Source organism: Rhodococcus koreensis, assembly GCF_900105905.1.
Lineage (GTDB): Bacteria > Actinomycetota > Actinomycetes > Mycobacteriales > Mycobacteriaceae > Rhodococcus_F > Rhodococcus_F koreensis.
Map to the genome: position 1 here is coordinate 1 of NZ_FNSV01000001.1, position 56,974 is coordinate 56,974.

56 protein-coding genes and 3 pseudogenes (1 of these 59 cut by a window edge) are annotated in these 56,974 nt (G+C 63.0%); 32 read left to right on the forward strand and 27 right to left on the reverse strand.

Annotation, left to right across the window (positions count from 1 at the left end):
• The first annotated feature begins 108 nt into the window (after positions 1–108).
• From BLV94_RS00005 to BLV94_RS00020, 4 genes are all read left to right on the forward strand, one after another.
• Positions 109–801, forward strand: coding sequence for an Rv1352/Rv1906c domain-containing protein (locus BLV94_RS00005; RefSeq protein WP_143051268.1), 693 nt, complete (start codon positions 109–111; stop codon positions 799–801).
• A gap of 16 nt (positions 802–817) precedes the next feature.
• A complete protein-coding gene (locus BLV94_RS00010; RefSeq protein ID WP_074933418.1) occupies positions 818–1,195 on the forward strand; it encodes an Rv1352/Rv1906c domain-containing protein in 378 nt (125 codons plus the stop codon).
• Positions 1,192–1,614 (forward strand): hypothetical protein, encoded by a 423-nt coding sequence (locus BLV94_RS00015; protein ID WP_143051269.1) that lies wholly within the window; start codon positions 1,192–1,194, stop codon positions 1,612–1,614. The genes BLV94_RS00010 and BLV94_RS00015 overlap by 4 nt, the downstream gene beginning before the upstream one ends.
• Positions 1,615–1,805: 191 nt before the next feature.
• Positions 1,806–3,821: a hypothetical protein gene (locus tag BLV94_RS00020; protein ID WP_072948816.1), complete on the forward strand. Its 2,016-nt coding sequence runs from the start codon at positions 1,806–1,808 to the stop codon at positions 3,819–3,821.
• 11 nt (positions 3,822–3,832) lie between these two features.
• On the opposite strand, the gene BLV94_RS49165 is transcribed toward BLV94_RS00020, so the two are convergent.
• Entirely contained in the window at positions 3,833–3,991 is a 159-nt protein-coding gene (locus BLV94_RS49165; protein WP_167372082.1) for a hypothetical protein, read from the reverse strand.
• A 629-nt stretch (positions 3,992–4,620) separates the two neighbouring features.
• On the opposite strand from BLV94_RS49165, the gene BLV94_RS00030 reads away from it, so the two are divergent.
• Positions 4,621–4,944 carry a hypothetical protein gene (locus tag BLV94_RS00030; RefSeq protein WP_072948819.1) on the forward strand — a complete coding sequence of 108 codons (324 nt, stop codon included), beginning with the start codon at positions 4,621–4,623 and terminating at the stop codon, positions 4,942–4,944.
• The gene (locus tag BLV94_RS00035; RefSeq protein ID WP_167372083.1) at positions 4,941–6,098 is read left to right on the forward strand and encodes a hypothetical protein; all 1,158 of its coding nucleotides are present in this window, start codon (positions 4,941–4,943) and stop codon (positions 6,096–6,098) included. Before BLV94_RS00030 ends, BLV94_RS00035 begins: the two co-directional genes overlap by 4 nt.
• A 223-nt stretch (positions 6,099–6,321) precedes the next feature.
• Here BLV94_RS00035 and BLV94_RS00040 read toward each other — a convergent pair whose 3' ends face one another.
• On the reverse strand, positions 6,322–6,597 hold the full coding sequence (locus BLV94_RS00040; protein WP_074933424.1) for a hypothetical protein: 276 nt from the start codon (positions 6,595–6,597) through the stop codon (positions 6,322–6,324).
• The gene (locus BLV94_RS49845; protein WP_074933427.1) at positions 6,546–7,325 is read right to left on the reverse strand and encodes a DUF2510 domain-containing protein; all 780 of its coding nucleotides are present in this window, start codon (positions 7,323–7,325) and stop codon (positions 6,546–6,548) included. Before BLV94_RS49845 ends, BLV94_RS00040 begins: the two co-directional genes overlap by 52 nt.
• Positions 7,326–7,534: 209 nt before the next feature.
• Here BLV94_RS49845 and BLV94_RS00050 point away from each other — a divergent pair, with 209 nt between their 5' ends.
• Positions 7,535–7,783: a hypothetical protein gene (locus BLV94_RS00050; RefSeq protein WP_072948825.1), complete on the forward strand. Its 249-nt coding sequence runs from the start codon at positions 7,535–7,537 to the stop codon at positions 7,781–7,783.
• Between the two features lie 73 nt (positions 7,784–7,856).
• On the opposite strand, the gene BLV94_RS00055 is transcribed toward BLV94_RS00050, so the two are convergent.
• Together BLV94_RS00055 and BLV94_RS48225 are read right to left on the reverse strand one after the other, a co-directional pair.
• On the reverse strand, positions 7,857–8,132 hold the full coding sequence (locus tag BLV94_RS00055; RefSeq protein ID WP_072948827.1) for a response regulator transcription factor: 276 nt from the start codon (positions 8,130–8,132) through the stop codon (positions 7,857–7,859).
• Positions 8,133–8,616: 484 nt separating this feature from the next.
• Positions 8,617–8,814: a hypothetical protein gene (locus BLV94_RS48225; RefSeq protein WP_143051273.1), complete on the reverse strand. Its 198-nt coding sequence runs from the start codon at positions 8,812–8,814 to the stop codon at positions 8,617–8,619.
• Between the two features lie 72 nt (positions 8,815–8,886).
• Between BLV94_RS48225 and BLV94_RS00060 the strand changes: the two genes are divergently transcribed.
• On the forward strand, positions 8,887–9,345 hold the full coding sequence (locus BLV94_RS00060) for a hypothetical protein (RefSeq protein WP_072948829.1): 459 nt from the start codon (positions 8,887–8,889) through the stop codon (positions 9,343–9,345).
• Positions 9,346–9,396: 51 nt separating this feature from the next.
• On the opposite strand, the gene BLV94_RS00065 is transcribed toward BLV94_RS00060, so the two are convergent.
• On the reverse strand, positions 9,397–9,642 hold the full coding sequence (locus BLV94_RS00065) for a hypothetical protein (RefSeq protein WP_072948830.1): 246 nt from the start codon (positions 9,640–9,642) through the stop codon (positions 9,397–9,399).
• Positions 9,643–10,565: 923 nt separating this feature from the next.
• Between BLV94_RS00065 and BLV94_RS00070 the strand changes: the two genes are divergently transcribed.
• Entirely contained in the window at positions 10,566–11,144 is a 579-nt protein-coding gene (locus BLV94_RS00070; RefSeq protein WP_072948832.1) for a uracil-DNA glycosylase, read from the forward strand.
• Positions 11,145–11,330: 186 nt separating this feature from the next.
• Here the strand turns inward: BLV94_RS00070 and BLV94_RS00075 are convergent, their stop codons facing one another.
• Positions 11,331–12,134, reverse strand: a complete 804-nt coding sequence (locus BLV94_RS00075) for a hypothetical protein (protein WP_143051274.1) — start codon at positions 12,132–12,134, stop codon at positions 11,331–11,333.
• An 883-nt stretch (positions 12,135–13,017) separates the two neighbouring features.
• Between BLV94_RS00075 and BLV94_RS00080 the strand changes: the two genes are divergently transcribed.
• From BLV94_RS00080 to BLV94_RS50140, 3 genes and pseudogenes are all read left to right on the forward strand, one after another.
• On the forward strand, positions 13,018–13,581 hold the full coding sequence (locus tag BLV94_RS00080; RefSeq protein WP_072948836.1) for a hypothetical protein: 564 nt from the start codon (positions 13,018–13,020) through the stop codon (positions 13,579–13,581).
• A 288-nt stretch (positions 13,582–13,869) separates the two neighbouring features.
• Positions 13,870–14,049, forward strand: a pseudogene (locus BLV94_RS51925) (hypothetical protein); the annotation flags it as partial.
• A 51-nt stretch (positions 14,050–14,100) separates the two neighbouring features.
• A complete protein-coding gene (locus tag BLV94_RS50140) occupies positions 14,101–14,442 on the forward strand; it encodes a hypothetical protein (RefSeq protein WP_244163387.1) in 342 nt (113 codons plus the stop codon).
• 550 nt (positions 14,443–14,992) lie between these two features.
• Here BLV94_RS50140 and BLV94_RS00090 read toward each other — a convergent pair.
• Together BLV94_RS00090 and BLV94_RS00100 are read right to left on the reverse strand one after the other, a co-directional pair.
• Entirely contained in the window at positions 14,993–17,245 is a 2,253-nt protein-coding gene (locus BLV94_RS00090; protein WP_083395389.1) for a PASTA domain-containing protein, read from the reverse strand.
• A gap of 210 nt (positions 17,246–17,455) precedes the next feature.
• Positions 17,456–23,071, reverse strand: a complete 5,616-nt coding sequence (locus BLV94_RS00100; RefSeq protein WP_167372084.1) for an RHS repeat-associated core domain-containing protein — start codon at positions 23,069–23,071, stop codon at positions 17,456–17,458.
• Positions 23,072–24,370: 1,299 nt separating this feature from the next.
• On the opposite strand from BLV94_RS00100, the gene BLV94_RS50145 reads away from it, so the two are divergent.
• Positions 24,371–24,550: a hypothetical protein gene (locus tag BLV94_RS50145; RefSeq protein ID WP_244163388.1), complete on the forward strand. Its 180-nt coding sequence runs from the start codon at positions 24,371–24,373 to the stop codon at positions 24,548–24,550.
• A gap of 18 nt (positions 24,551–24,568) precedes the next feature.
• Here the strand turns inward: BLV94_RS50145 and BLV94_RS51930 are convergent.
• The 6 genes and pseudogenes from BLV94_RS51930 to BLV94_RS00125 form a co-directional block, all read right to left on the reverse strand.
• Positions 24,569–24,895, reverse strand: a pseudogene (locus tag BLV94_RS51930) (radical SAM protein); the annotation flags it as partial.
• A 25-nt stretch (positions 24,896–24,920) separates the two neighbouring features.
• Positions 24,921–25,265 (reverse strand): hypothetical protein, encoded by a 345-nt coding sequence (locus BLV94_RS48230; RefSeq protein ID WP_143051275.1) that lies wholly within the window; start codon positions 25,263–25,265, stop codon positions 24,921–24,923.
• A gap of 462 nt (positions 25,266–25,727) precedes the next feature.
• Positions 25,728–26,735 (reverse strand): DUF6895 family protein, encoded by a 1,008-nt coding sequence (locus BLV94_RS48235; protein ID WP_143051276.1) that lies wholly within the window; start codon positions 26,733–26,735, stop codon positions 25,728–25,730.
• Positions 26,732–28,024, reverse strand: a complete 1,293-nt coding sequence (locus BLV94_RS00115; RefSeq protein ID WP_083395391.1) for a S8 family peptidase — start codon at positions 28,022–28,024, stop codon at positions 26,732–26,734. Before BLV94_RS00115 ends, BLV94_RS48235 begins: the two co-directional genes overlap by 4 nt.
• 139 nt (positions 28,025–28,163) lie before the next feature.
• Entirely contained in the window at positions 28,164–29,219 is a 1,056-nt protein-coding gene (locus BLV94_RS00120; protein WP_167372085.1) for a radical SAM protein, read from the reverse strand.
• A gap of 25 nt (positions 29,220–29,244) precedes the next feature.
• Positions 29,245–29,580 (reverse strand): hypothetical protein, encoded by a 336-nt coding sequence (locus tag BLV94_RS00125; protein WP_143051277.1) that lies wholly within the window; start codon positions 29,578–29,580, stop codon positions 29,245–29,247.
• 474 nt (positions 29,581–30,054) lie between these two features.
• Here BLV94_RS00125 and BLV94_RS50150 point away from each other — a divergent pair.
• Both BLV94_RS50150 and BLV94_RS00140 read left to right on the forward strand, forming a co-directional pair.
• Positions 30,055–30,398, forward strand: a pseudogene (locus BLV94_RS50150) (DDE-type integrase/transposase/recombinase); the annotation flags it as partial.
• A gap of 175 nt (positions 30,399–30,573) precedes the next feature.
• A complete protein-coding gene (locus BLV94_RS00140) occupies positions 30,574–31,173 on the forward strand; it encodes a recombinase family protein (protein WP_072951474.1) in 600 nt (199 codons plus the stop codon).
• A 90-nt stretch (positions 31,174–31,263) separates the two neighbouring features.
• On the opposite strand, the gene BLV94_RS50155 is transcribed toward BLV94_RS00140, so the two are convergent.
• From BLV94_RS50155 to BLV94_RS00165, 5 genes are all read right to left on the reverse strand, one after another.
• Entirely contained in the window at positions 31,264–31,617 is a 354-nt protein-coding gene (locus BLV94_RS50155; protein ID WP_244163389.1) for a hypothetical protein, read from the reverse strand.
• Between the two features lie 242 nt (positions 31,618–31,859).
• Entirely contained in the window at positions 31,860–32,093 is a 234-nt protein-coding gene (locus BLV94_RS00150) for a hypothetical protein (RefSeq protein WP_072951478.1), read from the reverse strand.
• Between the two features lie 204 nt (positions 32,094–32,297).
• On the reverse strand, positions 32,298–33,392 hold the full coding sequence (locus BLV94_RS00155; RefSeq protein ID WP_244163390.1) for a DUF2637 domain-containing protein: 1,095 nt from the start codon (positions 33,390–33,392) through the stop codon (positions 32,298–32,300).
• Between the two features lie 120 nt (positions 33,393–33,512).
• Entirely contained in the window at positions 33,513–33,890 is a 378-nt protein-coding gene (locus BLV94_RS00160; protein WP_244163391.1) for a hypothetical protein, read from the reverse strand.
• On the reverse strand, positions 33,887–34,525 hold the full coding sequence (locus tag BLV94_RS00165) for a ParA family protein (protein WP_072951480.1): 639 nt from the start codon (positions 34,523–34,525) through the stop codon (positions 33,887–33,889). Before BLV94_RS00165 ends, BLV94_RS00160 begins: the two co-directional genes overlap by 4 nt.
• Before the next feature lie 2,688 nt (positions 34,526–37,213).
• Here BLV94_RS00165 and BLV94_RS50160 point away from each other — a divergent pair.
• Positions 37,214–37,537 carry a PaaI family thioesterase gene (locus BLV94_RS50160; protein ID WP_244163392.1) on the forward strand — a complete coding sequence of 108 codons (324 nt, stop codon included), beginning with the start codon at positions 37,214–37,216 and terminating at the stop codon, positions 37,535–37,537.
• Positions 37,524–37,649, forward strand: coding sequence for a hypothetical protein (locus BLV94_RS51395; protein WP_255315070.1), 126 nt, complete (start codon positions 37,524–37,526; stop codon positions 37,647–37,649). Before BLV94_RS50160 ends, BLV94_RS51395 begins: the two co-directional genes overlap by 14 nt.
• Before the next feature lie 176 nt (positions 37,650–37,825).
• Here the strand turns inward: BLV94_RS51395 and BLV94_RS00175 are convergent, their stop codons facing one another.
• From BLV94_RS00175 to BLV94_RS00185, 3 genes are all read right to left on the reverse strand, one after another.
• Positions 37,826–38,506 (reverse strand): MBL fold metallo-hydrolase, encoded by a 681-nt coding sequence (locus BLV94_RS00175; RefSeq protein ID WP_072951357.1) that lies wholly within the window; start codon positions 38,504–38,506, stop codon positions 37,826–37,828.
• A 46-nt stretch (positions 38,507–38,552) separates the two neighbouring features.
• Entirely contained in the window at positions 38,553–40,316 is a 1,764-nt protein-coding gene (locus BLV94_RS00180) for a helix-turn-helix domain-containing protein (RefSeq protein ID WP_072951354.1), read from the reverse strand.
• 318 nt (positions 40,317–40,634) lie between these two features.
• A complete protein-coding gene (locus BLV94_RS00185) occupies positions 40,635–40,856 on the reverse strand; it encodes a hypothetical protein (RefSeq protein ID WP_072951352.1) in 222 nt (73 codons plus the stop codon).
• Positions 40,857–41,023: 167 nt separating this feature from the next.
• Between BLV94_RS00185 and BLV94_RS00190 the strand changes: the two genes are divergently transcribed.
• A complete protein-coding gene (locus BLV94_RS00190) occupies positions 41,024–41,875 on the forward strand; it encodes an SAM-dependent methyltransferase (RefSeq protein ID WP_072951350.1) in 852 nt (283 codons plus the stop codon).
• Here BLV94_RS00190 and BLV94_RS00195 read toward each other — a convergent pair.
• From BLV94_RS00195 to BLV94_RS00210, 4 genes are read right to left on the reverse strand one after another with little or no spacing between them, the layout of a single operon-like run.
• Positions 41,853–42,836 carry a hypothetical protein gene (locus BLV94_RS00195; RefSeq protein ID WP_072951347.1) on the reverse strand — a complete coding sequence of 328 codons (984 nt, stop codon included), beginning with the start codon at positions 42,834–42,836 and terminating at the stop codon, positions 41,853–41,855. The genes BLV94_RS00190 and BLV94_RS00195 overlap by 23 nt on opposite strands.
• On the reverse strand, positions 42,833–43,393 hold the full coding sequence (locus BLV94_RS00200; protein WP_072951345.1) for a hypothetical protein: 561 nt from the start codon (positions 43,391–43,393) through the stop codon (positions 42,833–42,835). The genes BLV94_RS00195 and BLV94_RS00200 overlap by 4 nt, the downstream gene beginning before the upstream one ends.
• Positions 43,394–43,406: 13 nt before the next feature.
• Positions 43,407–43,835, reverse strand: a complete 429-nt coding sequence (locus BLV94_RS00205) for a hypothetical protein (protein ID WP_072951342.1) — start codon at positions 43,833–43,835, stop codon at positions 43,407–43,409.
• 7 nt (positions 43,836–43,842) lie between these two features.
• Entirely contained in the window at positions 43,843–44,553 is a 711-nt protein-coding gene (locus BLV94_RS00210; protein WP_072951340.1) for a helix-turn-helix domain-containing protein, read from the reverse strand.
• A gap of 404 nt (positions 44,554–44,957) precedes the next feature.
• Between BLV94_RS00210 and BLV94_RS00215 the strand changes: the two genes are divergently transcribed.
• The 14 genes in view from BLV94_RS00215 to BLV94_RS00280 are tightly spaced (at most 55 nt apart) and all read left to right on the forward strand, a layout consistent with a single transcriptional unit that may run on beyond the window.
• Positions 44,958–46,625 carry a cutinase family protein gene (locus tag BLV94_RS00215; RefSeq protein ID WP_143051290.1) on the forward strand — a complete coding sequence of 556 codons (1,668 nt, stop codon included), beginning with the start codon at positions 44,958–44,960 and terminating at the stop codon, positions 46,623–46,625.
• The gene (locus BLV94_RS00220; RefSeq protein ID WP_072951336.1) at positions 46,618–47,811 is read left to right on the forward strand and encodes an insoluble domain protein; all 1,194 of its coding nucleotides are present in this window, start codon (positions 46,618–46,620) and stop codon (positions 47,809–47,811) included. The genes BLV94_RS00215 and BLV94_RS00220 overlap by 8 nt, the downstream gene beginning before the upstream one ends.
• Before the next feature lie 55 nt (positions 47,812–47,866).
• Positions 47,867–48,991: a DUF8176 domain-containing protein gene (locus BLV94_RS00225; RefSeq protein WP_072951333.1), complete on the forward strand. Its 1,125-nt coding sequence runs from the start codon at positions 47,867–47,869 to the stop codon at positions 48,989–48,991.
• Entirely contained in the window at positions 48,988–49,767 is a 780-nt protein-coding gene (locus BLV94_RS00230; protein WP_074933437.1) for a hypothetical protein, read from the forward strand. The genes BLV94_RS00225 and BLV94_RS00230 overlap by 4 nt, the downstream gene beginning before the upstream one ends.
• The gene (locus BLV94_RS00235; RefSeq protein ID WP_072951441.1) at positions 49,764–50,315 is read left to right on the forward strand and encodes a hypothetical protein; all 552 of its coding nucleotides are present in this window, start codon (positions 49,764–49,766) and stop codon (positions 50,313–50,315) included. The genes BLV94_RS00230 and BLV94_RS00235 overlap by 4 nt, the downstream gene beginning before the upstream one ends.
• A 30-nt stretch (positions 50,316–50,345) precedes the next feature.
• Positions 50,346–50,627 (forward strand): hypothetical protein, encoded by a 282-nt coding sequence (locus BLV94_RS00240; RefSeq protein ID WP_072951443.1) that lies wholly within the window; start codon positions 50,346–50,348, stop codon positions 50,625–50,627.
• Positions 50,627–50,905, forward strand: a complete 279-nt coding sequence (locus BLV94_RS00245; protein ID WP_072951446.1) for a hypothetical protein — start codon at positions 50,627–50,629, stop codon at positions 50,903–50,905. The genes BLV94_RS00240 and BLV94_RS00245 overlap by 1 nt, the downstream gene beginning before the upstream one ends.
• 16 nt (positions 50,906–50,921) lie before the next feature.
• Positions 50,922–51,629, forward strand: coding sequence for a hypothetical protein (locus BLV94_RS00250; protein ID WP_072951449.1), 708 nt, complete (start codon positions 50,922–50,924; stop codon positions 51,627–51,629).
• Positions 51,626–51,997 (forward strand): hypothetical protein, encoded by a 372-nt coding sequence (locus BLV94_RS00255; protein ID WP_072951468.1) that lies wholly within the window; start codon positions 51,626–51,628, stop codon positions 51,995–51,997. Before BLV94_RS00250 ends, BLV94_RS00255 begins: the two co-directional genes overlap by 4 nt.
• Entirely contained in the window at positions 51,997–52,614 is a 618-nt protein-coding gene (locus tag BLV94_RS00260; RefSeq protein ID WP_072951451.1) for a DUF8175 domain-containg protein, read from the forward strand. The genes BLV94_RS00255 and BLV94_RS00260 overlap by 1 nt, the downstream gene beginning before the upstream one ends.
• Positions 52,611–53,480 carry a DUF8175 domain-containg protein gene (locus BLV94_RS00265; RefSeq protein ID WP_072951453.1) on the forward strand — a complete coding sequence of 290 codons (870 nt, stop codon included), beginning with the start codon at positions 52,611–52,613 and terminating at the stop codon, positions 53,478–53,480. The genes BLV94_RS00260 and BLV94_RS00265 overlap by 4 nt, the downstream gene beginning before the upstream one ends.
• Entirely contained in the window at positions 53,471–54,958 is a 1,488-nt protein-coding gene (locus BLV94_RS00270; protein WP_072951456.1) for a hypothetical protein, read from the forward strand. The genes BLV94_RS00265 and BLV94_RS00270 overlap by 10 nt, the downstream gene beginning before the upstream one ends.
• Entirely contained in the window at positions 54,955–56,451 is a 1,497-nt protein-coding gene (locus tag BLV94_RS00275; RefSeq protein ID WP_072951458.1) for an SCO6880 family protein, read from the forward strand. Before BLV94_RS00270 ends, BLV94_RS00275 begins: the two co-directional genes overlap by 4 nt.
• Positions 56,452–56,461: 10 nt before the next feature.
• Positions 56,462–56,974, forward strand: the start of a protein-coding gene (locus tag BLV94_RS00280; protein WP_072951460.1) for an ATP-binding protein. 1,347 nt of this gene lie beyond the right edge of the window; the window shows 513 of its 1,860 coding nt (coding positions 1–513); its start codon is at positions 56,462–56,464; the stop codon falls past the right edge of the window.

Consider the following 56,974-nt stretch of genomic DNA (forward strand, 5'->3'; position numbering starts at 1 on the left):
CCGCTGGCCGGAACTTGTCAGTGGGTTCTGTCATGCTGTGCGGCTCCTCATTGGGGCGACGAACGGGCCGTCAGGCTCGCAGTCTCGACAGAGCACTGAGGATGAACGATGAATGACATGAACCTGCCGGTTCCGGAGCAGGACCCGACCGCCTCCCCTGCTACACCGAAGAGGTGGCGGTGGATCACCGCCGTGGTGGTGGCGGTAGTCGTCGGCGCCGCGCTCGGTACCGCAGTGGCCAAGGCCACCGAGCGAGACGTCCTTGCCGAGCGGACGGCGGCACTCGAGCAGCGTGAGGCCGAGGTGGCGCAGCGCGACACCGATACCGCGCAGAAGGAGGACTCCCTGTCGCTGCGATCCGACGGGCTCGATACCCGGCAGGCCGAACTCGACAAAATCTCCGCCGATCTGGGACGGCGTGAGCAGGCTCTGCTGCCCAAGGAGCAGGCAGCGGCACGGTCGAAGATCACCAAGGACGGGATCTACCTGGTGGGTAAGGACATCGAGCCGGGCACCTATCAGACATCGGCGGGAGCGGGTGCTACTGGCAACGCTCCAGTGGCACATCCGGCGACTTCGACGACATTCTCGCGAACGGAAACGAAAGCGGTCAGGCGATCGTCACGATCGCGGCCTCCGACGTCGCGTTCACCACAAACGCTGCGGCAGCTGGCAGCGGATGAGCTGACCAGGATCGATCCGAGCATCTTTGTCGGACCCTTCTGTCATTCTGTCCGGCTCACCTGCGAGCACGGACTTTCCGGACGGGAAGACCCGTCAACACTTGAACTCCAGGAGTAATGAATGCGGAAACCTCGTGAACACCACTGTTGCGGCGCTCGCTGTTGGCGGCCTCCTCCTTGCCGGGGCCAATGCTGCCTGGGCAGCGCCGGCCGCCGTGATCGACGGGGACGGCGTCTACCGTGTCGGCATCGACATCGAACCGGGGACGTATTACACCGGCGGCGGTGGGGACTACTGCTATTGGGAGCGGCAGTCCGGACTCAGCGGCGATTTCGACGAACTCATCGCGAATGACTTCATCGAGGACGGACCGGCCGCCGTGACGATCAAGTCCAGTGACGTCGGCTTCAGCACCGACGGGTGCGGCACCTGGGTGCGGCAGTCAGCTCCGGCTCCGGCTGCTCCGGCTCCGGCTCCGGCGTCTGTGCCCTGGTCACCGTTCGGCTCGTGACCACCACCCGCCGCCCCGACCTTCCGGTGCCGGGGGCGGCGTTCCGTCTTTCCTCCAGAGAAGAGAGCGTCATGGGGAACATGTACTTCGGCCCGAACCACGGGCAGATCAACATCATTCAGAACAACATCCACCAGGGGTATCGGCGGTCGCCGCGCCGCACCAGTCATCCGATCCTGACCGGCATCGCCGTCCTGTTCGCGATCGGATTGCTGATCAAGTTCTGGTGGGTGGTGCTGATGGTGCTCGCCATCTGGATCGGAGTGAAGGCGTTCCGGAAATGGCAGCACCGGCAAGCGCTGGCCGAGCAGGAACGGGCGCGGATCGCGGCCCGCGCCGACATGCAGAACCAGGCATTCCTCGCCGGTGATCCCTATGGAATCTACGGATATCCGCAGAACCCGCAGGGCCCCCTGTGACCGGTTGCTGTCGAGGCGCGACGACCGCCGGCAAACGCGACTCCACGAGCGGGGTCGCGGAGACCAGTGGTCTTACCGTCCACGCCAGGTAATTTCGACCGTACGCAGGAGCGCCGCTCCCCCGCCGGCACACGGAACGCTGGCCTCGAGCTGACAAGACCCCTCTACCCCTACTCCCTCAGGAGAGCCACATGGCCCTATCCGGACATACCGCCGCGGTTCGCGAGAACTATCTCCCCCTGCCCACCCGAGATGACGGCTATCGGCAGATCCTGCTGCTCGGGACCACCGGCGCCGGCAAGACCACCGTCGTTCGCCAACTGCTCGGCACCGATCCGGACAACGACCGATTCCCGTCCACTTCCACCGCGAAGACCACCGTGTCGGACACCGAGATCGTGCTCGCTCCCGGCCCCTTCCAGGCCGTCATCACGTTCTTTTCCCGCGACGAAGTCGTCCGCCACCTCGAAGAATGTGCGAGCCGTGCGGCAGTGTCGATCCTCAACGGGCTCGACCGCTCTCGGGTCCGCGAGCACCTCCTCGATCACGAGCAGCAACGGTTCCGCTTCAGCTATGTTCTGGGCCGGCGCCAGGAGCCCGCTTCCGATCAGGAGGAGGATGTGGTCGAGAACGACCCCTTCGATATCTTCGACGAGCCCGGCCCAGCATTGACCGATGCCGGATCCGAGACCTTCGGCGCCGACCCGCAAGCACTCCCCACGATCGACCTCGCCGAAACGGAGGCTGTCGTCGATCAAGCCATCGACACGCTGCAGACGCTTGTCGCAACACACAGCGATACTGCACGACGCGAACTCGGCGTTGACGGCGTCGACGAGGAAAAGGAACTGAAGGACCTGCTCGAGGAGGAGTTGGATCGTCTGCTCAGGGCAGATCCACGATTCGATCAGATCACCGATGCGCTGCTCCTCGAGATCGACAAGCGGTTTCGTGCGCTGTCGATCGGTCAGGTCGACCGGGGCGACAACGGCTGGCCGCTGAGCTGGACCTGGAAGAGCGACGACCGAACCGCGTTCCTGCGGGCCGTCAACCGCTTCTCCTCAAACTATGCGCCCCTGTTCGGGCACCTGCTCTCCCCTCTGGTGGACGGCATCCGCGTGGCCGGACCGTTCGCGCCCGCCTGGAACGATGGTGCAGTCCCCCCGCTGGTCCTCATCGACGGGGAAGGCCTCGGTCACACCCCGACGTCAGCGGCGGCCCTGTCGATGGCGGTGTCGGAACGCATCAACACCGTCGACGTGGTACTGCTGGTCGACAACGCCGCCCAACCGATGCAGGCCGCTCCCGCCGCCGCGATCCGGTCGATTCTCATCTCCGGCAACGTCGACAAGCTCGTGTTCTGCTTCACCCACTTCGACGAGGTCACCGGCGACAACCTCGCCACCCCGAGAGACCGGGCCGATCACGTGCGCGGCAGCGCCAACAACCTGCTGGCCGCCATCCGTACCGATCTCCATCAGCGGGACGAGCAGGCACTTCGCCGGCGACTCGACAACGCCACGGTCTACCTCTCACGCATCGACAAACCGCTCGACCCCAGCGACCGTGAAGGCCTCTTCACGATCAAGTCCTTCCGCAAGCTCCTCGACGTGATCGAGAAGACCGGCGAACGACCCGACCTGGGCCCGGCCCGGCCGATCTACCGTAAGGACGAGCTTCATCAGGCCGTCGTTGCTGCCGTCGAGAAGTTCCACCACCGCTGGGACGCGATCCTCGGACTGAAAACATCGCGTGCTGTCGCCCGGGAACATTGGACACGGATCAAGGCGCTCAACAAACGCTTCGCCGAGGCCAGTGACGATCAATACGACACCCTCCGGCCGTCGGCGGAGCTGCGGGAGTTCGTCAAGGAGGAGCTCTACCGTCAGCTCGAATCGCCGCGGGGCTGGAACGGCCACCGCCCGGACGACGCCGAACACACCGCCATCGTCAACCAACTCGCGCAGGGCGTGGCCCGCGGGCTGAACGCTCCGATCAGCGGACGGTTATCTACCGCGGCTCAGCCGGAGTGGGAACGCAGCTACGACCTGTACGGGTCCGGTTCCACCCGCCAGCGGGCGAACCATATCGCCCACGACATCTTCGATCGCTTCGTACCGGAAGCATCGAACGACAACAGCTTCGTATCCGACCTGCTCACGGTCGTCGAGGCAGCCGCCGCCGAAGTCGACGCCTCGCTCGAGTAGCCACAGTCGGCTCAGACCACGTCGAGGCCCGCACTGTCATCACGGCACAGCGGGCCTCGACAGGGCTCCCGCAGGCACACGCCGAAGGAAACACCATGCACGATGACGACGATCATTGGGAACGGCTTATTTTCGGAGCCGAGAAGTTCCAGCGGGACCTCGAAGTTCACGCCTTGAATTTGAAGTTCCATCACTCCGAGAGCGGGCACTGGCAGGACAAGGCCCACAAGATCCTGAGGTGGATCCTGTTATTCGCGATCCTCACCGTCAGCTTAATGATCCTTACGCTGCTCGAGCTCTTCATCGGGCATCAATCGAACTGGTGGTTGGTGGGGGAGGTTACTTCTGCTGTCTCATCTCCTGCGTTCTCGCATACGTGCACGGCCGCTGCATCAAGCGATCGAGGGCCGCGAGCGAGAGATTTCGGTCCCTCGAACCACCCGCGAGCCTTCGCCCTCTGATGGCGTCCATCGACGCCGAGATCGAAGCGGACGAGCGGGCCGCCGCCGCTGCGAAGAAGCGAGGTTGGCGATATGGACGTCGTCTATCTCAGTACGGCGAACGTCGTCAGCCTGGAAGGCTGGGACATGACTGACGTCCGGCGTACCTGAAAGATGCCCCCGAATGGCCGAAGCCGAAGCACGGCCTCGCACGCATGTAGACCGACTGAATGTCGGCTGCTCGAAGGACGTGTGGAGAACTCATACACTCAATTACTCTTCGGCTCAGTGTCATTCACGCGATATACATGCGCCTGATCATTCCTCTACATGCTGAGGGCCTCGTCTAAGTTATAGCGATGACCACGCGCAAGCGGATTGACCGCAAAAGACTGGATCAGCTGGCCGAAATCGGGGCCCGCCGGCGCGAGTTGCGAGCCGAACTTGCCAAAGTGGAGGCCGACATCGACCCGCTCCTGAAGGGAGTCTACCTCGAAGGGTGGTCGTGGGATCAGATTGCGGACGCTTCCGGACTGTCGTTACAGACGGTCTCCAACCGGCTCCGCAAGCAGGGTGTGATCAACGGCGAGCGCGACGACTCGGGCCCGTTCGACCAGTTCACCAAAGCCGACTTGCGGACCGAACGAGCGCAGAAGATTGCTTCCGAGCGGCGGAAGAAATGAGGCGGCCTTCGACATTGACGTCTCTACTGTCCCGCCAGCCGGCTCACACTCCTGCCGCAGGGCGCGCTGCGTCCAGGCCACCATCAGACCTGTCTGCCGATGACCTCTCAGCCGATTGGGCGGGTGACGAGTGTGTGGCACAGTGGGCGATCGGTCGTGGTTTCGGCGTCGCCGCGTTTCCCTTCGACCGCGATGGGTTGAAGCTGTTCAAGAGCGAGTATCCCGCCGATCGGTGCGGTCTCTATGTGTTCGAGTGCGTTAACCATGACGTGTATATCGGAATCGGCAAAGATGTGGCCGAACGACTGCCCCAACACCGCAAGAAGCACCCTGACGCCCTGACCTTCCGCTTCCTACCGCATCCCGGGAATGAAGCGGAACGTCGGACCATGGAGCGGCGGCTCGTCCGCGATGCCCAAACCGCCGGCCTGACCGTCCGCAACCGGGAACACGCCAGCGGGCATGTGGGGCCCTCGACGCTCGATGTCTTGATCAGCGAGCAGGAGCAGCAAGCATGGCTGCATGATCCAGCTGGGATCAATGCGCTCGACGAGTCCGCCCTGGTCGAACTCGGTCACAGTCAACTCGCCGCCCACGAAGGCGACTTCCAACGGCTCCGCCGGCACCCGCGCTACGCCGAGATCATCGAGGTCCTCAGCACATACGCCGCTTCCTGCATTCCGTTCCCACGCCGCACCGAGGCCACCTTTTGGACCGTGAGCTGTTTCCCCAGCTCCAACCGCACCCGAATCTTCTGCATCTCCATGGCTACGCTGGAGACCTTCTTCATCGCCGTCTCCGACAACGACCACAGTGAGATTCACGCCCGAATGTTCGTGGACAAACGTCACCTGCCCTCCGGCAAGTGGGGCCGTGTTCTCCTCGCCGCCCGCGGAACGATGTTCGACGACGACCATGGTCACAAGTCGGGCGGCGCCTTCGAGCAATGCCTGGCCGTCAACGACATCCGCGATCTGCGGTCGGTCCTGAAGTCGAAGCATGTCCGGGCAGCGGCGGCAGCATTCAATCTCGACCTGATGCGCAAACGACAGTCCGCCTACAAGCCGTCACACTGCCGCCAACTCGCTCAGGCCGCGCTCGACATCTCAAGCCCAGAGGCCACCTCCAGGCCGGGTACCACTCACCTCACGTGAAAAGTGCCCGTACGGAATGCGTCAGGCTCCCCAGTGCACTGAGGAGCCTGACGCGGAATCCCTCTGGAAGGAAGTGATTCACCTCGAAAAATACAAGCGGCCCCGTCGTCGCGTCAAATCGCGCGGAACCTCCCAGAAGGGCCCGAAAAGACAGGCCCCGCATGTAGATCGAACTGTGCATATCAGCTGAACCCGGACCGCGTGGTGAACGCGTGAGCGTTGGTCATTCCAACGAGACGAACACTTCGTCGTCACCGCTGAACGACGCTTCGACGATCCAATTGGCACCGGGGAGCTGCTCCGCGGGCACGGAGACACAGACGTTTCCGCGTGATGTTCCGCGCGGATACAACTCGCCGGTGTCGCGGAGGGCGTTCGGAATAACGCCGCAGGAATCGGCCGATGCGCTACCGAAGACGTTGTTCGATGAACCAAGGATCCGGAAGTTCAGATCAATCCACGGAGTGCCGGTCTCGGCACCGGTGTAGGTGGCCGACACATCCGCCATGACGAACTGACGGCCGGCGACCGGGGGTCGTTGAACTGGTTCTCTGCGAGGACCGCGTCCGTCGCGTCCCGGGTGGTGGAATGGATCGTGATGTCCCATCCCGGCAGGGTCAGTGCCTGGCCCGGGTGCAGCGGGTTCTCCCGGCTACCGGGAGCCGCTTCGGCGTCGGGTGCGGGTGCTTCCCCGGTGACAGTGGATGCCGAATCCCCGAGGTTGTCCAGCTTCTGATCCAACTCGTCGACGGCACCGAAAAAGATCGTCATCCCCCAGATTCCGAGTGCCACTGCCACGACTCCGAGTCCTGTGCCTGCGAGGGTCATGATCTTATTCGTCGCGAGCCTCTTCCGGACTCGACCAAATCCCAGCAGCCCGAACAGAACAGACAACAGCCCCAGGATGAGCGCGATGAACCCGGTCAGGGGAACCAGTCCGAAAACCACTCCGACGATGGCCAGAACGAGGGCGGTGACCCCGAAACCGTTGCGAACTGACGTGGAGGACGCATCGCGGGCGAGATCGGGGTACGACCGCGCCGAGAAGGTGGGGTTGCTGCTCTCGTTGGTCCTCGGGTCGAACCCACTCGGTGGCGGGGTAACCGTCCCCGGATGCGCAGGAAGCGGCTGGGTTGCTGCAGTCCATTGCTGCCCGTCCCACCAGCGAAGCTGGGGTTTGCCCTCCGGATCGGGATGCCAGCCCGGCTGGGGCGTCGGTGTCGTCATGCCGGTATCAAACCAGACGGCCCGAGCATGCCCTGCATCAGCATTTCGGGTAGCCGCACTTGACCTCACGAACCCGCGCAGCTGACCAGATGCCGCGTCAACGAACCCACCCGGCGCCCTATATCACTATTCAATTTCGACCGTTAGAGTCTTCTGGATGCAAAACCCAACCCACATACATCGAGCACGCCAGAGCCGGAAGCCTTCGCGTGGACGCTGACAGCGCCGACGCCGTCTCCGGTGGCGTCCAGACCGACGATCTCCTCACCCGAGCGGTGATCGAGGCCCTCAAGGCGGGCACGTCGTGGGCGCACATCGCCACGCAACTCGGGGTTCCGCCTCCAGTTGCCCGCGATCACCTCGCCGTGACCGATCGGGAGTGGCAGGAGGCAATCGTCGCTCACGAGAATGCCCGAGCAGCACGACTTCATGATCAGATCGGGACCCCGCGGTCGTAGACGAGGCACCGGCAGAGCCGTCGAATACCGCCCAATCGCCGGATTCCGGTTGAAACAGCAGATGATCTGGGCGTCAGAGCTCGTCGAGCGACACCAGCCCGTCCTGCAGCGCCCGGACCAGCAATCCGGACTTGTCGGCAACGGGACGCCCGACGGCGGCGTACTTCGCCCGGATCCTGGCCAGGTGGGTTTGGATCGTGCCCAAACTGATTCCCAGTTCGGAGGCGGCCACGTTCTTCGATTCGCTGCGCAGCCACAGACGAAGAATTTCCACCTCGCGCGGCGACAGTGCGGGCCGCCGCTGCGGCCCCATGACGGAGTCAGGCAGGGCCCCGGGACCGGAACTCATAGCGATCTCACCTTCTCGAGCTGCAATGACTACACCCGGTCGAGCTCTGCTCGTCCGGAGCCAGCACCCCGTAATACGATCGGTCCGCGACAACGAGCTCGTTGTTTCCGCGGTGAACAAACCGTATCTGAAGCCTGTTTTATCGGACCCTGTGGTTGCGGACGCACCTGACGGAGCTTGGTTCCGTCGGAAGCCTGCCAGAACCAGGAGTGGTTCTTCGGTGTGATGGTCCATCCGACCGAGGTTGAGGGTCAACGCATCAGTGCCGCCAGTGCCAGGAGCCGCCCCCGACTCGATGAGCCGTTAGACGTGGAATCCTGATCGCTTCCGGCTTGAGGTACCGCCTCCAACCCCAGACGGTCACGGCGTAGTGAGCGAACGAGACCGGCAGAAAGCAATCGTTGCCCACCAGAACATGCGCGGTACAAGTGCGTTTCAGTGCCCCGCGAGTCGGCTGTCGATCGACAGCCACGAAAATGTCAAGTCATTCAGACGAATGAATTTTCGATGCCGCTTCTCGATACCTGCTTCCCCACTGAGGAATTCGGCGATTGATGCCGTACATTGCATCGCGTGATCTCTCATTACTTGGCAGCGGCGAGCACACTTTGAGCACCTTGATGTCTTTGTCCTGCTCGTCGACCGTCAATGCCAGGCCGATGTTCTCGACGGTTGGTGCCAACTATCACATTTTCGGATTGCCGAATGTGCCGGACGGATGTACGCGCGAATCGTTTGCGGATGGCGAGGCCGCGTGCCAGCGCTAATCGCCGCAATCCTCGTCGGCGCGATCGTCTTACTCGCGATCTCGGTCGTTCTTCACATCTTGTTTTGGCCATTTATCTTCGCTCAGAACTACATCCTGCTTGAGCACGGCATTGACCGCTACTCGACCCCGGCGATCATTGTCGGCGTGGTCGCGCAGCTCATCTACATCGCTGCCGCTATCGGTGGAGTGTGGATCTCGACCAGTTGGAAGCCACCTACCGATCGAACAACGGGCAAGGTCGTTGGAGGAGGCGTGTTCCTTGTGGTGTGCGCCTTGATGTACGCATTCTTCTTCCCCTCTAACATGTCGCCACAACAACGCCTGGACATGTTCACGGAAAAGTGCACCGAGGAGGTCGAAGCCCAGCATCCGTCAGGGGACGGCCAGCCCCTCCGAGCCGATCTGATTGATCGGTGTGTAGGACGCAAAGTCGACGACATGTGACCTTCGCGAATGCCCCGTGCCACTGTGCAAACCCGCGATCGCCCGTTCGCCTCATGGTTGCGGGTCCTTCCCTCCGTCGACGAGGTCGCCGAAACCACGACGGCGAAGACTCCGGACAAGACCGGCCGACGGCGTGTGATCTCGAAGCCACTCAGCGATGGCTGCGGATTGCGTCTTGCGGTCGACTCTTCCCAGTTTCAGCTGGTTGAGTAGTACACCGGTAGTGCTGGGGGGTGGCATGGGCGATCCGATCGGCAGAAAGTTGCTGTCGTCGTAGAACCGCTCATTGATGTCCATGCGGATCGTCCGTTCGAGTCAGGGCTTCCGTCGGCCATTCAGGAGCCATCGTCAAGGATTCCGGCCAGTTCGGCCAGCAACTGGTCGGCGCGGTCTTCGGATGTCATCGAGCGTCCGATCGACCGTTCTTTCCGTCGGATCGCTGAATCCACATCAGGCTCGGTGAGTCCGACACGAGCGAAAACGCGTTGAGGCGCGGTTTCCCGGGAGACGGTGCGGGAAGAGGAATTCTCGTCACCAACCGCGCACAAACCGGAAGTAAGCCGCCATGGGGCGGGTGAGCGTGCCTATGGGCTCGTCGAGGCACCTAAGATGATTGCCGTTTTCCATAAGTTCCGACACCTCTTCCATTGATCCACGCAGATCAGACCGTTGAAAGTTGGGCATCTGAAGGGCCGCGGCCAGAGCCGAGATGAGAGTGGCAGCACTCACGGCGCTGTCATCGCCGCAGGTCCCGCCCTCGCCAACCCACCCAAAGAAGGGCGCCGACCGGACCTCCGCCGGTGAACAACTCCAATGACACGCCACGCGCCGAGAACGACGATCCTCGATCAAATGGCCAGGATAAGTGGCACACCGATCCGGCATTCCAGCAGCAACGGGTGGACAACTACCTGGTCCGATTGGACATCGGAGGTGTCACTTCACATGTCGGGGGGCAGCAAGTCGTCGATGATAGGTTCCCGTGGCTCAGGCCAGTCGCCGACCGACCTAGTCTAGATTGCTGCGGGACCAGGGTTTTCACAGGAAGGGCCGAGCCGGTGCAGTGGTGTGCAGACGAGTCATATGCCAGAGATCTGCTGGGCCGGCGATACGATCCGCACGTCGCGCCCATCAACCATTTCGTCGACATGTTGAGGCGAGTACACCCTGACCGGTTCATTCCGTACGTAGCCCCAACTTTCGGTGGCACAAACGCTCGTATGCTCGCCCTCTTCCAGGATCCGGGGCCGATGACGAACCCCCGGAATCCTCGCGGATCCGGAATGCTGTGCGTCGAGAACGCCGATGAGACCGCCGCGCGTCACAAGTCATTCCTCGCCGAATACAAGATCGACACGTGCGACATTCTCAGCTGGAACGCTTACCCCTGGTACGGGTCCAACTTGTACGGAAACAAGAAGGACCGCACTCGCGCGGATGAGCTGGCGGCAACACGAGCCCTATCTCAACTTCTGTCAATGCTGCCCAACCTTGAGGTTGTCATGCTGCACGGTGTCATCGCGAAGAAGGCATGGGCGCGACTCGACGAGTACACACCAGTCGAGGTCGGCGGGGCGCCTGAGGTCGAACCAGGATGGGTTCACACATCCAAAGTTCATCTAGTTCACTCATGGCATTTGAGCCCCCGAGTTGTCGATCCAGAGACCAAGACACCCGAACAGGTCGAACGGTTCACCCGCGAACTGCACGAGTCCTTCGCCGATGCCGCAGCCCATCTCCGTCGAGACCGCGACCCATGGGACCCATGGAGCCTGTCTCCTGACCAGCCACCTTTCTGAGCTGTTCACCAGCAACGCATTGCACAGACCGGATTGAACTCTGCACGACTCCGCAAAATAGGCGGCGCCCGGCCATCAACCGATTCCCGGTCTCGCTGAACGGGGCCGCCCTGCAACGGCGCCAGCTGCTCGCCGGGACCTCCCAGCAGATCGAACGGCGGGCCGATGCTTACTGGGGTCGAAGTTCTAGTTGGTTCGGGTGACGTCGAGCATCAGCGCATTCAGCTTCGGTACCGTCGTCTCCCCGCCCAGCGTCGTCGAGTACGTGTGCGAGCCAGAAACCTCGACATACATGGTCACGAAGTCCCCGGACACCACATTCACCAACAGCGGAACCGTCCCGGTGACCACGGTGTTGTGGTCGTACAGGAAGCTGTAATCCTGAGGCGCAGCCATCGTGTCAGCCCTGAACCGGTCCGGGCCCGTCACCGAGTCGAACTGGGTCACATACCCGTACACCACCAGCTTCCTGCCCTTGTTCGCATCTGGGTTCTTCATCACCAGGGCGAAATCCCGGTCGCCCAGCGTCTCGTACGTGGTCCGATCCCACTTCGCAGCCTCGATCGCCGCCAGCCGGGCCTTCTCTGCGTCAATTGCCGCCTGCCGCTTGGCCTGCTGCTCCTGCTGCTGCCGCCGAATCTCCTCCTGCTGCGCGTTGTTCGCCGCGATTTCCTCCGGGGTCATGGTCCGGGTGGCTATCGGGGTGAGGCGAGCCGTCGTCGAGTTCCGGGCGGCGTCCGCGGCCGAAGGCGAATCGTAGTCGTTCATCGTCGCGGCGACACCCAAGGTGACGATCAGCACGGCGAAGATGCCACCGACGATCCACGGCCAGTTCCGCTTTGGAGCATCAGGTTCACGAGGCGCCCACGGCGGCGTGAACGGCTTCTTCGGCGGCTTAGGTGGCTGACCTGCCGTGGGCTGCCCCAACTGGCCCGGTTGCGGCCCCTGAGGGCGCCGCTTCGGCTGCTGGGGGTAGTACGGATTCGACATGTGGGGCGTCTTTCTCGCGAGAAGGGTTAGTCCGGCTGCCTAGTACTCCACCGGGTCGGGCTGCCCTATCGCTGGTCAGCACGTCCGCAACGCGGCTGTCAATGATAATCCGGCAGGTCACCGACTCTCCCCTCGGTGACGACCAAGGTGGGTGTTGGTCACCGACACCGACCAGGGGCAGACGTCGAGTACTCCTTGCTGGTCATTCATGACATCGAACCAGGTCACGCAGCCGAATGGCCGACAAATACTGGGATCATCTCGAAGGAGATTTTCCTCTCAGGCTTGGGTGCAGGTCAGTGCGCCAGAGGGCAGATGGGCCGCTGTGAACGAGCAGAGGGTGCGCAGCGGTGGTAGTGGGTGAGCAGGACTGGACTAAGGGGTGTAGAGCTTAGCCACATCGGTGAAGTGCTGGCCGGCGTAGCCCACGCCGAGCCGGAGAGCCGTTCCAACCAATATCGGTGTCCGCACAAGACAACTTCACGGTCACCCGTTGTGCCGCCACCCAACCGGAAGAGCCAGCAGGAATCGGAACTCCACGGCGCTCACGAGGGACATTACTGTCCCAGAAACGTCCTACACCCGCAATCGAGCAGTTCAGCCTGAGACGGGTTTCTGAGACACATCACTGTTTGATAACTTTCAGCGCTGGATCCACCTCGTGAACCTCCTGCGCGTGCCGATTTACTCGATGCGACGCAGTCGCGCGATACCGGCCCCCGCCCGTGTCTCGCGGGTGGGGCGTTTTGTCGCCTTCGAACGCGTCGTCGCATAAGACGAAGTTCATTCATGCAGCGTATTGACAATGGGATCTAGTTGCGACCCAGTGGGTTTGCTCCATCCCGCCGCCTGCCATGTCGGATTCGTCTGATTCTATTCAGCGATGAGGAAGATGTTCGCCGCTGGCGCCGTATTGGGACTCCTGCCGTTGACTGGGTGCAACTCGAGCACGACCGCGGACACTGAAGCGGTGCCCGTGACATCAGCGACTGACGACGGGACGGCGCTCAACAAGCGGGGAGCCGTCGAGGTTGCTCTCGGTGAACCGGCAACGGTCCGCGGCCCGTCCGGTGCCCTCATTCTTGAGGTCACTGGTACCGCTCTATCGGCGAAGGGATGTCCTAACAACACCACCGACCGGACGCAGATCACCAAGCAAAAGCTGACGGCCACTGTCAGCATCGGGAACCAAACGTCCACAGAATGGCTGTGGCCCTCCGACTTTTACTACGTCGACGCCAGCGGGAAGGTCACCCGCAATCTGACCACATCAGACGCGACCCCGTGTCCAGGCGCGGGCAAGAACGCTTTCATCGACCTCCCCGCGAACTCGAGTGCAGACGGATTTGCGACCCTGGATATTCCGAATACCGCGACCGTAATCGGGTACCAGTCAGACCTGAGCGGAAGCGACGTGCAAATCGAGTGGAAGCTCCCTACTAGCTAGCGGCCAGCCACGGACCATTCGACCGGGTTCCTGTCCGCGGAGTGCTGGCGATTGGCGAGTTGGCTCCCCGCGGATTCTTGAGCGTGCCATTCCGCTTCTTGGGACCGGCACGAGACCGACATCTGCAATGCAAGCAATGCCATCATTGATTGCATTCGAATCGCCCTCACTGGGCACCCACCCACCACCGCGGTTGATGTGTCTCACGGGATCTGTGCTCAGAAACGGACAGTTCCGATACGTCCCACAGTGGGACAACTATCAGGCCCGTGTCCTACAGTGGGACACATGAATTCGGTAGAGCGCGCAGAGGCAGATTTGGCAGCATACGAATTGGCGGCGCGAGAGGCCGCTGCATGGGCGGAAGTTCGCGATCGACTATTAGTAGTAGCCGCGCATGCTTGCCGGGACGAGTTGGGCATGTCGGTTCGCGACGCGGCTGACGAGCTCCAGATATCGAAGAGCACGCTGGCGCGGACGGTTTGGAAGGACAACCGTGCGATCAGCAACGAGTTCGGCATGTCTGATCTCGCGCGTGAGCATCAGGATCAGGTGTGGATCAAGGTCGGGCTGGGCGGATGCGCGTCACCGGAGGCACAGTGCGCCGCGGGGCTGATTACCGAGTACGAGCGTGACACGATGCTCGATCAGATGCAGCGGGCGCGGATTTCGATCCCGACACAGATCCGCGAGGCGGTGTCGAAGTACCCGGGAATCAGCAACATCGAGTTGCCTCGGATGATCGTGATGGCGTACGCGCAGGGTCGCACTCCGGACCTTCGTCATCACGCGGAAGCTGCGGAATGCACGGTCGACGTAGACGGTCGGTGGTGGCCGGCCACCGGGCCCGAGGGAGCCTAGCAGGCGATCAGCCTACAGTCGAGCCCCCGACACCGGACCCCAAGGTGATCCACTCGCCGTTCCCCTCCGGTGTCTCACCGTCCGGTGCCCCAGTAACGGCCATTACTGAGGCACCGCCCCAGTGGAAACACCCACCATCGACTAAAAGCTTGCTTGAGACATCTGGCCCTGCCACGTCGAGATGATCGGCCCCGCGCCGCCCAATAGACCGGCATCTGCAGTGCAAGCAATACCAGCATTGATTGCATTCGAATCGCTTCCGCTTGCAGCTCCACCGCCGCGTCGATTGATGTGTTTCACGGAATCAGTGCGTCGAAACGAACGAATGAAAGAAGACACTGCCGCATAACTATGCAACGCCGTCGACGGGCGCGACGTCGACGGCGCGTGCTTCAACACCGGCGATGGCGTACCGGACGGCGGCGCTACGTCGAAAACGGGGCCTACATACTCGGGCGTGCTTGTCGGACTTGGTCCAGTCCCCGGACAAGCCTCGCATTGGGATCTTCTGTGGCCGCGGGATCCGCACACCACCGAGACACGGCGGATCTCACTTGATTGGGCGTTCTCGCATCTTCCGCATACGTAATGTGACCGGTGCGTGTGGAGTGATCGGTGTTCCCGCCTGAGGTATGAGTTCGGCGACCCGTGTGTCCGGCCCCGTTGGCCCCTCCACGGATGGGTGGCCTTGGACGCCGGAATCCAGAAGCCGACACATTGCCTCGGCTAGACCATGACCGACCACATCCGGCAGCACAACCGAGAGTCCTGACGAAATAGATAGCGCGACTTGGGTTCCCGGCTCCACTGCGTCTCCGGCCTCCGGGTCCTGCGCGACGACCATGCCGGCGGCCAGGGAGTTGTCCTGCTCCGTGATGGCGCCGACATCGAGATCCAGGTCGGTCAACGTCGCCCGTGCGGCGTCCAGATGGCGGCCCGTCAGCCGCGGAACCTTGATCGGCGTGGGCACCGGCAGCGGCCGCGGGCCCTCCGGCGCGGGCAGGTCCACCAGAGCCCGGCGCAACGAGATCGCTTCGTCGAACGTGAGTCCGAATCGCTCCACCTGCTCCGGCAGCGGTATCTCAAGCAGCGCCGCGCGCGTCGTCCGCGGCGCGTATCGCGACACCCGGCGGGCAAGATCCGCGGCGTCCCCGGACCAGTCGGCGACACGCGGATTGAGCTTCTTGTCAGTCCTACGAAGTGCCGTTCCGAGCACGTCGGCGATCAGCTGGGTATCGAGCAGGTCGACGGTGTTTCGCGGATAACGGTCAGGACTGTTGATCGACTGCACCATCTCCTGGTGGATGCTCGCCGACAAACGGTTGGCATCACGGATCGACAGCTCCGGCCGCACCCTACCGCCCTCCGAGAATCTTTCGACCAGCTTCTTCTCGTAAACAAGGCGGCCTTTGCTGGAAATGACAGTGCCTAGTGGTGGTTCCTGTTCACAGCTACATACCGAGCGGCCAGTGAGAAAGAGATGATCGGTGTACCTTTCGGCGTCCGGCGCTTTCTCTATCAGATGGATGGTTGCTGCGAGATCGACCGAAGCGGGCGACTCGGAGTCTCGGGTAACACCGGCTTGGGTTCTCGACGTGATCTCGGCGTTGAGGGTCACCTGTTCCGGTTGCACATCCCACTCCAGGTACACCTCGCCCTGTTCGTTGTAGCTTTCTATCTTGTAGCCCTTCCCGTCGAAGGTCGTGTCGACCTCGTAGCCGGGAACCGACTCCGGGGGAAACTTCACAGTCGCCTTTTGGACTGTGGTGTATTCAAAGTTAAGGCCGTCAATCCTGGTGCGCTCGGTGACCCCCGGGCCGAAGTCGTCGGCTCCCAAGGTCAGCGTGCCGGGTCGCCGGTCGGGGGTCCGGGTCGGGATCCGGCTCAGGTGAGCCGTTTCGAGGTACGCCTCGACGCAGAACCGCTTTTGATCGGCGGGCCGCGCGACGATGAGCATGAAGTCCTGAATGCCTTCGATCTGGCGTGGACCGTTGACGAAGGTGTTCACCGATTGGTTCATGTGCGGCCGGGGCTGGATGAAGAACGCTGCCCGGTTCGTGCCGACGTGGTAGCTGTTGAGCAGCTGATACATGTGGCTCATCTGTGTCGTGTGCGACAGCGTCTCGCGGCTCTCCCGCGCTGCATCGGTTGTTCGAACATTTTCCGTCCTGCGCTCGGAGAGGTCCGTCGTCGTCGATTCCACACCGCCCGATAGCCCGACGCCCAAGACCTCCGCAGTGGCGCCGACTGATACCTCGTCCCTCACCTCGTGGGACTGCAGCGTCGTCTGGCCTCTTCTGACGTTCACATCGTCGAGTGACCTGGACATGACTTCACCGGTGTCGGTCACCTGCTCGTACATCTCGCGCTTCTTCGGATCGAAATCGACGAAGTATGGATAGTCTTTGAACTCGATGTCACCGGGTTCCGGCGGTGCAACAACAACTTCGAGCATCGCCCCGTAACACGGGTAGGACAAGGTCAAAGCGGCTCCAAGAAACTGACCGAAGTCTGTACCCAAGTTCGCCTCCACCCAGCCGGACCGAGAGACCCGATCCCGAATCTGGATCTCGTCCCCATACGGCTGGTAGCCGGTGACCGAGCAGGACACCTTCAGGTAGCTGATGATGACGCCGTCGATCCCCTGGTCATCGGCTGGGGGTTCGTATTCGAACACCGTGACCGACGACCGCCATCGGAGCGGATGGGTCCGGTCGCAGGCGACCCGGTCCATCATGTCCGGGCTGAACGCGATGCGTCGCCACGGTATGTCTATTGGGATTGAAGAGCTTGCGATCGCCATTAGTGCCCCCTACCCGTTAATCATTGCGAGGCTCGGTCCCTGGTCCACGCTGCTTGCCGTCTAGGCGTAGATCACCCTTCTAGACTCCCACCTCGGCCTGATCGAATGGAGGTTTATGTGCAGAATCGAATGCGTTCGGTGTCTGCCCTGCGCGGTCGGAGTGCTGTTCGTCGTCGCTGGCCGCTTTGACGGCCTTGCGTCACGCGAACGCTAGGGTTTGGCACCTTTTGGTGAGTGGACAGTGACGGCTGGAGCGTTAGGGGTGGCGAGCGAGTTCGGGTCGCGTGGACTTGCCCAGGGGTGGACACCGGATCCTTCCGTGCCCCAGTTCTGTACCTCGCGCGTCAGCGCGGCCGCGGTGAGGCCGGTCGCGGTGAGGGTGCCGAGGACGGCGTGCCGGAAGGCCTCCTCGCGGTACATGTAGCGGCCGAGCCAACGATTGAGATCCTTCGGCATTTCCAGCAGGTTGAACCCCGCGTTGCGGAACGGCTCGGCCCACTCCGGTAACGGCTGGCGATTTGCACTGTGGGCGATGAATATGTGGCTCAGGTCCTTGCCCGCGGCACCGCCCTGCAGTTTCCAATATTCCCTACTTTTGCTCTTGAACAGTCGATTCTCCCGAAACCACCGTTTGACCGCCAGCGTCTGCCTCCCCGTCTGAGCCCTGAGGACGAGGGGCACCTCGGAGCCGAATGCTTGCCAGCTTCCCCGGAGGGCGAGGCGCATGCCTTCGGCAGTCTCGCGCACCGCGACCTCGGCGCTGTTCCACACAGTCACCGGAATGATCCGCTTGATGGCTGGGCCTGCTACGCGGAGGACGCCGCCGGTGGCCATGTCGGTCCCAAGCGTGCGCAGGCTCGGTGCGTCCTCCAGTTCAGGGAACAACCAATGAAACCCGGTCCGCGAGATTGTCCAATAGGCTCCTGATTCGGCTGATGCTATGGCGAAGCCCTGCCAACTCAGCCAGCCGAATCCGCCTGCCGCGGAACCGCCCGCGGAGGTGCCCCCGAACCCCAATGTGACCGCGGCACCTGCCGCGATCCCACCGAGGGCACTGAGCCACCCGATCCCGGCACCAACGACGGTGTAGCCGAAAGGCTTCAGTATCCCCGCACCCTCGTAGTCCTCGGGGTGTTCCACGGCGTCGTAGGCCGAGTAGCCCGCACCGAACACGGCGCCGAGAATGATCGGCACCGCGATGACGGCCGGGATCAACTCACCGGTGGGGTCGAGAAGGTCGACCGGGTCTCCGCCGGCGACCGCATACGGGTCCGCCGAGTTGATGGCGCCCCGCGGATCCCGTTGCAGAAACCGCGCTGTTACCGGGTCGTAGACGCGCCCGCGCATGTCGTACAGGACCGAACCTGTGATCAGGGTGTGACCCGCCCACGTCGGTGGCACATTGGGAGAAGGTTGGGGTGTGGTCCCGTCCGGGCCGAGCACGCGGGTGGCACCGAAGGCGCCGTAGTCGTATCGGGTCTGTACCGCGCCAGCGGCATCGGTGACACAAATGAGGCAGGAGTGGGCGTCGGCATGTCCGAAATGGTCGGTGCCGTCGCTGACCAGCACGATCGGATCACCGGATGGTCCAAAGACGGTTTGCCGCCGTGGGATGCCGGCCCGATCACTTTCGGCGACGGCTACACCACCGAAATACGCTGTCCGACGAACTGTGGGGCCACTTGTGCGCTCCACAACTCGTCCGAGCGGGTCGTATGCCTGCCGGAAGATGACCGACCCACCGGCGCTGACCTGTACGAGACGGCCCGCGGCGTCGTAGCGGTAGTCGAATCTCGGGTCGCGGGTGCGACGCCCGTCTGCGTCGTGCACCACCGGGGCGACCACGATGCCGGCCGGTGTGGTGCGCTCGATCGAACTGGGTGCGTGGTCGGCGTCCAGGGTAAAACGTTCGATGATCAGGCCTGCGGCGGCAGGGGTGCGGGTTTCGTCGATCGCGCCGGCGGCGTTGGCCGTCCAGTTCGTCTCTTCGCCCGGCTGCCCCACAAGGTCCGCGATCCGTGCGAGCTGCTCTGCTGGGCTGGGAGTCGGGCCTGTCGCCACTCCGGCAATCCCGCGGCGTTCCATGGATACCTGGCCGGTTACGTCGTGGTCGTAGACCCGATTGCCGTGTGACACGTCGTCGGTGAGCCGCGCGCGCCGGCGGCCGGTGGCGTCGTGGAGGTAGTGCACGTCGGCGAGAGCGGTTCCATCGGCAGCCAAGTGCCGAACGTCGGTGGTGCGCAGCACGGTGTCGTGGTGCAGCGAAGTTGCGGTTCCGTTGGCCAACTCCCGTCGGTTCAGCTGTTCGCCGCGCGCGAAGCCGTACCGTGCCAGGACCGCACCTGGCGGGTACGTCGTCAATGCGGCGTCTCCGGTCCTCTCCCGCCGGATCTCGGTCACGCGACCGAGCGGGTCCAACAGGTGCCGGTCCACACGCCCGTCGGGGTACCGGAGATCAACATGCCCTGCGGCGTCGTCGTGTTGTGCGTGGGTCCTCCCGCCGGGACCGTCCTCTTCGACCAGCCGGCCCTGCTCGTCCCACCCGAGACCGAGGACCGTGGCCCCTTGCGTCATTCGGACTGGGCGCCCGGCACCGTCCCGGTGGATGGTCAGGTCGTCCAGGCTGTCGAAGCCGGGTGCGGCGGTCCACCGCGCTCTTGTGATCAGACCGTCCGCTCCTCGATCGAAGGACACCGAGCATCCGCTGGGCGCGGTCTCGGCCTTCACCTCGCCGACCTCGTCGAAATCTCGCACGTCCACACGGCCACTCGGCCGGATCCGACGTGACCACCGGTCGTCTATCGTCCAATCCCACCGCGTCACGGCACCGGCCGGATCCGTGTACGAGGTGACCCGTCCACCGCTGTCGCGTGTCCACCGGTGCGCAATCGGATCGTCTGCGCCCAGCGCGGTCCCGATGAGGTCACCGACTGCGTCGTACTGCAGCGAACACGATGACCCGGAGGGATCCACCGAGCCGGTCAGCAGATCCCTGTCGTCGTAGGCGAACGTGGTCGTTCCCGCATCGTCGCGCTTGCTAGCGAGGCGGCGCCGAGGATCCCAGGTTTCCTCCACCCGGTGCGTGCCGGCCGTGTCTGCCGCCACCAAGGCCACGGGTAGCCCGCGCACGTCGTACTCGCATGTCACCCGGTCCCCGACCGCGTCGATCGTCTCACGCAGCCGGCCGACGGAGTCGTAGTTGTACCGGGTGGACGCGCCCCGTTCGTCGATGGTCTCGACTACGAGCTCGTCGCTGTCGTGTCGGAAGACGGTCACTCGCGTTCCGACTTCTCGGCGGACGAGGCGCCCTCTTTCGTCCCATGATTGTCGAACATCGAGCAGGCTGGCGCTGGTCCCGGAACCGGTGTCTCCGGTGATCGTGATGCGAGTCAGCGCATCGTCCTCGGCGTATTCGTAGTTCGTTCGGGTACGCGTATCGGCGTTGCCGGGGCTGTCGACCCACCGCAGTCGTCCCCAGCCGTCGTACGAGAAATTCACCTTCCGCGCCGCCCCGTCGGTTGATTCGACGACTCGGCCACCCCGGTCGAACCGCTGTCGAACGTTTCGAGTCTCGCCGCTCAGTTCGATCCGCTCGTCGAGCACAAGGTGCCGTTCGTCGTAACGCACCGTGAGCAGGCGGCCGACGGGGTCGGTGACACGGAGCGGGAAGCCCTCACCGTCACGAACGAAGCACCATCGACGCGGCATCGTCGTGTTCGCGGCGTACGTCGTCTCGACTAGCTGGCCCACCACGTCGAACACGAAGGTCTGGTTGATTGTCGATTCACCGGCCAACAGGTCTTGGCATTGTCCCGCCGGCGTCTCGACCGCAGCGATTTGCCCGTCAGGGCCGTAGCGGTAGGTGATGTCTCCGGTAGACCCGTCGACCGGCGGCCGACGGGTGCGCAGCACCCGCCCCAGCGCATCGAATTCGTGCTCGAACTGGGCCCCCGACCCATCTGTGACGGTGACGACGTTGCCCCAGGCGTCGTAGGTGTAGTGCTCGCGCTCTAGCTCCGGGTCGGCCCCGGAAGCTCGCTCGATGAGTAGCCCCGCCGCAGGGCCCGTAGTGCCGTACGAGAGTCGGGTGCCGCGTCCGACTGCGGAGGTGTGCTCTGTTACGAATCCCTCTGGGCTGTAGGTGAAGTGCTCGATCGCGGTCTGCGCAGTCCCGTCCGGCAGGGTAGCCACCGGGTGCTCTACAGTCATCAGCGCACCGACTCCCCGGGGGTCGGTGTCGGTGTCGTACGTCAGCCGGGTCACGTGCCCTGCTTCGTTCGTCATGGTCGCCAGTTGGTGGTTCCGCGGCTCGTAGGTGCATCGCATCACGGTGCGTGAGGGTGCGATCGCGGTCGGTGGGGCAATCAGGGAGATCGTGAGCACGTTGCCCGTCGCTCGCGGGTCTTGGTTTCCGCTGTCGTACGTCATGCCGACCCCCAGGCCGTCGGGTTCCCACCGGGACACAACGTTGCCCTGCTCGTCGTAGCGCCAAGTATGTGCCAGCACCCGCATCGATCCGTCGCGCACGAGCCGGAAACGATGGTCGAGGAGATCTCCGAACGAATTGAAGGTGTAGACGTGGAGCACCCCCGGGTCGATCACTTCGACTCGTCGAGCGGGTGCATCGACCAACTCGGCAGCCAGCGGCACATCCTGTAACAACGTCGCGGCGTACAGCGCCTCCCAGACCCCGTAAACCTGGCGGACCACTCGACCGAAGTCGAGGGATCCGGGATCACTGCCGTATTCGTTTTCCACGGTGCAGCGGCCGACCGAATCTATGACTCGTATCAGGCCGTGCAGCAGGGCAGGGTGTGTGCGAAACCGGTCGTATTCGAAGCGTGTGGTCATCCCGTCGGGCGAGTCTGGGGTCGGTGGTGTGGTCACTGCGGCGAGGTGTTCGATGTCCACGTCGTGGGTGTAGCGCCACGTTCGCCCGGTGTGGTCTGCGAGCGCCTCGAGTAGACCGCAGTCGCCGTATTCGAATCGAAGGAATCTGCCGTCTTTGTCAGCCACGCGGGCGAGCCGGCCCTCCGCGTCGTAGAGCAGGTCGTGTCCATTGCCGAAGCGATCTTCGACCCGGACAAGCGGAAAGCGTTCAGTCAGCGGGAATCCGGGCGGTCGGGCAAGAACCCGGGTAATTCCGCTGATGTCTCTCAGACGGTACTGCCGGTCCGTTGGCCCGACGCCGTCGACGCGTTCCAGTCGCTGCCGGACTCCCCTCGGGGCCCCGTAACTGCCGTCCGGCCGCCGCGGAAAGACGTTTTCATTGAGATCACCCGTCCACACCGCCAGACCGCCGTCGGCCAGCTCACGGCCGTACACGTCATAGTTGTGATCCCAGTTCCAGCCCCACGGCCCGAACCACGGCTCGCCGCTACGGTAGACGCGGTCCAACCGCAAATCCATCCCGCCCGCGCTCGGGAGGACGACATCAGTAAAGCGTGCTTCGAACTGGCCGGTCGCGACCAGTACCGGTTCGGCTACCTGAACACCACCCTGTCGATCCGGCTGGCCGAACGACGGGTGCGGCTGGTGACGGGGTGGGCGGTTGCGTTTCACATCTTCCACTGCCTCGTCAATCTCCTCGGTCGCCGTTCCGGCGGCCTCCAGAGCGTCGGCGACGGCGTAGTCGGGAAGCGGGTTCGACGGGTCGAGGTACTGCTGGGTAAGCGGTCGCGGATCGGGCTCCGCCGGCGCAGGTTGAGGTTCGCCGGTGTCAACCGGTGGTGACGGGGCGCCCAACGAGTCTGCGCTGTCGCCACCGGGCGGGGGCGTCGCGGCAGGCACTTCGCCGAGCGGTCGCGCAAGCGGACTGTCACACATCGCGTCAAAAGTCACTAGCCAGGTTCCAGGGTGAATGGCTGAGGGAATCTGGCAGATGATTTTGGGGCCATCCGGCGGCGGCATCGTTGCAACCTTTCAGAATTCGACGCGGAGAGCCACTCTGTGAAGCTGAAGCTGGCTCGGTCCTACGAAAGGTCGGGGAGCCGTTAAGCGCGCGATCGCCATTGGCAGCCCTTCCTTCAAATCATGGGGCACGGTCCCAGCTCAACCGATCCTGCTGTTGCATAAACCGCCTACCCCAGACTCCCACCCGGGGCTCATCCGAACACCGGTATCACTCGAATTCCAACTCGACACGCGGCCAGCAATGACAATGAAGTACCCGGGTTCGATGCCGACATCACCATGGACGATCGCGGCCGTCCGTGACGGCGAACCTCCCTGGCCGATGCCCTCGTCGACGCCCTCACCAACCGCCCCGGAACCGACCGCGCACCCCACGGGGGCTGTTTACCGCGGTAGACACCTGACAAATCGGACACATTCCGCTTGATTCATGTCTTCCGAAACTGGCAAACGGATTGACTGGTGGACGACCCCGACGGGCTGTTGGGCCGATGTGGCCTTCGGTGCGCGCGACAAGGCTGCCGTGTCTCGTCCGTCGGTGTCTCAGAATCGGCCGTTTATGAAACTGACGCTCAAGGTTCGGAACTGAAGCTTCCCGCCGGAGACGCTCAACAGACGACTCGAAATTACGTGCGAGATAGCGGCTTAGGCAGGGAATAGCGGTAGGCGCCGTCGCACGTTCCCACTAGCCATGCCATCATCTGATATGACACCGTCGGAAGCCCATAATGAATGCAGAGAAGCGGGATTCAAGAGTCCGATCGCATCTAAGACCGTTATCTCGTCGGCGATTGTTCGCGCCATCTCTTTAACGGCTGGCTCAACGTATTCGCGGATGCCCGGAGTTGTGAACAATCGGGCACAGGCCTCGCAATTGCCACCCACCTCACTCTTTGGAGGGATTTCCACTCCCCACCTGTTCCCTATCCATTCGATGATATTATAGGGGCCCCGCAAGTAGATCCAGTTCAGCAGCGAATTCTGCATTCCACGTTCGATTGCGCTCCGTAGGTTCTCTGGCCGAAAGTTGCTGTCGAGGACGAGTTGCTCCGTATCTGGAATAACACCACAACACGCAAGTAACTTGTTTTTAGCACTCAGAGTCGGGCCTGTTAACACGAATGGGCACGGACCGACAGTGCGTTGGGGCCGAAGGCCTGCCTCCTGGAGCTGCTCAACCGCACGCCCTGTGAGGTTGAGCGGAGTTTCCGCATGCCGAAGCTGCTCCTCTCCTTCAATACCCAGCTCGGCTCGCACTCGCTCGGTGGTCCATTTGCTGTTCGCGGCCTGAACGGTCGAAATTCCGACGTCAAGGCCAAGCCTCTTTGCGCCCGTCCAGGCGTTTCGAACATTCGCGAAGTCGACGAATTTCTCATGGAAGTCGTCCCATGAGACACTTAGTTCATCCAACCCTGCATCTACAAGGGGTCGGAGACGTTTCTCGCAAGATCTATCTGATTTTGCCCAGTACGCCGAGGTAACTATCCGTGTTTTAGCTCCCTTCCCTGAGGCGCGTCGAACCAAATTCACGAGTGCGTCTCCGAGCAAGAAAGGCTCCCCGCCGGTAAATGCGATTAATCGGATTCCCTCAGGAATCTCATCAATTGTAGCTGCGATGTGATCGAAATGGAGTCGATCACGGTTTTGCGGGCTCGATGAGAAGCAACAATGGGCACAGGAAAGAGGACATGTGTAAGTGACATGGATTGCAAAGCTGAGAAGTGGTACTTTCGCCATTGTCTTGCTTTCTGCATTTAGACTGCTACTCGGGGATGGCAACTGCAGTTTCCCTGGTTGAGGCTAAGGAATACGAGCTCTCGCCTATGGCAATTACCCAAAGACCCTCTCTTGTATCCCTTTTAGACAGATCGATTTCTTCACGAGTCGAAAAAGGCTGTAGTGCATACTTCAGCTTATTGGCAAGTCCGTCGGATATGGTCAAGTGATGCTCGGCCAGCACCGCCTTGGGATCGTCTTTGAATGACTGAAATCCGGAATCCGTATTCAAAAATTCTTCAAAGGACTTCCGTTCAAACCCCTCCTTCGCAACATCAACCGTTTCACCGTCGATTTTAACCTGGACGTGATGCGCCTTTCGCTGAGACATTTCCCTCCGTCCGGAGTTTGATAAATTAGAATGCAATTTTCGACTCGGTATCGGCATATCGGCCAGCGTCTCCTCGCAGCCCGGCACTGCTGCAGAGGTGCCCGATTAAAAGCAAAAATTTCTGCTTATCTGCGAGTGGACATGTTGGCCAAAAAGGCTTGGAAGTCGTCAGCCTCTGCACCGCATAGTCCGTCTAAGGAATATTTAGCGGCGTCAAAGAACGCCCCCGCATTCGTCCGATCACGCAACGTTGGGTCAACACATGCCGTTGCCAGGCGTTTACTCATTTCTTCGAAGGAATCGTCTACTTCGCGCAGTAGCAGTTTGCGTTCTTCTCCCGTAAGTTTCAACCCGGCTAGAGCGTATTCGTCACCGGCGGCTAGCGAACGACAGGCCCACGGACTGTCCACGAGCCGCCTTATCGCCAATGCAGTATCTTGTGGTGTCATATCGCAAATCCTTTCATTGCCGGGAATAAACTGGGTTTGATTCGGACGACGCGAGGGAAAGCAATAATAAGCACCAGACAATCTCGGGATGATACTGAGCAGCAAACTCGTACCGCCGGCGATGGTCGTCTCGAAGTTTATTTGCGAGGAGCAGGGAGTGATTTGGACGGACGAACCATCTTTCATCGGAGCGAGTTCTTAAGGTACTCAGCACGGTCTCCCAGGCAGGTAGATCGGTTTCGCACATCATTGCGGCAAGAAGCAATTCCATAAGCAAGTCATCGTCGCCGACTTCAAATGTGCGTTGTACTTGAAACTTAATTATTGACGATGACACGTCAGTGTTCACTTCGCTAGGGAGTCTACGCTTGCCGAAGTTCGTTAGGTAAAAAATCTCGTGAGTAAATGAATACACATCGCAACGCCGTAGAAGTTCCGGCGATTCGGTGCTGCTGCACAGCAGCTGGCTGTTGAGGTCTACCCAATGGAAGAAAGGCAGTCTGCGCGAATAGGACAGTAGATGCCTGAAGCACAGCTCTGTTGCCGGGTCGCGGTATAGTTGCCGGAATCCAGGACGGAGTAATAGTGCCCGTGCTCTCACGACGTTGGCTGGAGACGTGTATAAGAGCAATTGGGCCGTCGGCAGAATGTCGGAGGTATCCACCTCGGCAAAGGGACTGTCGGATACACGGATCAGAATATCTTCGAGAATCTCGAATTCCTGCGGAAGATGGTGCGAGGATCGATTTGCGACGCTAACAAGGATAGACAATTCACTCAGCCGCATAAGTGCTTCACTACTATGGCAACTTTCGCTAAAACCACAAATCGGCGGGCGCGCGAAAAAATCGTTTATCAAATAGTCGGCGTAACCGGCAACCCTTAACAGGGCCGCTCGGAGACTGCCGTTTAAATCGAGACTACTCAGAGTGCGGCGGTCGATTCCCGCATTCTCAGGCCGATCGCAATCGTCGGACAAGAGTTGCGGCATAGCCGGGTCACCGATCGTCTTGTGGATCACGGCCCAATAACCGTGTGCGCCAGAGCAGAGTTGTCGACGCGGCCAGCCCCCGACCGGATGTCAAGGCCAATAGGGGCAAGATCTTTAAGGCTCGTTAGCATTAGCTCGGCTGCTGTACGAGGTCGAGCTCCAGGGTCGCTGGAACGCAGGTGCGATAAGACGAGGGCGATTAATCCAGCAACATGCGGCGTTGCCATCGAGCTTCCGTCCAGGGGAAGGTACTTCTTGAACGGCGCCGCCGAAATGATTTCTACACCGGGTGCGACCATCCCGGGCACTATGCGCGGGGGCTGACTTGCGAAGATTGATTGTCGAGATGTGCCATCAGTCTGTAGGACCGTGACATCGGCCCAGCTCACAGTCTCGCCGCCACTACTTTCCCAAACTGTGCCAGCTTGCTCATGAGCACCCACAGCAATAAGAAGGCCATCGGTCGGGCCGGGAGTGACGAGATAATTTGCGGGCGACCGCGACTTCGCTACACCAGCAGCATCGAACTCGTTACCGACGGCAACGACCACAATAACACCAGCGTCGAGCAGGGCTTTGACTGGAGATGCCCATTCTTCGTGCAACCCAGGCCAACCCAAGGAAAGAGACGCGATATCGCACTTTTGTGTCGCCAACCACGACAGACCCGCCGCGATCTGCGCTACGGATCCCGTGTTCGATTGTTCCAAGACCCGCGTCACTACCAGCTCCGCTCCCGGGGCGACGCCTCGGTCCTTTCCGTCTGGTCCCTCTCCAACGATGATGGCGGCGCAATGCGTACCGTGAAGGTGCCCAAAGGTGGGAATCGCTACCGAGTCCGGAATGACCGTTCCGTCCGGGCGCTTTTGTAGCACTTGGTTGCCCTGCCGATCGAATTGCGCAAAACCCTTCAATCGCTTCTCTGCCGTCAATTTCTCGAACGATGGATGCGTACTATCCATGCCGCTATCAGCGATCCCGACTCGGACCCCGTGACCAAGCACACCCTTGTTCCAGAACGTCTTTACGTTTAGTCCGTCTGTCCCTATCCCCCAGTTGTCATCATTATCGACGAACGTAGCTGCTCCCCCTCCCCCGCTTTTATCGAGGTCGAAGGTAATGACCGCGTTGTTGAAAACGTCCCCTATCGGCTTTTCCTCCACCAGGGCAGGAAGATCGTCGTTAGCGATAAGAAGAGTTTGTGGGCCAATCAGCCGGCCCGGCCCGCCGAGTGGTGGAATCACATCCTGTCTCAGATATACTACCGAATCTTCAGTTCGACTACTGTCGAACACTTTGCGATGCGATGCGCTGGTCATATTTGGGCTCACTTGGTCTTGATTTCAAAGGCTGTGGATTCTGGCTGTGCATCTTGGTGCAAAATTAGTGGCCTGAGACGGACCCAATTGACCGCATTAGCGCAGTCGGGATTTAACGAAGGACATTGCAGTTATGTCATTATGGAGGCTGGACGTCATCTGTTCTCGGTAGGGAGTGCAGCGGACACCCTAGCTCCGCCAGCGAAAGGCTCTTAAAACCCCTCATCCAAGTTTGCAATTTTCGGTTATCAATCAATATGCGACCATCCTCCGAAATATGACCCACCGTGTTCCGATCATCGTATAGAGCCACCGTGCATTTCGCGATTCTTCCATCGGCGCGGATCACGAAGGAATTAGGCTTCGCGGCATAGCATATCTGGGGATCGTATCGGTTGTGGGTAATGAGTTGACCTTCATTTCGAAGGTGGCGTTGAAAGGCTGCCATTGTTTCGAGTTCCGCAGGACGGCTGAACAGTTCAATCTTGTGGTCGTTTTCTCCACCTAGCCGCGAGACAGCCTTGAACGCCACCTTGAATCGACTGTCCTCACCGAAGTCGCTATTTATTAAGTCAATGAGAGAAAATAGATTCGGCGCAGTCCCAGGTGTGAAATGTAAACGCAACCTGACCTCGAAGTCGAGGTCACTATTGTGCATTGTTTCGAGGTTATCCCAAATTGCGGAGAAGGTGGCGGAGCCGTCCGCCCTGATCCGCGACTGATCGTGGATGTCGGGTGGTCCATCTAGCGATATTTGAAAAGAACGAACTCCAAGGCCAATAAGCCGTGTGGCGGTGCCTTCGTCGAGAAGATATCCGTTAGTTGTCATACTCCCCCCGTACATGACGGTTGGGAAGTTTGCCAGTGACGCCTGAATATGCTCGCAGATGTCGAAGATAACCGGTCTCCCGAGCAACGGTTCGCCGCCGAACCACTCGACAGATAGCGCGTCGAGGTGTTCAATGCGCCGATCGATGAACGCCTTGACAGCTTGGACTGTCGAAGGTTTCATTCGTCCCACGTCGAATTTCTCATAACAGTATGTGCACCGAAAGTTGCACTTTTCTGTGGGAAGGACAAAAAGCTGCAGCGATCGGTCGTTGAACGCCGCCGCGGCTTCCGCGATTAGCAGCGGATCAGGGGTTGGCCGTTCGCCGTTAGGTGATTGTTTCTGATCCCGGTACTGGTCGGACATTCGAAGCCTCCCGCGCTGGGCTCGTCTACACCACCAGCTCTTCGGGGCAGCTGCCATTCGCGCATACAACGGAGACGTTAGTCGAGGCTCCACCGGCGGGGTTCGCGAGGAACTCTTTCACTAGGCTTGTGAACTCCGCATCGGCGATGACAACCTTACCGTCGGCGGTGACACGGACGGCGTCGGTGGGAACGACGGTGAACGAGGCGGCGAGTCTTTGCCAAGTGTCGACTGATTGGACGATGAATGCGTTAACTAGCTGGAGCGAGTCAATGACCGTCTTATCGGGCTCTTGCACCGATATGTCGGCTGGCTTGACCTCTACCTTGATGGGACCACGTGCGGTGGGACCACTTGCCATTTCGCCACTCTCCCTATATTGGACGTGTTTACCCGCATGTAAATTTCATCGTTAGGTTCGCCGCGTCCGGATTAGCGGCGTACTGGCTGACGAGCGCAACAAGACCGGTCTTTTTCATCGTCCTCCAGTGGACGGACGATGTCACTGATCGTTAGGCCTTCAAAAGAGGAACCGGCTCGACTTCCCACTCGCGAAGCCAACTCTCGACGGGGCTCTACCCGTGGCGGCCGAGGTCGGCACACTGCTCGACCAGGCCAGCCCTCTCTGTCAACCTTCTCTGAGACGCAATCGGTGTCTGTAATCAGTGAGGTTTGAGGGCGAGTTCGGAGTAGGAAGCATTGCGTAGCGAAGAGGGCGAGGACCGGGGCAGATCCGGTCGGTGTGCAACCCGGGTGAGGTACCCGACCCCCAGGTGGCGGAGAGGGCGGACGTTCACCGCGAGGTACAAACTCGCCGTCGTCGAGGAATACGAGCGCTCCCACGCAGGTGTATGCCACCCTCCTCGACGAGGGCACCTACCTGTGCAGTGAGTCGACGATGTACCGGCTCTTGCGGGAGAAGAACCAGACCGGGGACCGCCGCCGCCCACACAACCGCCGAAGGTGAAGCCGGAATTGGTTGCTCATCAACCGAATTCGGTGTGATCGTGGGGCATCACGAAGTTGCACGGGCCGGCGAAGTGGACGTATTACCACCTGTATGTGATCTTGGACATCTACTCCCGGTACGTGGTGGGATGGATGATCGCCTCCCACGAGTCGAAGGCGCTGGCCGAGCGCTTGATCGCCGAGACCATCCGGGAGCACAACATCAGAAGGTCGATAGCGTTTCGGAGTCACTTCTGGAGGTGTGGACCTGTCCAGTGCGCGTTGTTTGAGCGCAAGGGCGGCGTACATATAGATCTGCGCTGAGGCGATGCTTTCGTGGCCGAGCCACAGCGCGATTACCGTGGACTCTAAATAAAGAGGCCTGTTCGTAGAATACGATGGTGGGATGTTGATCGGGTACGCACGTTGTTCGTCGTCCGCGGACGACGAACAAGGCCAGCGCGATCAGCTGCGAGTGTTGGGCGTGGGCGGCGACTCCATCCATGTGGATCATGGTCTGACGGGCACGGACAGGCCCCGACCAGGGTTGACTGCGGCCCTGTCGGCATTGTCAGCGCGGGACACCCTGGTCGTCACCTCGTTGGATCGAGTGGCCCGCTCGGTCGCCGATCTCAGCGCAATCGCCACCGATCTCCAGGCGCGCGATGTGCTGTTGATGTTCGACGGCACCGTCCACGACCCGCGGGAGCCGATCGGGCGAACGGTGTTCGCGATGTTGTCGACCACCTTCGCCGAGTTTGAGTCCGGCCTGATTCGTCTGCGCACGATGGAGGGCAATGCCCGTCGTAAGGCGGCAGGCGGTTTCGCCGGCCGCAAACCGCGCCTCAATCCTGCGCAGCAGTCGGAACTCTACGAACTGCACAAAGCGGGGCACTCCGTTGCAGAGCTGACGAAGCGCTTCAATCTCAGCCAGCCCGGTCTGTACAAGTACCTCGCCCGCGAGAAGACCCGACGGAACGCACCCACCTCCCCCGCCGACCACTGAGCGCCGCCACCAGCCGGCAAGGGGGCAAGTCAGCGCGGAGCGGTGTCGCGGCAGCACCGCCTTCTGCGACGAACGCATGCATGCATGCACTCACGCATTCCGGAGTGGTCCGATGAGACTGTCGAGGTAGGTGACCTGGGCTTCGAGGGATGCACGGATGTCGTCGATGTCGTTGCGTAGCGCGCAGGTCCGCTCGACGGCGTACTCGGCGCCGACGATGCGTTCGTAGAGCCGGTCGACGTCCGCTCCCCCGGTGGCCATCTCGGTGATGGCGCAGAGGTTGCGCAGGCTCATTGCGATAGGTGTCAGCGCGTCTTCGTAGGCGCGGAGTGCTGCAACTCGGTCGATGAGACCGGCTTCCGCCCTCGCAGCGACCACCTGGCGCCGTTCCCATTCGGCCCGTGCTCTGGCGAGGTTGTCGGTTCCGCCGTCAGCTGGGGCCACCGGGGTGGTTCGCGCGAAGCCTGAATAGGTAGTGCGCCGCGGCCGCGATCATCTGCAATTCGATGGTGAATCCGAGGATGGTGCGGTGTCCGTCGAGTAACGGATGCGCCCACACCGGATGGGAAGCGAGGCGTGCAACAACGTCCTCGACGACTGCAACGAGGCGAATCTCGGGCCCTCCTCGCGCAACGGCCAGTGCAAAGTCGTATGCACTTGTTGCAACTCTGCACGCTGCCTGGTTGTCAGTTGCGGATACCCGCGGGCCGTCCGATGATGCTGTGCCACCAGCTCGGCTGTGCAACGAGCTCGTTCGCGTCGAGGATCGCATTCGAGAGGCCGGCCACCGCCGACTGAGTTGTTGCAGAGACGTGGAGCCAAGCGATGACGGCCGTTGTGCGGGGCGCGCGCTGAGGGAAGCGGAGTTGCTCGATCACCCAAACGCGGGCGGCGACCACCTCGTCGGACACCTCGATCACCGACTCTTCGCTGTGAGCAGGAAGGACGCGGGCAACATATCCGACGAGTGCCTAACACTCGCGGCGGACGATAGCTGACCACCCACTCGCTGCCGTGTCTTTTCATCACGTGACGGCCGGGAGCGTTCGGAGTGGGCGACGCCCGACAATTCTCGTGCGCCGCCCACTCCGTCCCTCATCGTTCGTCTGCTCTCTGCGCTGTTCCTAGACCGGGAGGAGTTCGCGGTTGACCGAGAGCTCCTCCGTGCCGGCAGCAGTTGCAGCGGTGAACGGCATCCGCGGCAGGGGTGGAATATCGAAGCCTTCGTTCATGGCAGCGTCCTTGAACCGGTGCCACCGCCTGCAAACGGTGGACTCGACCGGCTCGTCCGGGAGCATCCCTGCAACCTGCGCGTAGGTCAGATCCGGCCGGTCGAGGAGCAATGCAGCGACTTCCTTCTCCTGCGGACGGAGATTGCAGCTCACAAGGAAGGCCTGCAAGCCAGATTCGGTCTGCTCGTATCCGTTGCGTGTGGTTGCCGCGGGGGCGTGGAGCTCGTGCATCGCTTCCAGTTCGGATGCAATCGCAGCGGGAAGCGCATCGTGACCGGGTGCAAGCGTTTCGCCGGCCTCCTCGTCAGGATCGAAGGCGTAGGCAATAGGCGCAATCGTTGGCCACGGATCTGAAGTCGGTGCGGCCAGTTCGTTGTAGCCGTCAGGGAGTACATCGGTCGGAGCGTGGGACCGACCGTCAACGGTTGCGCTTTGCTCCGCGCTTTCCTTCTCTCGCTGCAAGTGTTCGGCAACAACGCGGAGGTACCGTGCACGCTCGTTCACGATTGCACCCAACATGAGCGTGAGAAAGTGCGTCAGCGCCAAGAACAGAAAAGGCGCAATCATCGCGATGAACGCGGCGACCTCCGCGGGCTGCGGGTCGTACCCGACGTCCATTCCCGCAGCGGTCTGGGCAACCCGGACGTTGGCGAGCCCAAAAGCATGGTATCCATTGCCTGCAACGCTCAGTGCCACAGTGGCAATGGCGAACCGTTTGCAGTAGACACGGGCCGAGTTGAATTCCTCGTCGTCGGCCAAGACGGTCAGTCCGAGCAGTGCGGCGGTTGTCGTGATATCGAGTGCAACCGGCGCCATCCACGCGAACTCGGGTTTGACGCCGATCTCGAGGATGAGCTGCCTTTGGGCGTCGAACGAGAGGATGAAGACAAGGGCTGCAAGGACCAACGTCATTACAGTAATTGCAATCAACGCGGCTGACTTCGCATGGAGCCGGCGGCGTGCCGCCTGCAAGCTATCGTCGATCATGATCGGGTTGTCCTTCCTAGGGGTGTGCCCGGTCGAAGGAGTCCCGTCGGTGCGCGCCGGCGGGACTTCCTCATCTCAGCGTTTACGGATTCTCGCGTTTACGGATTTACGGAGTTGCAGCTAAAAACGGGCGTTGTGCAGGTCCTTCTTGACCTGCTCGCTCAGGTCGGAATCTGCAAGGAGTCTTTCCACGAGTGCAACAAGTACGTCCTGGGCCGTCACCCGGGCTACGCCGAGCTCTCTTGCTGCGGCGCGCTGCCAGTCCCCCAGCCGGTCATTCTGATCGGGCGAGAGATCGACGTTCTTACGGATGTCCTTCTGCCGGGGAGGAATGACAGGGACCGCGCGAACGGCAGGCTTGCGGGGCTCTTCTTCTCGCACCCTCGTCGCCGGGGGCGCCGCTACTGGCTCTTGCTCCTCCCCGGGTTGGGGTTGCGCCGCCACTTGCATTCGCGCGCGCTCGGCACTAGCGCGGACTTTGTCTGCTGCGGATGTCATGCGATCTCCTTCTGCACGTCGAGGTCGAGGAGCTCGATCACCGCATCCCCGTAGGCCGAGTTGAGAGCATTCTCGATCGGCATACCAAAGGCCTGGGAGTAGCGCTCGAGACGGCCAATAGTCGGCTTGAGTACGTAGTCACCGTCTTCGGCGACCATTTCTCGATACACCTCTGTCGAGGCCGCATTCGAGACAGTTCGGGTGAACAGGACTGCAAAGGCAGGGGCGTCCCCATCCCGAAGGTCGGCGACGTCCACAAGCAATTGCCGCACCGCAGGAAGACGGTTGTACTCGATCGGTGTCGGGGCCATCGGGCAGACCACATGGGTTGCAAGTCGTGCAGCCGAGAGCACGATGCTTCGCTGCTCCTTCATCGGCGGCGTGTCGATGACTACAGCGTCGTACTTGCCGTTTGCAATACCCGGAAGCTGCCTGTGCAAGTTCGGGACAGCCATGCCGATGACTGGGAAAGGCCATTCGCCGAGACTCCCCCACTGCAGGAGCGACTCGTTCTCTCCGTCTGCGTCAACGGCGAGGACTTTGAGCCCCGATTCATGCATTGCGTGGGCGATGAAGGCGGCTGACGTGGTTTTCGAGGAACCGCCCTTGAGGTTCAAGACTGTGATGACAAGCATGTCTCCCACTTCCGCATGTTCGCTCCTGCGTGTTTCAGTATTTCCGTGTGTCCGCATGGATTTGCACTGGTAGATCCCGAATCTTGCGGGTGTGCAAGCCGAGTCGCACGAGCCGCAAGGTGCGGAATGGCGGATCTACGGAGGTCAGCGTACGCGGACTTCAGCATCTACTGATGGACTGACACGCGGAAAAACGGCTTTCCGTGTTTCCGTAAATCCGTATTTACGGATCGCGGGGTTCGTCGACACGCCCCGCCTCGCACCGTCGCCGCAACGCCGGCCCAGAGGCCCCCTGCGCGGCGGTTGCAGATGGCCTTGCATGATTGCGGCCCCCAGGCGGACCGGTACAGTTCACGTGCACCCGTTCCGCCTCTACTGATTTACGGATCTACGGACTCGCGAATGCAGGGGCTCTCGTCGCCGGTCAAGTCCGGGCGTACACGACTGATCGCCGGCCGTGGCAGTGCAAGATCCGGTAGGCCGCTCCACGCCTTCGGTTTACGAAACTACGGATATACGGAACTGCGGACTTGCGTATCTACGGACATTGCAGGCGGGGACATTCGGCCGCCGGGCCCTGGTCTTGCGTGCTGCCCGGGCGCGGCGGTGCGGAAGCAATCCGTTCCGCACACACGGATATACGGAACTGCGGACTTGCGTGGCCGCCCGGGGCATGGAAACCGCCGTGCAGTGAGGTTGCACGCCCTGTGGTCGCGGCGATGCAACGAGTACACGACCGGTCGCGCGGCTCCGGATCTACGGATTTGCGGATCTACGGATTTGCGGGCTGGGTGCAACCGTGACCACAAGGTCTGCAGCGGTCTCGGTAGCGCTTCCGGCAGTGGGGCATCGTGCCGCAATCCGACCACGGTGACTGCACGAACGTTGCGGTCCGAGACGCAGGACTTGCCGCGCGTGCAATTTGCCCTAACCGTTCCGCCTCTACTGATTTACGGATCTACGGACTCGCGAATGCAGGGGCTCTCGTCGCCGGTCAAGTCCGGGCGTACACGACTGATCGCCGGCCGTGGCAGTGCAAGATCCGGTAGGCCGCTCCACGCCTTCGGTTTACGAAACTACGGATATACGGAACTGCGGACTTGCGTATCTACGGACATTGCAGGCGGGGACATTCGGCCGCCGGGCCCTGGTCTTGCGTGCTGCCCGGGCGCGGCGGTGCGGAAGCAATCCGTTCCGCACACACGGATATACGGAACTGCGGACTTGCGTGGCCGCCCGGGGCATGGAAACCGCCGTGCAGTGAGGTTGCACGCCCTGTGGTCGCGGCGATGCAACGAGTACACGACCGGTCGCGCGGCTCCGGATCTACGGATTTGCGGATCTACGGATTTGCGGGCTGGGTGCAACCGTGACCACAAGGTCTGCAGCGGTCTCGGTAGCGCTTCCGGCAGTGGGGCATCGTGCCGCAATCCGACCACGGTGACTGCACGAACGTTGCGGTCCGAGACGCAGGACTTGCCGCGCGTGCAATTTGCCCTAACCGTTCCGCCTCTACTGATTTACGGATCTACGGACTCGCGAATGCAGGGGCTCTCGTCGCCGGTCAAGTCCGGGCGTACACGACTGATCGCCGGCCGTGGCAGTGCAAGATCCGGTAGGCCGCTCCACGCCTTCGGTTTACGAAACTACGGATATACGGAACTGCGGACTTGCGTATCTACGGACATTGCAGGCGGGGACATTCGGCCGCCGGGCCCTGGTCTTGCGTGCTGCCCGGGCGCGGCGGTGCGGAAGCAATCCGTTCCGCACACACGGATATACGGAACTGCGGACTTGCGTGGCCGCCCGGGGCATGGAAACCGCCGTGCAGTGAGGTTGCACGCCCTGTGGTCGCGGCGATGCAACGAGTACACGACCGGTCGCGCGGCTCCGGATCTACGGATTTGCGGATCTACGGATTTGCGGGCTGGGTGCAACCGTGACCACAAGGTCTGCAGCGGTCTCGGTAGCGCTTCCGGCAGTGGGGCATCGTGCCGCAATCCGACCACGGTGACTGCACGAACGTTGCGGTCCGAGACGCAGGACTTGCCGCGCGTGCAATTTGCCCTAACCGTTCCGCCTCTACTGATTTACGGATCTACGGACTCGCGAATGCAGGGGCTCTCGTCGCCGGTCAAGTCCGGGCGTACACGACTGATCGCCGGCCGTGGCAGTGCAAGATCCGGTAGGCCGCTCCACGCCTTCGGTTTACGAAACTACGGATATACGGAACTGCGGACTTGCGTATCTACTTCACCACGGAGAGTGAGGAACATGCACGACCCCTCCTTCACGGTGCGCGGACCGCCTGCCCGTAGCGCGTGCAATCGAACTCACGTCGGTGGATCTACGGATTTACGGATATGCGAATCTACGGAATTACGGATATCGCCCTCAGTTCCATGCACCAGTCGACCGGCTAGGGAGGACTAGCCATTCGTTTCAGTGGGGGAGCGGAGTGGCACTACGCAGGATCAACAACTCGAACAGCGTGCACCACCCTGATCTCCGTCGGCCTGATCGGCGCGTCGAATTGCGGGTATGCGAACCATTCGGCAGTGTGAAAGTAGGCCGGTTGCGGCTCATGCAGCTGGGAGCGTCCTCCTCGTAGCGAGTGTTAGGTCCCCGAATGCCCTTCCCTGCGTATTCGGTTCCCGACCCCATAGTGCGTAGAAGGAGGACACCGCGATGACGAGGTCCGGTTCGTTCTGGGATGGTGTGGAGGGCCGTACCCAGATGCCGCCGGCGGCGCGGACGCTGGGGTTCGAGTTGATCGATGCTCACCCGGCCGCGGGAACCATCACGGTGCAGTTTCAGGGAACCGCCGAGTTCACCAATCCGTTCGGGCAGGTCCTCGGCGGCTTCCTGGCGGCGATGCTGTACGACACCATGGGTCCGGCACTATTGGCGACCCTGCCGGCGGGGTGGTTCATCGAGACTCTGGATCTGCACTGTTTCTTCGCCGCCCCGGCCCGGGCGCTTTGTCGGTCGGGGTCGAGTGATCTCCCGTGACGGCAACCTCGCCAAACTCGACGGCACGTTGATGGACCACACCGGCACTGTGGTGGCCACTGCCACCGCCAGCGCCAAGGTTGTCCACCTCGACGACAGACCCGAACGGTAGCCTCGCTCTACCGGGCACTCGCCGACAACGACGCCTGATGACCAGGGCCTACAGCAACCCGCGGCCCCTTTCCGGCGTATTCGGTTCCCACCCCCACGGTCCGATGCTCGCGGCGTAGCCGCCGGACTATCGGTACGCGACAGTGGCGTGAGTTTTCCCGAGCACACCGCTCACGCTTACCAGCCTCGCTGGCGCCACTCGGTGAGGTGGGGCCGCTCTACGCCGAGAGTGGTGTCGTCGCCGTGACCGGGGTAGACGACGGTGTTGTCCGGGTACCGATCGAAGATTTTTAGTTCCACGTCGGTGATGAGGGTGTCGAAGTTCTCTGGCTCCGCGGTCTTTCCAATGCCTCCGGGAAACAGGGAATCACCTGTGAACAAGTGGGTTCGCCCGCGATCGCGTTCTGTGAGGGCCAGAGCAATCGATCCAGGAGTATGGCCGCGGAGATGGATGACCTCGAAGGTGAGGACCCCGATTGTGATCGTGTCACCGTCTACGAGAGGACGGTTGGGAGTGACAGGTAGGGCATCGGCGTCGAGTGGATGCGCTGCAGTCGGGGCGCCGGTGGCGGCGACGACATCCTTCAGCGCCCACCAGTGGTCTATGTGCTGATGAGTGGTGACGACTAGGCGGAGATCGGGTGCCTCCTGTTTCACGAGCGCTATGACGCGTTCAGGTTCGTTCGCGGCGTCGATGAGTAGCGCTTGCCCCGTAGTAGTGCACTCGATGAGGTAGACGTTGTTGTCGCCAGCGGCGACGGACATCTTGATGATGCGGGCGCCGTCAACCTTATGGAGCTGTGGGTTCGATCCAGGTGAGACGTGACCGGTGTAAGGCTGATCGAGGGTAAGAACCACGTAGGTGGGACCTTTCTGAAGGGGGAGTACCGCGTGTATATCAGGGTTACGCCGCCACTCGTTCAGCCGGGGCAAGGTAGCCACGGACAGTGTCGCGTGCGGTCCGATAATCGGCGCGGCCGCCGGGTTTTGTTGGGAATCGGCCGTACTTGATCCTGGCTGGTCCGTCGATCGGTAGCGCGAGGGTTGTTGCCATTCCGGCATTACGCTTGGGTCCACGTTTCTTGCCTTTCCGCCGTCGCCACGCCTGCTCGTCGTTCCACCACGCGTACAGCTCCCGATCGACGATGTGCCGCTCCCGTCTACCAGCTGAGACCTCGGTCAGGCCTAACTCCTTCGCCGCCGCATGGAGCTCCCCCTTTACGCTTTCTGCACTCGCCGGACCGAGGCCCCCCAGGTGGACGCTGCAGAGCCTCTGCAGCGTCTTCTCCACCGTCTTAAGGCTGTAACCCGTCGCTCCCGCGATCTTCTCGGGAGTCCGGGCGCCACCAAGGAGTGCCCAGTGGATACGGGCAGCGGCAGCTCCGAGACCCGGCCGGGGGGTCCAGAGGTCGTGTGTGTGGTGGGCCAGGAGCGTGGGAGCTGGCGTCAGAGCCGGGGGCGGGTTCCCTTGTGTTGCAGCTGCATCTTCCCAACCTTTCGGGGGAAGGTTGAGAGTCCAGCTGGCTGCTCTGGTTCCGGCCGCAACATCGGTTTGCGTGACCCACCCGGTCTGAGCAAGGACGCGTAGGCGACGCGAGATGGTCGAGGCGGCGAGTCCTGCTCTCTGCGCGAGACGGCGGCAGTCGATATCCAGGGTTCGAGTACGGGCCGTACGGGCGAAGGTGATCAGGGCGTAGAGAATTCGCTCGTCGCTCTCGCCGCCGGGTTGGGCGAATCGCACTGCATGTACAGTGAGTGCCCGTTCGATCGTGTCGAGGTCTTCGTCGATCGGTTCCTGGGGGGCGTTGTCATCGGGCAGGTGTGTGAAGGTGGCGGCGCGATGTAGGGCTCGGTCCCATTGACGGGCGAGGTCGTCGCGGCCGTTGTCGCGGTCTTCCCGGAGTCGGACTAGTCCGGGGGCTGATGCGGCCGCGGTGCGGGCATCGTCGAGGGTGCGGCCCGCGCATGCCATCCCCAGGAAGATGCTATGCGTGATGGCGCTTCGGTCGGCACGCTTACCGGGTGTGGTGTCGAGGAGTTCCTGGGTGGCCGCGGACAGCGGACGGCGCGGGCGGTCGAGGTGAGGGTTTGTGGTCGGATCACTGACGCGCACCGTCGCCGAGATCGCGGCTATCGGCCTGGGTGAGGTGTGGGGGTGACGTGCCAGAAGCCAGGTGACGACTTCCGGCGTCGTCCCGCGGCCGACACGCTTGAGAGCCTGCTGCAGCTTGGCGCCGTCCAGGTGGGGGACGGACCGTCCACCGTCGCGATGTGGTGCGCCTGGAGGCCGCACAGCCCCCATAGCGGGGTTTCTCAGGGCGGATGTGTCGAAGGTGGCGTAGTGCTGACCGAGCACGCGTGCGAGTTCGCGGACAGCGGCCGGATCGGCACCGTCCTCGCCAAGTCGAATCCAGATGTGTTGGCCACCCGCCGGCCCGGAGTGCGCACGTAGGAAGTAGACACCCAGGTTGTCGAGGTGAGCGGCAAGGCGGTCCGAATCGGCAAGAGCCCGATCAGGACCGAGTCGGGAGGAGTCGAAGTCGAACGCAAGAAGCCGAAAGCGCAGGTCACGGTCCGCGAGATACACCGCCCATGGATAGTCAGGCGCCTGCTGCGGCACCACCATGGTTGCGCCGTAATCGTGGGTGCGCGATGGGTCGACCCGCATGGTACGACGAGGCGACCACTGCTGCACAAATGCTTGATAGAGAACGGCATGCGTGTACCTGTTAGTTGAGACACGCGCATGAATAATTGATCCGTCAGGGCACGTCGAGGTACCCTGGGCTCTGTCCGGCAAGACAGTCCCTTCGGGGAAACAGCAGTACCGCAGAGAAACGAGCTGATTACTCGGATCTCGCCAACTTCGAGAACCCTCGGCCTGACCCGCCGGGGGTTTTTGATATCTCAAGGATGGCTTGCTGCACTGCTGGAAACGTTCAGTTGTCTCGGACCGTCACCCGACGGCCGACTTCGCGAATTCCACTTACGCGGTGTGTGGCAACTCCTCCTGCTGAATTGGGGTCACGAGGTTTGTCAGACCGGTGTCGGCCGCGATCAAAGCAGTGATGTATTGCGTTTCCGTCATGCCGTGCGATTGCGCGGCACGCTTGGCAGCGTCCTTGATCTCCGGAATGACACGAACCTTCAGCTGCTTGCGTTCACCCAGACTTGGGCGTCCGGGCCTCCGCGGTGACATCTCGACCATGCGTCAGATTGTGGTACCCGAAACAGACTCAAGCGAGGCGACACGCCGTAGGGGACGGATTTCATACGATCATCACCGTGGGCAACATACATGCATCATATGGGCATCATATCGCTTCGGCCATCCCTGCTCCTTGTCTTCGGGCCGGCGTGCGGTAGAACCGGGGCATGAGCGAAGAGATCCGAAGCGAAGGCGACATCAGCGCAACGGCAGTGGCCGTCGCGCACTTCCGTGCTCTGGAGACCGGGCGTGACGACCGCCTTTTTTCCGACCACCTAGCAGCGCATTTCGTCGAAACTTCGGGGTTGCCGATCGGGTCTATCGGCCTTAGTGACGTGACGGCGTCGCGGGTCTATCAGTCGGTCGTCGCGCGTACGAAGTTCCTGGACGACTCGCTGCGCGAGGCCGCTGCCTCGGGCGCGGTCCGGCAGTTGGTCGTGCTTGGCGCGGGCCTGGACACCCGTGCCCGAAGGCTCGCCTTGCCAGTTGTGGAAACGGCTTATGAATTGGATCTCCCGCACCTCTTCAGTTTCAAGCGGCGAGCGCTCGATTCCGCGCCCACGAAGCCGATCGACGCTGCCCTCACGGTTATCGACGTCGCAGCTGATCTCCTCGCCGATGACTGGGGGACACACCTGGTCGCCGCGGGATTCGATGCAAAGCTGCCAACTGCATGGGTCGTAGAGGGAGTCTTCATTTACTTCACGTCGGACCAGAACGCCCAGATCATGAAACAGCTCACGCAGCTCTCAGCACCCGGTAGCCGCCTACTGGCTGTCCACTTCGGTGTCGGTTCGCTTGAAGAGGCGCAGTCCAAGGAGATGGCGGCGCGGACTGAACAAGGGGGATACGGTTTCAAGTCCGTAGTGGCCGATCCCGGTGATTGGCTGGCCGAATGGGGCTGGGAGACCGAATCAGTATCGATAAAAGAGTTCGCTCAAACCCTTGGCAGAGAGGTCCCGTACCTCGAACAGCCAGGGCACGAGGTGGCCTGGCTCATCGCGTCGCGATTGCCGTGACAGGCTGCTTGGGAGCTAGATCCGAGGCATCTGCGAGCTCCACCTGAAGGTGGAATGCGGCGGTCGGTGTTCTCGCCGCCGCCCAGCATGCCCAGCGGGTGTATTTCAGCTCGTGCGAGCTGTCCAAGACAACTACTGGGGTGTTCGCCCGCGCTGCGAGCCAATCGCGGCCGTATTTGCGCAAGAGGCGGTAGCGCTGGAAGCGCTGGGGCAGTTGGGCGCCGGCGTAGATGCCGGCGGCCAGTGCCGCGAATGCCAGCGCCGCAAGCACAAGTACCAGCGAAATTGCCTTGGCGTGTTGCGAATATGCGTTATCGACCCCCGAATACTGCAAGAACAGGTCGACCACCTTGTGTGAGCAGTAGAGGATCCCGATCACTGCTGCGCAGAACAATGCGCCTAGGGCGCGGGCCAGGAGGCCTCGGCGTACGAGGAGCAGTGACGCCGCACAGTGGTAGGCGGTCACTCCACACGATGTGAGAATCGGCAGAAGGAACGCCAACCAGTACAACAGCACCGAGCCGGTGACGGGGAAATCGCTGGTCATGTATGAGGTGGGCTGATCGGCCATCGGCGAATACAGAAAGGCGATGGTCATCACGCCGACGATGAGGCCGGCCTGGAGCAGCTGTAGCCGTGCCGAGAATTGCACGCCGCCTGTGATGTAGGCAGCGATACCCATCAGCGGAATGGCAATCAACGCTGCCCACGTCATACCGGCCAGGGACATGATGTTGGCGACGCCTGTGAAGTCGCGGAGTCGTGGATTGATGAGGTCGTCCGTGATCACGGGTACCCGACAGAGTTTGGCGAACCCGAGGCACAGGAGAAGCTGGGTCACAGGATTCGACAGGCCCGCCAGAGGGCCACGAGATCGAGTTGCGGCACCGTCGACGACAATCCGGTAGGAAGCGACGGCGAGCACCGCTAGCGAGATCACGGCCGTTATGAGGATCGTCATTGGTCCCACCCGAAGGCACGCGCAGCACGCTCGAGCATCCGACGATGCCGGGGCGATGCATCCTCTGGTACCAAAGGCGCAGTCAACTCCGACCCTTTCTCCAGGAGAATCCGACTGAACCATTCGGCTTGCCGCTCGACCGGCTCTTCGTATTGGGACCTCATCAGGCACAGAGGAGTCGAGAATCGTGTGATCATCTCCCGCGGCAGACGACTGTTGAGACGCGAGTTGTATCGCGCAACGGCCTCACGGCTGAGACGACCATGGCTGAGGACGATGTGGCCCAGCTCATGACAGATGATTGCGTCGCGTTGCATTCCCGTTGCGCCGGCACGGTAAAAGACGAGGTCACGGTCTTCGCGTGGAACCCACAGTCCCGACACTTCCCCGCTCAATTTCGGCTTGTGCTGGAGTGGAGCAATGACAATAGGCCGACCACGTTGCAGGCTCAGTTCCGCGATGAGCCGGTCGAGCGACCACGGCCGTTGCATCGGCATCTTGGCGACCGCACGTTCAGCGATCTCCTTATCTTCGTCCTCGCCAACAAAATAGTGCACGGTTCCTCGTCGCCTATTTGGTTGTTCTGCGGCTATCGTCGACGGCCTCGATCTCTCCAAGAAGCTCGTGGAGCTCATCGCGCGCTTCCTGGCTGAGATCTTCGGTAGACGAACGGAAGCCCCCAACCAAGACAGTCTTCGTATCCCGCTGCACTAGCAGAGTCTGGAGATTGTTGAAGTACTCGACGTACTGCGCCGGTTCGTCGGAAAGGTAGACGGGTTCATCCCAGCCGAGCGCTTCCGCGATAGCGATTGCCACTGCGGGATCAGGTAAGCGGTGTCCGCAGCGAATGTCTTCGACCTCGTCGGCGGTCAACACCATGCCGGTACGCCGCGACACTTCTGCCGCGATATCTGCGTACGGCGCCGGGGAGTCCGCACTCTTGCACCACAAGACAAACAGCAGGTCGAGGCGTTGGGACAACGGGATCTGATTGCTCATGGGTTTTTCAGCTCTTCCTTGCTTGTAGTACACGCTGTTTGGCTTGCCAGCGCCGGACAAACGCCTCTCGCGTTACCTCGTCGAGGTCTTGTTCCTTACCGGCGAGCCAGCGGCGGTACAACTGTTCCTCTGCTATCTCGGGGTCGGCGCTCTGCGCTGAGCTGGAGAGGTGCTCACGATAAGCCATCTCTACAGCGGGGGTAAGCACACGACCTGGTCCGCCAGCGCGTTCGAGAACCTCTGTCGCGTACGCGGCACTGAGCTTTCGGATGATGCTAGCCAGCTCGTCGGCCGCTTTCTCTGCGACCGGCATCCATGCTTCTGGCAAGTCCCTTCGGGTAAGGACGTCGTAGACGGCATCAGCCGTGGTCAGCAATCCCCGTACAAGCTCGACGGAAATCTCGAGCTTGCTGAAATTGAGCGGGTTAGGAGCCGCGGACAGTTCCGAGTCCTCTGTCGACTCGACATCGAGCGGATCGGGTTCACCTCCCGCCAGCGTTCTGGCCGCACTACCAGGCGACCACCGGAGCCCTTCGTCAAGCCGGCGCAGGGTCCGGGCCCTCGGCGGTGCGGTGGTCGAGGTCGGATTCTCGATTCGCGCCAGGGTCGTGTCCGCGGGCCCGCCGGCGGCATGCACCTGGTCCCGAGTTAGTCCAAGCCAGCTCCTGCGCGCAGCGACAACAGCGCCGAATCTCACGAGCTCACGGTGGCTGGGCATGCGTTCACAGTAAAGGCGAACCCTGCTCCAGGGTGAAACACCCACCGACCGACCGCCATATCGACTTGTGGTGATGCTTCTATGATGCTTCTAGCGGTTCCGTATGTTGCTTCTGTGCGGTAGTTTGAGCTAGTGCACAAGGCGAGTACGACTCTCGAAACAGGTGGACACACTCGATCGCCCGAGGCGGCCCGACCTTCTGTACCTGTCGACCGCGTGCCGCCGGTCAAGGCGGAGGCGGCGGGGTGTCCAGGTCGATGGCCGGGCCACATCTGTTTCAGTCCGGCAGTTTCCGGCTTTGCAATGTGCGTGCTTGGCCACGCGCTTATCGCGATCTCACGTGCGAGTTCAGCTGGTGTTTTCGACGTCTCCCCGACCTCTGCATTGAAGGGTTCCGAATGAATATGGATCAGGGTTCACGGCCGGGTGGCGGACCTCGTCCGCTTCGGCGTCTCGCCGCCTCGGCCGTCGTCGGTGCTGTCGCGGTGGCGGTGAGTGTCGGTGCGAATCCCGTTCCCGCACACGCGTCGACCAATTGGGTCGATCAGTTGGTGCAGGACTGCCCCGCGTTGTTCGTGCTCGGAGGGCAGGGCACGGGAGAGTCTTCGCCGGATGCTCCGGTGAAGGCCGACACGGGAATGCTCTCGAACATCATGTCGCCGCTGCTCGACCAGGCGCGACAGCTCGGTGTCGACGTCGACCGCGCCTACGTGCCGTATCCAGCGGCTTTCGGTGGTGCGGTTCCCGGCGGCAAGGAGTCCTACGCCGTGTCGGTCACCGCGGCAAAGGACAATCTCCAGACCGCCGCGGAGAAGGTCCTGGATTCCTGCCCGTCGACGAAGCTCGCGATCGCCGCCTACAGCCAGTTCGCCCAAGCTGCCTCGGAGTTCCTTTCCGAGGTCGGCGCCGGCAAGGTCAGCGGGGTTCCGGCGTCTTCCATCGCATCGGCTGCCTTGTTCGGGTCCCCGACTCGCTCGGAAGGCTCCGGTGTTTTCCCCGGCACTTCCCAGACCACACCTTCTCCGGTGCCGGGGACCTCGGGTTCTGCACTGAAGGCCCTTCCCGCGGTGACGGTCACGACGGCGACCGGGGCGGGTATCGGTCCGGTCGCCGACATCGCCTCCAGCTTCGGCTCGCTGACCGGCCGGGTGTCGATGTGGTGCCAGACCGGTGACCTGGCCTGCGATGCTCCGCCGAAGGCCCCGATCGCACGGGCTGTGGCGAACGTTGCTGGTCAGGCTGAGGTCGGCGGCGATCCGTTCGTCGCCGTGCAGACGATCGGTCTCGCTCTCGCGTCGACCGCGTTCAACGTCGGGGTCGACGTGATCAACGAAGACATCCAGGTCCCGAAGAACTCGCTCGAGAACCTCTCGATCGCACCGAAGAAGACCTTGTCGCAGCGTTTGGCTGAGGGCTCGGATCCTCGGGCGACACCGCCGACCGGCCAAGAAGCACTGTCCGCGCTGATGAAGGTAGGCCTCGTGGCGGTGAACTCGGTGGTCACGGTCGCGAAGAAGGTCATCACGCCGGAGACGATCGCCGCCGTCGCGGCCGTGGGTCTGGCGAATCCCGTTGCTGCTTTCGGGATCATCGCCGCGAAGACGGTCAACGCGGTCATCAATCTCGTTCCGCCGGCCACAACGCAACGACTGGTCAAGCAGACGTTCGACCTGGTCAAGAACGAGGTCAGCGCGAACAAGGACCTCTTCGACCTGGCGGCGCTGACGAAGTACTCGAACATCCAGGCAGCCCACGGCTCGTACGGCTCGTCTGCGGCGACCGCCACCGGGCTGGCCCCGACCGCGTACGTGGCGAAGATGTTCGCCGCGGTGGCCTCCGACCTCGCGACCAGCAACAAAACGTCCTCGTCGTCGAGCTCTTCCACCAGCACGACCCGGCCGAGTGCCACGCCGTTGGCGCCCACCACGTCTCGGCCGGCCAGCTCCTCATCTTCGACGTCGTCGGCTACGCCGACCTCTTCCGCTTCCGTCGCCACGTCGGCGGACTCGACGTTCTCGCAGAACGGCCTGACCACTGATTCATCCACCGAAGGGAACAGCACACATGAGTAAGCACCGTAAGCAGGCCAGGATTGTGAGGGCCGCGGGCACAACCGCAGTCACGGCCGCGGTCATTGTCACTGTGTGCGGCGGTGTCGCGCACGCAGAGCCGTCGCAGGGCGGCGTGACGACGGCGCCGTCGACGCAGTCCGGCGTCACCACACCCGCTCCGACCACACAGGGCGGGGTCACCACCGCTCCCGCGCCCGAGCCCGAGCCGGTGCAGACGTGGGTTCCGGTGCCGGTGGAGTACCAGCAGCCCGCCAAGCCCCTGGACAACTGGGACTACAACTCGAACGAGTACATCGCACCCACGTACGACCAGGGCAGTTACGTCGCGCCGATCGACTACTCGCAGCTGCACCTGCCGACGCCGCTCGACGAGTTCACCGCGCCGATTCAGGCACCGGAAGACAAGGTTCGTTGGGGTCGTTACCTCGGGAATCGCCCGAACTGGATGAGCAAGGACACCGCTGACCGCACGAATGGCCAGACGGCCGTCATCGAAGCCCAGGTCACCGACTTCTGGCGCTCCACCGGCCTCAAGACCGAGGAAGCCGAGCGTCTCGCTGCCGCGCAGGTCGCGGGCGGTGCAGCCGGAGCGGTGGGCGGTGCCCTCGCCGCCGGGGTGCCGGTCTCAACCGTGGGTGCCGTGACCGGTGGACTTGTCGGCGGCACGATCGGCGGCACCAGCGCTGTCGTTCTGGCCGCCCCGGTTCTGACGCCGCTCGGTGTCATCCCGGCCGGAGTGGTCGGAACAGCAGCAGGTGCGGGTATCGGCGCGGGTGTCGGTGCCCTCGCCGGTGTTCCGGCAGCTGCGGCCGGTGCGGCTATCGGCGGTGCGGCGGGCGTGGCGGCGGCTACGACCTACGGTGCCGGTGAGGTCGGTGCACCGACCGAGGTCGAGATTCCCAACATCGACCACGCTGCGATCACGGCGCAGACCGAGACCACCCTCGATCAGTGGGAGGCCGACGCTCCGGTTGGTTCCGCGGCCGCCGACTCTGTTCGCAACGCGGTTGCTTCGGCCCCGATCGTCGATCAGCAGGCCCGCGACGCGGTGTCCTCGCTCCCCGGTGGCGAGCAGGCTGTCGCCGCGTTCGACCAGGCAGTGACCGATTTCCAGGCGAACACCGCAGTCCCCGGATTGCCGATGGGAATGATCACCGACGCGATCCGCGCGGGCATCCCGGCGTGAGCCCCCGGCGAGGGCCGGAAAGCATCCTGCCCTCGCCGATCAACTTGGAGGAAAAATGGCGACGGACAATCGCACGGATCAGCTGTTTCCGGACGTTCCAGAGCATTACGGGGACGCCATCCTCGACATGAGCGGTGACGTGGACTTCCCTGTGCCGCAGGAAAACTACGACACCGCCTATCCCGCCGTCGACGAGGCTCCGTACGAGGACGTCGTGCTTCCGGTGGTGCAGATGGAACCGGAGATCCCGGCCGCGTCTTCGCCCGTCATCGCACACGACGACGATCCGACCGACGAACTGACCGCGGTTCTGCCTGTCTACGGCTGGAGCGAGGCCGACGAACACGACACGGTAGTCGAGAACCCGCAGGCAGACGCCGCCGACCCGGGCGGCGAGCCTGCAATCGGGTTCCCCGAGGTGGACGCCGATCCGTATGCGGACGCACCGGATTGGGTCCGTGCTCATATCCCGCGCGGTCCACTCGTCGCCGAGGAGCAGGCGCGGCGTGGATTGTCTGCCCGCCTTCCTCGTCGCCCCGCCCGAGCTTCCGTCGAGCACGCCGACGTCCCCGACGACGTGGTGGCGCCCGCGCCGAAGGAGCCGAAGGAACCGAAGGTCAAGCCTGCCCGCGTGTCCGCCGCCGGCGGCAAGAAGAACCCTTGGGTCCTCGTCGGTGCAGGTGCGGCGGCACTGGCGGTAGTCGCCGGCACCGTCGTGGTGCTCGGTTCCTCCGACAACACCTCTGACGTCGCGGTGCCCCCGCTGCCGTCGTCGGCCCGGGTCGCCGGCCCGACCGTGGCGGCCGTCGAGCCTGCCTGGTGCGAGGGCTCGACCGGGGGAGGGAAGATCGTCGGCCGCGGTCCTGGTGACCTCGCCAGCGGTCCGGGTCTGATCCAGGCATTCGACTACGCGTACTACGTCGAGCACGACGGCGCGAAGGTCGCGTCGATGATGCTCACCCCGAACCCGGTCGGCACCATCCAGGCCTCGATCGACGCGGCCGCCGCCACGGGCGCCGCGCACTGCCTGACCATCGCGGTCACCCCCAACCCGAACGCCTTCGACGTCCAGCTGCTCCTGCGGACCGACTCCGGTTCCGAGAGCACCATCCCGCAGCGCATCACAGTCGCCGATTCCGGTGCAGGTCTGAAAATCGCCACCCTCGAGGAGATCCGATGAGCAACGTCGTCCCCATCCGCCGCACCCCGAAGGTCGCCGAACCGGAGAAGGTGTCCGCCATGGTCGTCGCCGGTTCCGGCGGGGCCTCCACCACCACCACGACCTTCGGCCTGGCCACGGCACTGCGGCTCGGCACCGGCAAGGACATCACCGCGATCGACTCGACCAGCGACGGAGGCAACCTACTCTCCCGCACCCGGTTCCGCGCCGTCGATCCCGCCCGGTCCATCGACAGTCTCAGTGCTCGGATGGCAGAGACCACCTCCGGGACGGTCGTCGTCGGCAGCTCCCACCACGGCCACAGCGCCGATCCGATGATGGTCGATCTGCTGCTCAAGGGCCGAGCGAGCGCCCGCGTCCACGACGTCGGCACGGCCCTGCGATCACCCCGCCTGGCCCCACTGATCCAGTCCGGGGCCGCCCTGGTCGTCGTGGCCCCCGCCCGGTCGGAGCCGCTGAGCCGGATGCGGGAGGCGATGAACTGGCTCAAGTCGACATTCGGTCCGGACACCCTGGGAGAGACGATCGTCGTGGTCTCCCATCAAATGCCCACCTCCCCGGTCGAACTGGCCCCGATCCGGGCGGCACTCGCACCGCAGATCGCCGGTTTCGTCGAGGTCCCGTTCGATCCAGCCCTGGCCCGCCCGGGAGTGATCGACCACCGCCGGTTGTCCACCGCCACGATCGACGCCTGGACCGACGCCCTCGATGTGCTCGGCACTCTCGCGCCCCAATCCGACACCCGCCGCGACGGCAAGACCGGAGAACCGGCATGACCGCAGCAATCCACTCCGCCCCGATTCCCGCGGACCGTCCGGGACCTGCCGTGTGGCTGCTCGGCGCGCACGGCGGCGCAGGAGTCTCCACCCTGGCGCACTACCTCAGTTTCACCGGGGACTGCGAGCGGCAATGGCCGCGAGGCAACGACATCGAGACCGAGTCCCCGTACGTGGTGATGGTCGCCCGCGAGACGGACGACGGGTTGAAGAAGGCGCACGAGCGGCTCATCCAGCATCGCGAGGAGAACCTCGACTGTGAGCTTCTCGGGCTGATCACCGTCGCGCACTCGCCGACCCTCGACAAGAGCGTGCGCCAGTACCGCGACGTCGTGGAGTCGGCAACGGCGGCGCATTGGCGGATCGACTGGCACAGATTCCTCCCCGCAGCGTCCCTGCCAGCGCTTCCCCGGTGGCATCCGCTCGACGGTGTGCCCGAACAGACCAAGGGAGCCCGCGGCGCGGTTCCCAAGGACGTGATCGATGCCGGCGTCGGCATCGTCACAGCAATCCAGCGTTCACTGCCGCATCTGCGCTCCGGGCACTGAACACTCTCACCTCACCGAAAAGGACAAGTCATGATCCACACCATCCACGACACCGCGGTCCTCGCGATCGAATTCAACGTCACACCCGAGTTGCCGCCGGGAGCCAACGGCCTTCTGAAGCTAGTGAACTGGCTCCTGTGGGGCATCCTCCTCGCCTGCGTCGCCGCGCTCGTCTTCTCGGGTGGCAAGTTCGCGTGGGAGAAGTGGAGCCAGGGCCAGACCGGCGGTGTGACGATGCTCGTCGGTTCACTCGTGGGCGCGATCGTCGCCGGTTCGGCGAACACGATCCTCAACGCCGTCACCGCCTCTTGATGTTCGCGATGATTCCCACCGATGGCGGCTCTCCGCCCATGTCCGGCCCGCCGCCAATAGAGCTGCAGATCTGGGTGCTCTGGGTTATCGCCGGCGCGTGCGCGGTGGCGATGGTCTATTCCGTGACCGTTCTGGCGGTGATGCGGGTGCGAAACCTCCTGGCAAGACGGGCCGTAGCGCCAACAAATGGCCTGGTCACTCACGCGATCGGAAGCGCAATCGGGATGGTCGTCGCGACCAGCTCCGCACTGATCTTGACGACCGTCGCAGGGCAATGAGGGGGAGGAACGCACGATGACGAAGATCGACAAGCAACACGGTGCTCGAGCCGGTGCCGGCACCAGCGGGTTGTCCTACTCCGCGGCCGACCGGGCGACATGGGAACCGCAGATCCGAGCCGTCCAGGAGGACACTTTCGCCGCCGCGGGGATTGCCGTCGCCCATCACGACCGCGAGGTGGCTTTTCACCGTGCAATGGGCAGTGTCTGCCACGAACTGGCAGGCCACACCGGGCATACCTGCTCCGGGGAACCGCTGATACCCGAGTGGCGGATCATCGACATCGCCACACGTTCCGCGCGCGCCACCATCTATGTGAGATCGCGGCGGTTCTACCTCTACAGGGCCGCGATGGTTGCGGCCGCGACGGCGCTGACTGCAACCGTCCTGTGGCATGTGGACTGGCTCCTGAGCTGGTTCGTCAACGGATTTGTCATCGAGCTCCCTCCCACTGAACAGCAGGTTCAGGGCGGTGAGGTGCTCATCCGCGTTGCCTCCTACGGCGGGTGGGCTGTGGTGCTCGTCTCGGTCGTCCTGACGCTCGCGGCTTTGATGTGCTCCGGTCTCGCCGGCTATACGTTCTTCACCCGGGGAGGCCGGGCAACGCTCAACGGCCAGGTGGATACCGCGGGAGTTTTCGGGGCAATCTCGCTGATCGCCACCCTGGCGTCGGTGTTCGTGCTTTCGATTGCCATCGGTTCGATCGAGTGGGTTCGACCGTGACGGGCCTCGACGACGGTGCGGTCCTCGCGGCGGTGGAGTTGCCCGACTACATCACCCAGGACATCAATACCGCGTTGAGCTGGATCGCCGGGATTGCTGCGGTGGTGTGCATCGCCAAGATCATCTTCGTTGGCGGCCGGATGGCGTGGGACCACAAGCACACACCGGGCTTGGAGTCGCCCACGGCCGCAGAGTTCCTCGCGGCGGTGTTCGGTTGGGTCCTCGCGAGCGGTGCGGCCGTCACGATGGCCGTCGTGCTCATCGAGGCCGGCCGGATTCCCGAGAACTCGGCTCCGGCGCCGGACAAGCCGCCGAGTCTCGTCACCGACATCCAACAGAAGTTCCCCCCGCTCGAAGAGGAGAAGTAATGCGTGTACTTGCTTGTGCGACAGTCGCCGTCGCTGCACTGACCTTGGCGGGGTGCGGTGGCTCCTCCGAGGACAGCAGCGAGAGCCCCACGGTGTCGCTCACGGACGCCCCCGCCATCGCGAGCTGGTCGAGTGTGAACGGTGTGCTGGTGCCGCTCGGGACGACCGACGGCCCCGAGAGCGGCACCTGGGAGCCGCTGACCGGGTTCTCACACACCCCGCAGGGCGCAGCGCTCGCCGCGATCGGTCAATCCGTCCAGCTCTCCACGGCCTCGGATCAGTCCTGGTCGAAGGTGCTGTCCGTCGTCGCGGCGAGCGGAGAGGGACGGGACGCCTTCGCCGTCAACCGTTCCCTGATTTCCTCGACCGGCACGGTCGACCCCGCGGTCGTGCCGTCCATCGTCGGCTACGTGTTCGCGGACTACACCGACACCGCGGCCGCCGTCGACATCGTTCAACGCTTCCCGGACGAGTCCCTGGCCTCGACGCGCACCGCCGTGGTCTGGGCCGACTCCGACTGGAAGCTCGACCTCCCGACCTCGGACAACGCGGTGGCGGCGACCGCATTGACGGAACTTCCTCAGAACATGGTGGACCTGGAAGGAACGCGCAAGTGAGCGAGCAACCGACCGATACCCAGACCCCGGCGCCGGCCCCGCGCCCGGAACCCTCCGACTCCGGATCCGGACGCGACCACGCCACCCGCCTGCTGATGGGTGGATCGATCCTCGGTGTCATCGTGGTCGCCGCGATCATCACCAGCATCATCATCTTCTTCCGCGGCGGGGACGAGCCGCTGGTTCCCGCCGGGGACCAGGGATCCGGGGCGACCGCCGCGACCCGGCCCGACCAATTCGAACCCGATCCGTTCTTCGACGAGCAGGGCCGCGTCATCTACGCCCCACTCAACGACAACGGAGTGCTGCTGGCGCAGTCCTCGCCGGCCACTGGGCGTTCCGCGACGACCGCGCCGTCCGGGATCATGCTCCAACGCGTCCACGGGAACATGTACCTGCCGTTCTCCACCTCGGACGGACCGACGGCGTTCAGTGACACCGGCGTCGCGACGGGCTTCGCCCGCACTGCCCAAGGTGCGGGCCTGGCGGCAGTCCACTACCTGAACTACCTTGCCACCGGCAACAACCGCATCCAGATGCTCCAGGATGCGGGCCTGGTCGCCGATCCGCAGGACCAGCTCGCCGAGCAGAAGGCCTTCAACGCCTCGAATCAGCCCGGGTCGGCTCCGGACAACTTCCCCGGTCGTGTCCTGCAGATGATCAAGGTGAACTTCACCGAAGATCTGGCGCGAGTCCACATCGGCGCGGCGACAGATCTCAAGGACGGCCGCACCCAGAACGCCGACATCTCGCTGGACCTGGTCTGGCGTGGGGGAACCGGGTGGGTGGTGCAGGTCCAAGGCACCAACCCCTTCGGTGCGCGAGCGGTCGCCGACTTCTCCGACGGTTGGACGTCGTGGTGGTGACGGCGCAGACCGCGTGGAAGCGGTTCCTCCTGGTCTGCCTCGTGGCGTGCGCCGCACTGATCGGCACCGCCCCGCCGGCACTCGCACAAGAAGATCCCGGACCTTCGGCAAGCGACACTGCCGGGGACCTGGCGATGTGCGCCGCGGCGCCGATCGGTGGCGGCGGCCTGCAGTTGGCCCTCGACGCACTGGGAGCGGCGACCGGCACTGAAATGCCCAGCTGCGCCGATGGTGCGCAGACCGTCGCCGAGGCACCGCAGGCCTACGTCAAGAAGGTTGCGACCGGTGCGTTCGAGACGATGGGGTTAAGTTTCGGGGACGCCGGCGCTGCGGTGCTCAAGTTCGCACTCGGCTGGTGGATCACCATTCCCGGCCAGGACGAGAACTCCTTCATGGCCACGCTCGGCCAGGTCACGCAGTACACGTACTGGATTCAGGTCGCGTTCCTGGTGGTCTCGCTGATGTTCCTGGGGATTCGGCTGATGATGGCCCGCTCCGGTGCCATCCGTGACGTCTCCACCGAAGGCGTTCAGCAACTCGCCCGGGCGACGGTGCTCGCGGGCTCGCTCGGGTTCATCGTCGTACTCGGCACCCGGCTCTCGGACAACATCTCCCGCTGGTTCATCGACGGCACTGTCGGCTCGGATCCGGACGCACTCGTGGACGCGATGATTCAGATCGGAATCTACGCCTCACCTGGTGGAACGTCCTTGCTGTATGTCATCGGGTTCATCGGCATTCTCGGTGGCCTGGTGATGGCGTTCCTGCTGCTGATGAGGATGGGATTGCTCGTCGTCATCACCGCAGCGCTCCCGATTGCCGGCGCGGCCGGCGGCACGAAGATCGGCTCGCAGGCGTACGAGAAGATGATCGCCTGGACCCTCGCGTTCTTGCTGTTCAAGCCGGTCGGCTCGTTCGTGATCGGGGTAGCGGCAATGCTTTTCATGCAGTCTGCACCCTCCCGTGATGAGAACGGCGGCGCTATGACGGCGCTGATCGGGGCGCTTCTGTTGTGCTCGGCGGCCTTGGTCCTGCCGTCCCTGATGCGGTTGATCGTCCCGGCCGTCGGATCCCTCGGCGGCGGCGGCAGCGGCCTTGCCGCAGCAGCGGGCCTGGCCGCGGTCGGCGCCAAGGTCGGCGGCGCGGTCGCGACCGGCGGTGCGTCGGGCGGTATGGCCGGGGGCGGGATGACCTCGGCAAGCACCTCCACGACCACCCCTTCGGGCCCCTCTGGGGCGCCCTCCGGCTTCGGCACTTCCGGAATCGGCGGCGGCACACCGGGCGGAAACGCCACGGGTGGCGTGGACGGCACACCGTCCAACCAGTCAGCGCCGTCCGGCGGGAACGCCGAAGGCGGGGTGGACGGCACACCCACCAACCACAACGGCGCACCGGGCGCGCCTGATGGTCCGGGCGCATCCGGAGACGGCCCGACCGGAGCAACGCCACCGAGTCGCAATGGAGGTTTCGAGGGATGACGAGGACCGAGACGACGACCGAGTACCGGATGTACGGCAACTGGCGAAAGCCCAGGTCGACCGGCATGGCCGGGACAACGTTCGGGACCACGATGCTCGGCATCGCCGCAGTCGTTGCCCTGGGCTTGTCGAGCCTGGTGATCGGCTTCGTGCCCGCACTGGTTCTGGGGCTGTTCACGGCGCTTGCATTCGTGCCGTTGGTGATCGAGAAGGACGGGCGTAGCGGATATGAGAGGGCACTTCTGATGATGCAGTGGCGGCGGGCGTTCAAGCGCGGAGAACACATCTACAGCTCGGGCACCTTCTCCCGCATCCCTGGCGGCCGGTACCGGCCCCCGGGTGTGCTGGCGGACACCGAGATCTACGAAGGTATCGACGGGAACAACCGGCCCTTCGGGATGATCCACATGCCGCAGGTGAACAACTACACGATCGTTCTCGACGCATACCCGCAGGGCAGTGAGAACTTCGACCAGTCCGTCCTCGATGCGGCGGTGGGCAATTGGTCGCAGATGTTGACCGCGATGGGCGAGACCTCGGACATCGTTGCACTGGTCGCGGTGATCGAGTCACTGCCCAACACCGGGATCGAGCTGTACGAGACCGTGTCCCAACGGGTGCGTCACGACGCACCGAAGCTGGCCCGCGATTCGATGTACCAGTTGGCGACCGGCCTGGTCACCGGCGGCGTCCGCCTGGGCGCCCGGATCTCGATCACCTTCCAGGCTCAGACCGCGGACCGCAAGAAAGACCCCTCGGAGCAAGCCGTGGAAATCGCCCGCCGGCTGCCGGGGATCACCGAAGCCGCGGCCCGTGCCGGGGTGCCGGCCACCCCGATGAGCGCCGACGAGATCATGGGGACCGTACGCCGATCAGTCGATCCGGCGTCCCTGAGCAACATCGAACGGGCACTGTTCTCCGGTGAAGGCACCGGCCTGGAGTGGGCAGACTGTGGCCCACGCACCCAGATCGAGGAGAAGGACCGCCTGATCCACGACGGAGCGATCTCGGTGACGTGGGAGATGCGAGAAGCTCCGAAGAGCGCGGTCCACGAGACCGTCCTCAAACGACTGCTCGACCCGAACCCGGCATTGCCGATCAAGCGCGTCGCGATCATCTACCGGCCGCACTCGGCCGCGGACGCGACGGACATCGTCAACCGTGACCACCGCGACGCGATGGCCGCGGTGACCTCAGGGCGCGGGATCGCGTCGGCGAAGGCGAAGCTCGAAGTGGCGGCGACGGAACAGAGCCGCATGGAGGTCGCGCGCGGCCACGGTCTGACCCGTTTCGGGATCCTCATCACCGTCACACAGCCGGTCGGCAGCGCGGACGTTCCCCGAGTGGACGCACTGGTGCGCGACTTGTCCCTCCAGAGTCAGCTGCAGGTGCGCCGGTCATTCTGCTGGCAGTCGGCTGCGTTCTGGTCATCGCTCGGCGTCGGCGTGATTCCACCCGAGCACACGACCATTCCCTCGTTCCTGAGCAACTAAGGCGGACACAGTGGCCAAGACCAAGACCCCCAAAGCGGTGAACATCAAGGTTCTCTCCGACGAGGACCTCGCACGCCTGGAAGCCCGTGAAGCAGCGGCGACCAGCCTCTTCCGTAAGAAGGTGCTGGCCATACTGGTCAAACGCCAGTACGACCGGCGGGCGAACATCGCGGCGAACGAGCGGGCCCGCTCCGACTTGTCCGACCGTGAGGTTCATGCCCTCGACGAGCGTGGCTTCTCCGGTGCCGGCGGTGGCAGGATGGGCGCGATCCTGCCCCCAGTCGAGTTTCGTGGCACCAACATTCAGGTGGCGGGAGTCAATCCCTGGGTGGTGGGAGCGAATGCCCCTCTACTGGGCACCCCGCTGGGCCATCACCTGGCACCGCCGCATGCACCGGTGTGCTTCGACCCGCTGTCGGCGAAGGAAGCGAAGGCGATCACCGCGCCTGCCTGCATGATCATCGCGCTCAACGGCTTCGGTAAGTCGACGTTGCTGCGCCGGATCGCCCTGGGCGACATCGCC

Bases quoted from the DNA above. Each gene is read 5' to 3' on its own strand.
- BLV94_RS00005 (WP_143051268.1), top strand. From the start codon at position 109: ATGAATGACATGAACCTGCCGGTTCCGGAGCAGGACCCGACCGCCTCC.
- BLV94_RS00020 (WP_072948816.1), top strand. From the start codon at position 1,806: ATGGCCCTATCCGGACATACCGCCGCGGTTCGCGAGAACTATCTCCCC.
- BLV94_RS00030 (WP_072948819.1), top strand. From the start codon at position 4,621: ATGACCACGCGCAAGCGGATTGACCGCAAAAGACTGGATCAGCTGGCC.
- BLV94_RS00035 (WP_167372083.1), top strand. From the start codon at position 4,941: ATGAGGCGGCCTTCGACATTGACGTCTCTACTGTCCCGCCAGCCGGCT.
- BLV94_RS49845 (WP_074933427.1), bottom strand. From the start codon at position 7,325: ATGACGACACCGACGCCCCAGCCGGGCTGGCATCCCGATCCGGAGGGC.
- BLV94_RS00055 (WP_072948827.1), bottom strand. From the start codon at position 8,132: ATGAGTTCCGGTCCCGGGGCCCTGCCTGACTCCGTCATGGGGCCGCAG.
- BLV94_RS00065 (WP_072948830.1), bottom strand. From the start codon at position 9,642: ATGGACATCAATGAGCGGTTCTACGACGACAGCAACTTTCTGCCGATC.
- BLV94_RS00070 (WP_072948832.1), top strand. From the start codon at position 10,566: ATGCTCGCCCTCTTCCAGGATCCGGGGCCGATGACGAACCCCCGGAAT.
- BLV94_RS00075 (WP_143051274.1), bottom strand. From the start codon at position 12,134: ATGTCGAATCCGTACTACCCCCAGCAGCCGAAGCGGCGCCCTCAGGGG.
- BLV94_RS00080 (WP_072948836.1), top strand. From the start codon at position 13,018: ATGAGGAAGATGTTCGCCGCTGGCGCCGTATTGGGACTCCTGCCGTTG.
- BLV94_RS50140 (WP_244163387.1), top strand. From the start codon at position 14,101: ATGTCTGATCTCGCGCGTGAGCATCAGGATCAGGTGTGGATCAAGGTC.
- BLV94_RS00090 (WP_083395389.1), bottom strand. From the start codon at position 17,245: ATGGCGATCGCAAGCTCTTCAATCCCAATAGACATACCGTGGCGACGC.
- BLV94_RS00100 (WP_167372084.1), bottom strand. From the start codon at position 23,071: ATGTGTGACAGTCCGCTTGCGCGACCGCTCGGCGAAGTGCCTGCCGCG.
- BLV94_RS50145 (WP_244163388.1), top strand. From the start codon at position 24,371: ATGCCGAAGCTGCTCCTCTCCTTCAATACCCAGCTCGGCTCGCACTCG.
- BLV94_RS48230 (WP_143051275.1), bottom strand. From the start codon at position 25,265: ATGTCTCAGCGAAAGGCGCATCACGTCCAGGTTAAAATCGACGGTGAA.
- BLV94_RS00115 (WP_083395391.1), bottom strand. From the start codon at position 28,024: ATGACCAGCGCATCGCATCGCAAAGTGTTCGACAGTAGTCGAACTGAA.
- BLV94_RS00120 (WP_167372085.1), bottom strand. From the start codon at position 29,219: ATGTCCGACCAGTACCGGGATCAGAAACAATCACCTAACGGCGAACGG.
- BLV94_RS00125 (WP_143051277.1), bottom strand. From the start codon at position 29,580: ATGGCAAGTGGTCCCACCGCACGTGGTCCCATCAAGGTAGAGGTCAAG.
- BLV94_RS00140 (WP_072951474.1), top strand. From the start codon at position 30,574: ATGTTGATCGGGTACGCACGTTGTTCGTCGTCCGCGGACGACGAACAA.
- BLV94_RS00155 (WP_244163390.1), bottom strand. From the start codon at position 33,392: ATGATCGACGATAGCTTGCAGGCGGCACGCCGCCGGCTCCATGCGAAG.
- BLV94_RS00160 (WP_244163391.1), bottom strand. From the start codon at position 33,890: ATGACATCCGCAGCAGACAAAGTCCGCGCTAGTGCCGAGCGCGCGCGA.
- BLV94_RS00165 (WP_072951480.1), bottom strand. From the start codon at position 34,525: ATGCTTGTCATCACAGTCTTGAACCTCAAGGGCGGTTCCTCGAAAACC.
- BLV94_RS50160 (WP_244163392.1), top strand. From the start codon at position 37,214: ATGACGAGGTCCGGTTCGTTCTGGGATGGTGTGGAGGGCCGTACCCAG.
- BLV94_RS00180 (WP_072951354.1), bottom strand. From the start codon at position 40,316: ATGCGGGTCGACCCATCGCGCACCCACGATTACGGCGCAACCATGGTG.
- BLV94_RS00185 (WP_072951352.1), bottom strand. From the start codon at position 40,856: ATGGTCGAGATGTCACCGCGGAGGCCCGGACGCCCAAGTCTGGGTGAA.
- BLV94_RS00190 (WP_072951350.1), top strand. From the start codon at position 41,024: ATGAGCGAAGAGATCCGAAGCGAAGGCGACATCAGCGCAACGGCAGTG.
- BLV94_RS00195 (WP_072951347.1), bottom strand. From the start codon at position 42,836: ATGACGATCCTCATAACGGCCGTGATCTCGCTAGCGGTGCTCGCCGTC.
- BLV94_RS00205 (WP_072951342.1), bottom strand. From the start codon at position 43,835: ATGAGCAATCAGATCCCGTTGTCCCAACGCCTCGACCTGCTGTTTGTC.
- BLV94_RS00210 (WP_072951340.1), bottom strand. From the start codon at position 44,553: ATGCCCAGCCACCGTGAGCTCGTGAGATTCGGCGCTGTTGTCGCTGCG.
- BLV94_RS00215 (WP_143051290.1), top strand. From the start codon at position 44,958: ATGGATCAGGGTTCACGGCCGGGTGGCGGACCTCGTCCGCTTCGGCGT.
- BLV94_RS00220 (WP_072951336.1), top strand. From the start codon at position 46,618: ATGAGTAAGCACCGTAAGCAGGCCAGGATTGTGAGGGCCGCGGGCACA.
- BLV94_RS00225 (WP_072951333.1), top strand. From the start codon at position 47,867: ATGGCGACGGACAATCGCACGGATCAGCTGTTTCCGGACGTTCCAGAG.
- BLV94_RS00230 (WP_074933437.1), top strand. From the start codon at position 48,988: ATGAGCAACGTCGTCCCCATCCGCCGCACCCCGAAGGTCGCCGAACCG.
- BLV94_RS00235 (WP_072951441.1), top strand. From the start codon at position 49,764: ATGACCGCAGCAATCCACTCCGCCCCGATTCCCGCGGACCGTCCGGGA.
- BLV94_RS00240 (WP_072951443.1), top strand. From the start codon at position 50,346: ATGATCCACACCATCCACGACACCGCGGTCCTCGCGATCGAATTCAAC.
- BLV94_RS00245 (WP_072951446.1), top strand. From the start codon at position 50,627: ATGTTCGCGATGATTCCCACCGATGGCGGCTCTCCGCCCATGTCCGGC.
- BLV94_RS00250 (WP_072951449.1), top strand. From the start codon at position 50,922: ATGACGAAGATCGACAAGCAACACGGTGCTCGAGCCGGTGCCGGCACC.
- BLV94_RS00260 (WP_072951451.1), top strand. From the start codon at position 51,997: ATGCGTGTACTTGCTTGTGCGACAGTCGCCGTCGCTGCACTGACCTTG.
- BLV94_RS00275 (WP_072951458.1), top strand. From the start codon at position 54,955: ATGACGAGGACCGAGACGACGACCGAGTACCGGATGTACGGCAACTGG.